The sequence below is a fragment of the Streptomyces sp. NPDC048523 genome, from assembly GCF_043199815.1.
Classification (GTDB): Bacteria; Actinomycetota; Actinomycetes; order Streptomycetales; family Streptomycetaceae; genus Streptomyces.
Map to the genome: position 1 here is coordinate 98,687 of NZ_JBICWQ010000003.1, position 56,404 is coordinate 155,090.

Annotated in this window: 53 protein-coding genes and 1 pseudogene (1 of these 54 only partly in view); 32 read left to right on the forward strand and 22 right to left on the reverse strand. The window is 70.0% G+C overall.

What is annotated here, in order from left to right; all coding sequences use genetic code 11:
* Positions 1 to 166, forward strand: the end of a protein-coding gene (locus ACGFWE_RS16215) for an FG-GAP and VCBS repeat-containing protein (protein WP_393600264.1). 1,220 nt of this gene lie to the left of the window's left edge; 166 of the gene's 1,386 nt are visible here — the last part of the coding sequence; the start codon falls outside the window, past its left edge; its stop codon occupies positions 164 to 166.
* On the opposite strand, the gene ACGFWE_RS16220 is transcribed toward ACGFWE_RS16215, so the two are convergent.
* Both ACGFWE_RS16220 and ACGFWE_RS16225 read right to left on the reverse strand, forming a co-directional pair.
* Positions 144 to 335, reverse strand: a complete 192-nt coding sequence (locus tag ACGFWE_RS16220) for a DUF397 domain-containing protein (protein WP_352390709.1) — start codon at positions 333 to 335, stop codon at positions 144 to 146. The genes ACGFWE_RS16215 and ACGFWE_RS16220 overlap by 23 nt on opposite strands.
* Complete coding sequence (locus tag ACGFWE_RS16225; protein ID WP_352390708.1) at positions 332 to 1,186, reverse strand: helix-turn-helix transcriptional regulator; 855 nt, start codon at positions 1,184 to 1,186, stop codon at positions 332 to 334. The genes ACGFWE_RS16220 and ACGFWE_RS16225 overlap by 4 nt, the downstream gene beginning before the upstream one ends.
* A 117-nt stretch (positions 1,187 to 1,303) precedes the next feature.
* Here ACGFWE_RS16225 and ACGFWE_RS16230 point away from each other — a divergent pair, with 117 nt between their 5' ends.
* A complete protein-coding gene (locus ACGFWE_RS16230; protein ID WP_393600265.1) occupies positions 1,304 to 1,720 on the forward strand; it encodes an ATP-binding protein in 417 nt (138 codons plus the stop codon).
* Positions 1,721 to 2,212: 492 nt separating this feature from the next.
* Here the strand turns inward: ACGFWE_RS16230 and ACGFWE_RS16235 are convergent, their stop codons facing one another.
* Positions 2,213 to 3,115 carry a LysR family transcriptional regulator gene (locus tag ACGFWE_RS16235; RefSeq protein ID WP_393600266.1) on the reverse strand — a complete coding sequence of 301 codons (903 nt, stop codon included), beginning with the start codon at positions 3,113 to 3,115 and terminating at the stop codon, positions 2,213 to 2,215.
* A gap of 162 nt (positions 3,116 to 3,277) precedes the next feature.
* Between ACGFWE_RS16235 and ACGFWE_RS16240 the strand changes: the two genes are divergently transcribed.
* Together ACGFWE_RS16240 and kstD are read left to right on the forward strand one after the other, a co-directional pair.
* Positions 3,278 to 3,817, forward strand: a complete 540-nt coding sequence (locus ACGFWE_RS16240) for a DUF6817 domain-containing protein (RefSeq protein WP_393600267.1) — start codon at positions 3,278 to 3,280, stop codon at positions 3,815 to 3,817.
* Positions 3,818 to 3,882: 65 nt separating this feature from the next.
* Positions 3,883 to 5,613 (forward strand): 3-oxosteroid 1-dehydrogenase, encoded by a 1,731-nt coding sequence (kstD, locus tag ACGFWE_RS16245; protein WP_393600268.1) that lies wholly within the window; start codon positions 3,883 to 3,885, stop codon positions 5,611 to 5,613.
* 22 nt (positions 5,614 to 5,635) lie between these two features.
* Here kstD and ACGFWE_RS16250 read toward each other — a convergent pair whose 3' ends face one another.
* The gene (locus tag ACGFWE_RS16250) at positions 5,636 to 6,259 is read right to left on the reverse strand and encodes a LysE family translocator (RefSeq protein ID WP_393600269.1); all 624 of its coding nucleotides are present in this window, start codon (positions 6,257 to 6,259) and stop codon (positions 5,636 to 5,638) included.
* Between the two features lie 48 nt (positions 6,260 to 6,307).
* On the opposite strand from ACGFWE_RS16250, the gene ACGFWE_RS16255 reads away from it, so the two are divergent.
* Positions 6,308 to 7,588 (forward strand): hypothetical protein, encoded by a 1,281-nt coding sequence (locus tag ACGFWE_RS16255; protein WP_393600270.1) that lies wholly within the window; start codon positions 6,308 to 6,310, stop codon positions 7,586 to 7,588.
* Positions 7,589 to 7,591: 3 nt separating this feature from the next.
* Here ACGFWE_RS16255 and ACGFWE_RS16260 read toward each other — a convergent pair whose 3' ends face one another.
* The 3 genes from ACGFWE_RS16260 to ACGFWE_RS16270 are packed head-to-tail and all read right to left on the reverse strand — an operon-like array spanning position 7,592 to position 9,241.
* Entirely contained in the window at positions 7,592 to 8,230 is a 639-nt protein-coding gene (locus ACGFWE_RS16260; protein WP_393600271.1) for a class I SAM-dependent methyltransferase, read from the reverse strand.
* A 31-nt stretch (positions 8,231 to 8,261) separates the two neighbouring features.
* Complete coding sequence (locus tag ACGFWE_RS16265; protein WP_352390698.1) at positions 8,262 to 8,576, reverse strand: AzlD domain-containing protein; 315 nt, start codon at positions 8,574 to 8,576, stop codon at positions 8,262 to 8,264.
* A complete protein-coding gene (locus ACGFWE_RS16270; protein WP_352390697.1) occupies positions 8,573 to 9,241 on the reverse strand; it encodes an AzlC family ABC transporter permease in 669 nt (222 codons plus the stop codon). Before ACGFWE_RS16270 ends, ACGFWE_RS16265 begins: the two co-directional genes overlap by 4 nt.
* 68 nt (positions 9,242 to 9,309) lie before the next feature.
* Between ACGFWE_RS16270 and ACGFWE_RS16275 the strand changes: the two genes are divergently transcribed.
* Positions 9,310 to 9,876 carry a helix-turn-helix domain-containing protein gene (locus ACGFWE_RS16275; protein WP_393600272.1) on the forward strand — a complete coding sequence of 189 codons (567 nt, stop codon included), beginning with the start codon at positions 9,310 to 9,312 and terminating at the stop codon, positions 9,874 to 9,876.
* A 105-nt stretch (positions 9,877 to 9,981) separates the two neighbouring features.
* On the opposite strand, the gene ACGFWE_RS16280 is transcribed toward ACGFWE_RS16275, so the two are convergent.
* The gene (locus ACGFWE_RS16280; protein ID WP_003998944.1) at positions 9,982 to 10,185 is read right to left on the reverse strand and encodes a cold-shock protein; all 204 of its coding nucleotides are present in this window, start codon (positions 10,183 to 10,185) and stop codon (positions 9,982 to 9,984) included.
* Between the two features lie 285 nt (positions 10,186 to 10,470).
* Between ACGFWE_RS16280 and ACGFWE_RS16285 the strand changes: the two genes are divergently transcribed.
* The 5 genes from ACGFWE_RS16285 to ACGFWE_RS16305 all read left to right on the forward strand — a co-directional run bounded on the left by ACGFWE_RS16285 (position 10,471) and on the right by ACGFWE_RS16305 (position 15,756).
* Entirely contained in the window at positions 10,471 to 11,319 is an 849-nt protein-coding gene (locus ACGFWE_RS16285; protein WP_352390695.1) for a menaquinone biosynthesis protein, read from the forward strand.
* A 53-nt stretch (positions 11,320 to 11,372) separates the two neighbouring features.
* Positions 11,373 to 13,154, forward strand: a complete 1,782-nt coding sequence (locus ACGFWE_RS16290; protein WP_393600273.1) for a serine/threonine-protein kinase — start codon at positions 11,373 to 11,375, stop codon at positions 13,152 to 13,154.
* Complete coding sequence (locus ACGFWE_RS16295) at positions 13,151 to 13,879, forward strand: prepilin peptidase (protein ID WP_393600274.1); 729 nt, start codon at positions 13,151 to 13,153, stop codon at positions 13,877 to 13,879. The genes ACGFWE_RS16290 and ACGFWE_RS16295 overlap by 4 nt, the downstream gene beginning before the upstream one ends.
* Before the next feature lie 82 nt (positions 13,880 to 13,961).
* Positions 13,962 to 15,161, forward strand: coding sequence for a cyclic dehypoxanthinyl futalosine synthase (gene mqnC, locus ACGFWE_RS16300; RefSeq protein WP_352390692.1), 1,200 nt, complete (start codon positions 13,962 to 13,964; stop codon positions 15,159 to 15,161).
* Positions 15,162 to 15,168: 7 nt separating this feature from the next.
* Complete coding sequence (locus tag ACGFWE_RS16305; RefSeq protein WP_352390691.1) at positions 15,169 to 15,756, forward strand: hypothetical protein; 588 nt, start codon at positions 15,169 to 15,171, stop codon at positions 15,754 to 15,756.
* Between the two features lie 55 nt (positions 15,757 to 15,811).
* Here ACGFWE_RS16305 and ACGFWE_RS16310 read toward each other — a convergent pair whose 3' ends face one another.
* On the reverse strand, positions 15,812 to 16,840 hold the full coding sequence (locus tag ACGFWE_RS16310; protein WP_393600275.1) for a chitinase: 1,029 nt from the start codon (positions 16,838 to 16,840) through the stop codon (positions 15,812 to 15,814).
* A 392-nt stretch (positions 16,841 to 17,232) separates the two neighbouring features.
* Between ACGFWE_RS16310 and ACGFWE_RS16315 the strand changes: the two genes are divergently transcribed.
* The 4 genes from ACGFWE_RS16315 to ACGFWE_RS16330 are packed head-to-tail and all read left to right on the forward strand — an operon-like array spanning position 17,233 to position 21,875.
* The gene (locus tag ACGFWE_RS16315; RefSeq protein WP_393600276.1) at positions 17,233 to 17,544 is read left to right on the forward strand and encodes a hypothetical protein; all 312 of its coding nucleotides are present in this window, start codon (positions 17,233 to 17,235) and stop codon (positions 17,542 to 17,544) included.
* A 17-nt stretch (positions 17,545 to 17,561) separates the two neighbouring features.
* Positions 17,562 to 19,841, forward strand: a complete 2,280-nt coding sequence (locus ACGFWE_RS16320) for a bifunctional polysaccharide deacetylase/glycosyltransferase family 2 protein (protein ID WP_393600277.1) — start codon at positions 17,562 to 17,564, stop codon at positions 19,839 to 19,841.
* On the forward strand, positions 19,841 to 21,157 hold the full coding sequence (locus ACGFWE_RS16325; RefSeq protein WP_393600278.1) for an acyltransferase: 1,317 nt from the start codon (positions 19,841 to 19,843) through the stop codon (positions 21,155 to 21,157). Before ACGFWE_RS16320 ends, ACGFWE_RS16325 begins: the two co-directional genes overlap by 1 nt.
* A gap of 22 nt (positions 21,158 to 21,179) precedes the next feature.
* Complete coding sequence (locus ACGFWE_RS16330) at positions 21,180 to 21,875, forward strand: demethylmenaquinone methyltransferase (RefSeq protein ID WP_028808172.1); 696 nt, start codon at positions 21,180 to 21,182, stop codon at positions 21,873 to 21,875.
* Positions 21,876 to 21,922: 47 nt separating this feature from the next.
* Here the strand turns inward: ACGFWE_RS16330 and ACGFWE_RS16335 are convergent, their stop codons facing one another.
* Together ACGFWE_RS16335 and ACGFWE_RS16340 are read right to left on the reverse strand one after the other, a co-directional pair.
* Entirely contained in the window at positions 21,923 to 22,240 is a 318-nt protein-coding gene (locus tag ACGFWE_RS16335; RefSeq protein WP_352390800.1) for a PASTA domain-containing protein, read from the reverse strand.
* A gap of 110 nt (positions 22,241 to 22,350) precedes the next feature.
* Positions 22,351 to 22,875, reverse strand: a complete 525-nt coding sequence (locus tag ACGFWE_RS16340) for a GNAT family N-acetyltransferase (RefSeq protein ID WP_393600279.1) — start codon at positions 22,873 to 22,875, stop codon at positions 22,351 to 22,353.
* Between the two features lie 122 nt (positions 22,876 to 22,997).
* On the opposite strand from ACGFWE_RS16340, the gene ACGFWE_RS16345 reads away from it, so the two are divergent.
* Complete coding sequence (locus ACGFWE_RS16345) at positions 22,998 to 24,284, forward strand: geranylgeranyl reductase family protein (RefSeq protein ID WP_351990383.1); 1,287 nt, start codon at positions 22,998 to 23,000, stop codon at positions 24,282 to 24,284.
* Positions 24,285 to 24,389: 105 nt separating this feature from the next.
* Here ACGFWE_RS16345 and ACGFWE_RS16350 read toward each other — a convergent pair.
* A pseudogene (locus ACGFWE_RS16350) lies at positions 24,390 to 24,707 on the reverse strand (peptide deformylase); the annotation flags it as partial.
* A gap of 81 nt (positions 24,708 to 24,788) precedes the next feature.
* The gene (locus ACGFWE_RS16355; protein ID WP_352390684.1) at positions 24,789 to 25,595 is read right to left on the reverse strand and encodes a C40 family peptidase; all 807 of its coding nucleotides are present in this window, start codon (positions 25,593 to 25,595) and stop codon (positions 24,789 to 24,791) included.
* 734 nt (positions 25,596 to 26,329) lie between these two features.
* On the opposite strand from ACGFWE_RS16355, the gene ACGFWE_RS16360 reads away from it, so the two are divergent.
* Genes ACGFWE_RS16360 through nuoN form a run of 14 tightly spaced genes read left to right on the forward strand, consistent with a single transcriptional unit; the run spans position 26,330 to position 42,455 of the window.
* Complete coding sequence (locus ACGFWE_RS16360; protein ID WP_007383963.1) at positions 26,330 to 26,689, forward strand: NADH-quinone oxidoreductase subunit A; 360 nt, start codon at positions 26,330 to 26,332, stop codon at positions 26,687 to 26,689.
* Between the two features lie 14 nt (positions 26,690 to 26,703).
* A complete protein-coding gene (locus tag ACGFWE_RS16365) occupies positions 26,704 to 27,258 on the forward strand; it encodes an NADH-quinone oxidoreductase subunit B family protein (protein WP_018528252.1) in 555 nt (184 codons plus the stop codon).
* Positions 27,255 to 28,019 carry an NADH-quinone oxidoreductase subunit C gene (locus ACGFWE_RS16370; protein ID WP_393600280.1) on the forward strand — a complete coding sequence of 255 codons (765 nt, stop codon included), beginning with the start codon at positions 27,255 to 27,257 and terminating at the stop codon, positions 28,017 to 28,019. The genes ACGFWE_RS16365 and ACGFWE_RS16370 overlap by 4 nt, the downstream gene beginning before the upstream one ends.
* Entirely contained in the window at positions 28,016 to 29,338 is a 1,323-nt protein-coding gene (locus ACGFWE_RS16375; RefSeq protein WP_352390682.1) for an NADH-quinone oxidoreductase subunit D, read from the forward strand. The genes ACGFWE_RS16370 and ACGFWE_RS16375 overlap by 4 nt, the downstream gene beginning before the upstream one ends.
* Positions 29,335 to 30,216: an NADH-quinone oxidoreductase subunit NuoE gene (nuoE, locus tag ACGFWE_RS16380; protein WP_352390681.1), complete on the forward strand. Its 882-nt coding sequence runs from the start codon at positions 29,335 to 29,337 to the stop codon at positions 30,214 to 30,216. The genes ACGFWE_RS16375 and nuoE overlap by 4 nt, the downstream gene beginning before the upstream one ends.
* Positions 30,216 to 31,565 (forward strand): NADH-quinone oxidoreductase subunit NuoF, encoded by a 1,350-nt coding sequence (gene nuoF, locus ACGFWE_RS16385; protein WP_393600281.1) that lies wholly within the window; start codon positions 30,216 to 30,218, stop codon positions 31,563 to 31,565. The genes nuoE and nuoF overlap by 1 nt, the downstream gene beginning before the upstream one ends.
* Positions 31,562 to 34,090, forward strand: coding sequence for an NADH-quinone oxidoreductase subunit G (locus ACGFWE_RS16390; RefSeq protein WP_393600282.1), 2,529 nt, complete (start codon positions 31,562 to 31,564; stop codon positions 34,088 to 34,090). Before nuoF ends, ACGFWE_RS16390 begins: the two co-directional genes overlap by 4 nt.
* Entirely contained in the window at positions 34,087 to 35,463 is a 1,377-nt protein-coding gene (gene nuoH, locus ACGFWE_RS16395; RefSeq protein WP_393600283.1) for an NADH-quinone oxidoreductase subunit NuoH, read from the forward strand. Before ACGFWE_RS16390 ends, nuoH begins: the two co-directional genes overlap by 4 nt.
* Positions 35,456 to 36,106: an NADH-quinone oxidoreductase subunit NuoI gene (gene nuoI / locus ACGFWE_RS16400; RefSeq protein WP_393600284.1), complete on the forward strand. Its 651-nt coding sequence runs from the start codon at positions 35,456 to 35,458 to the stop codon at positions 36,104 to 36,106. The genes nuoH and nuoI overlap by 8 nt, the downstream gene beginning before the upstream one ends.
* On the forward strand, positions 36,103 to 36,957 hold the full coding sequence (locus ACGFWE_RS16405) for an NADH-quinone oxidoreductase subunit J (protein WP_393600285.1): 855 nt from the start codon (positions 36,103 to 36,105) through the stop codon (positions 36,955 to 36,957). The genes nuoI and ACGFWE_RS16405 overlap by 4 nt, the downstream gene beginning before the upstream one ends.
* Positions 36,954 to 37,253 (forward strand): NADH-quinone oxidoreductase subunit NuoK, encoded by a 300-nt coding sequence (nuoK, locus tag ACGFWE_RS16410; protein WP_003974374.1) that lies wholly within the window; start codon positions 36,954 to 36,956, stop codon positions 37,251 to 37,253. The genes ACGFWE_RS16405 and nuoK overlap by 4 nt, the downstream gene beginning before the upstream one ends.
* A gap of 14 nt (positions 37,254 to 37,267) precedes the next feature.
* Complete coding sequence (gene nuoL / locus ACGFWE_RS16415; RefSeq protein WP_393600286.1) at positions 37,268 to 39,232, forward strand: NADH-quinone oxidoreductase subunit L; 1,965 nt, start codon at positions 37,268 to 37,270, stop codon at positions 39,230 to 39,232.
* A gap of 5 nt (positions 39,233 to 39,237) precedes the next feature.
* Positions 39,238 to 40,809 carry an NADH-quinone oxidoreductase subunit M gene (locus ACGFWE_RS16420; protein ID WP_352390674.1) on the forward strand — a complete coding sequence of 524 codons (1,572 nt, stop codon included), beginning with the start codon at positions 39,238 to 39,240 and terminating at the stop codon, positions 40,807 to 40,809.
* The gene (nuoN, locus tag ACGFWE_RS16425) at positions 40,806 to 42,455 is read left to right on the forward strand and encodes an NADH-quinone oxidoreductase subunit NuoN (protein ID WP_352390673.1); all 1,650 of its coding nucleotides are present in this window, start codon (positions 40,806 to 40,808) and stop codon (positions 42,453 to 42,455) included. The genes ACGFWE_RS16420 and nuoN overlap by 4 nt, the downstream gene beginning before the upstream one ends.
* A 67-nt stretch (positions 42,456 to 42,522) precedes the next feature.
* Here the strand turns inward: nuoN and ACGFWE_RS16430 are convergent, their stop codons facing one another.
* A complete protein-coding gene (locus tag ACGFWE_RS16430; protein ID WP_393600287.1) occupies positions 42,523 to 43,059 on the reverse strand; it encodes a hypothetical protein in 537 nt (178 codons plus the stop codon).
* 252 nt (positions 43,060 to 43,311) lie between these two features.
* Here ACGFWE_RS16430 and recQ point away from each other — a divergent pair, with 252 nt between their 5' ends.
* Complete coding sequence (gene recQ, locus ACGFWE_RS16435) at positions 43,312 to 45,342, forward strand: DNA helicase RecQ (protein WP_393600769.1); 2,031 nt, start codon at positions 43,312 to 43,314, stop codon at positions 45,340 to 45,342.
* A gap of 93 nt (positions 45,343 to 45,435) precedes the next feature.
* Here recQ and ACGFWE_RS16440 read toward each other — a convergent pair whose 3' ends face one another.
* The 8 genes from ACGFWE_RS16440 to fahA all read right to left on the reverse strand — a co-directional run bounded on the left by ACGFWE_RS16440 (position 45,436) and on the right by fahA (position 54,878).
* On the reverse strand, positions 45,436 to 48,222 hold the full coding sequence (locus ACGFWE_RS16440; protein WP_393600288.1) for a fumarate reductase/succinate dehydrogenase flavoprotein subunit: 2,787 nt from the start codon (positions 48,220 to 48,222) through the stop codon (positions 45,436 to 45,438).
* A gap of 11 nt (positions 48,223 to 48,233) precedes the next feature.
* Entirely contained in the window at positions 48,234 to 49,022 is a 789-nt protein-coding gene (locus ACGFWE_RS16445) for an ABC transporter ATP-binding protein (RefSeq protein ID WP_393600289.1), read from the reverse strand.
* Positions 49,006 to 49,896, reverse strand: coding sequence for an ABC transporter permease (locus ACGFWE_RS16450; protein ID WP_393600290.1), 891 nt, complete (start codon positions 49,894 to 49,896; stop codon positions 49,006 to 49,008). Before ACGFWE_RS16450 ends, ACGFWE_RS16445 begins: the two co-directional genes overlap by 17 nt.
* A complete protein-coding gene (locus ACGFWE_RS16455) occupies positions 49,893 to 51,239 on the reverse strand; it encodes an ABC transporter substrate-binding protein (RefSeq protein WP_352390668.1) in 1,347 nt (448 codons plus the stop codon). The genes ACGFWE_RS16450 and ACGFWE_RS16455 overlap by 4 nt, the downstream gene beginning before the upstream one ends.
* Before the next feature lie 16 nt (positions 51,240 to 51,255).
* Positions 51,256 to 51,483 carry a ferredoxin family protein gene (locus tag ACGFWE_RS16460; protein ID WP_007383981.1) on the reverse strand — a complete coding sequence of 76 codons (228 nt, stop codon included), beginning with the start codon at positions 51,481 to 51,483 and terminating at the stop codon, positions 51,256 to 51,258.
* A gap of 32 nt (positions 51,484 to 51,515) precedes the next feature.
* Positions 51,516 to 52,301, reverse strand: coding sequence for a GntR family transcriptional regulator (locus ACGFWE_RS16465; protein ID WP_352390667.1), 786 nt, complete (start codon positions 52,299 to 52,301; stop codon positions 51,516 to 51,518).
* A 220-nt stretch (positions 52,302 to 52,521) separates the two neighbouring features.
* The gene (locus ACGFWE_RS16470) at positions 52,522 to 53,463 is read right to left on the reverse strand and encodes a M56 family metallopeptidase (RefSeq protein ID WP_393600291.1); all 942 of its coding nucleotides are present in this window, start codon (positions 53,461 to 53,463) and stop codon (positions 52,522 to 52,524) included.
* Positions 53,464 to 53,642: 179 nt separating this feature from the next.
* Complete coding sequence (gene fahA, locus ACGFWE_RS16475; protein WP_393600292.1) at positions 53,643 to 54,878, reverse strand: fumarylacetoacetase; 1,236 nt, start codon at positions 54,876 to 54,878, stop codon at positions 53,643 to 53,645.
* Positions 54,879 to 55,152: 274 nt separating this feature from the next.
* On the opposite strand from fahA, the gene ACGFWE_RS16480 reads away from it, so the two are divergent.
* The gene (locus ACGFWE_RS16480) at positions 55,153 to 56,391 is read left to right on the forward strand and encodes an ATP-grasp domain-containing protein (RefSeq protein ID WP_393600293.1); all 1,239 of its coding nucleotides are present in this window, start codon (positions 55,153 to 55,155) and stop codon (positions 56,389 to 56,391) included.
* Positions 56,392 to 56,404 lie beyond the last annotated feature (13 nt).

Consider the following 56,404-nt stretch of genomic DNA (forward strand, 5'->3'; position numbering starts at 1 on the left):
GTTCGGCCTCTTCGTCCGCCTGCGCGACATCGACCGCGACGGGGACAAGGACCTACTCGTGTCGGACACCTCCTACAGCCCAAGCTTGATGCTCCCCGGCACGGAGTCCGGCGTCGGGACGGCGGGGGCTCACGAGCTGAACGTCATCGCCCAGTTGCCGCAGTAGGGGAGAGAAAGGCCGACCAGGCCGCGGGGGAGAGGGTGAGGTGAGGGCCGGTGGGGTTCTTGGAGTCGCGGAGGTGGATGGTGTGGGGGGTTACGGCGACTTCGAGGCACTGGCCGCCCTCGCCGCTGCTGTAGCTCGACTTGAACCAGTTCAGCTTCTCTATGGTCATCGCTCTTCCAACATCTTCTCGATGAAGTCCAGGGACTCGTGCGGGTTGAGGGCCTGAGCTCGGATGATCCCATAGCGGGCGGCGAGGATGCGTACCTCTTCCCGGCCGGTGATCAGCCGTGGGTACCCCTGACTCTCCATGTACGCCACTTGCTCCTTGCCCTTGGGAGTGAGCAGGGTGAACGAGTTGTCCAGGCAGGGGTGTTCGTCCCGCCCTGTAGGCATCACCTGAAGCTGCACATTCCGCATCCGCCCGATGTGCAGCAGCCGCCGAAGCTGGCCCGCGTGCACGGCGGGGCCGCCGATCGGCCGTTCCAGCACAGCCTGTTCGAGGACGAAGCTGCACTCCGGCGGCGGCCACTTCTCGAAGAGCTGCTGACGGGAGAGCCGGTCGGCGACCCGCTTCTCGATGGTCTCCTCGTCCAGCGGCGGGTGCCGTTGCGTGAACACGGCCCGGGCGTAGTCCTCCGTCTGGAGCAGGCCCAGCACACCCATCGTGCTGTAGTCGTAGAGGGACACCGCCTCCGCCTCCAACCCGGCGTAACTCCGGTACCACTCCGGATGCCGGGTCCGAGTCTTCGCCATCGCCTCCTCGACCTCCGGGAGGACCTCCTTCAACAGGCCCCCGGCGTCAAGGAGTTCGTCCGCCTTGATCAGAACCTCCGGCCGAAGTGTCCGCACGCCCCTCTCCATGGAGGAGACCGCGTCCGGGCCGTATCCCACCAGCTCTCCGAACTCCTTCTGCGTCAGCCCCTTCCGCTCACGCAGAAGCTTGACCATCTTGCCCAGCGCGACGAACAACCCCGCCGTACCGTCCGCCTCCGCAGGCGTCTCCGGCCTCCGCTCACCCACACGCCTCACCCCTCCCACGCGACAACCCGTACACCGAACCGACCGCACCCGTACAACTACTCAGCGTCGCCGAGTCGCACCTGGTCAGCGTAGAGACAACCCAGCACGCTCAGTCACGTGAACGCCGAAATCTCCACCCCCACCGACGAACTGACCCAGCGTCTGAGCGCCACCCCGCGGGGCGCGCGCCTGGCCCGCAGACTCACGGCCACCCGGCTCGCGGAATGGGGCCACCCCCATGACACCGACGTCAACGACACCGCGCAGCACCTCGTCGCCGAACTCGCCGCGAACGCGGTGACCCACGGCCGCGTCCCCGGAAGGGACTTCGAGCTGCGCCTCATCCGGCTCCCGGAGAACACGCTGCGTATCGAGGTGAGCGATCCGCGAGGCGACCGCCGGCTCCGGTACATCAACGACGAGGACGGCGAATACGGCCGCGGCCTGATCCTCGTCACCCTCCTCGCCGACACCTGGGGCGTCACGGACCGGGACGTCGGCAAGACGGTGTGGGCCGAGATCCAACTCGGGTGACCAGGGAAGCTTCGGACACAGCGTGAGCGCTGGGATGCGGGGAAAGGAGTGGTGACGAGATGAGGAGATCCATGCCTGAGCGGCGGCTTCACGGATGTTTGGGAACGGTGCTGGGGCTTGCTCTCGCGGTGCTCACCGGCATGCTTCTCGGTAGAGCGCTGAGCGCCTGCGACGCCGGCGTCAACGGCGCAGCGAACGGCACCTTCCTCATCGTTCTTTTCATCCCGTCCCTCTGGGGCCTTCTGACCCTTGGTTGGGTGATGGTCGGAGCTCTCCTGGGGAGGCAAGCCCTCCTCCATGCACTCGCCCTCGTGGTGGTGCTCCCCGCTCTGTGCTGGTGTGCTGTCTCCTTCTTCTGGGGCGGCGCCACGTACGAATGCCCCAGCGGCGTACCACCGTGGTGGCCCGGCTTCGTCCCCGCTCCCGGATTCTGAGCTGAGGTCTGTACCGGTATGGCATCCTCCGCTCGGTCGAGTGCTGGTGCACGGCGCCTCAGCCGTGCGCAGCCGTATCGCGACAGGACTCCGCCACGGTGTCCGCGAACGCCCGCGCCGACGGCGACAGCGCGTCCCAGCGGCGTACCGCCCAGCCGACCGACAGTGGGCGCAGGGCGGGGACGGGGACCAGCCGCAGATCACCCCGGCCCGGTACGTCGAGGCCCGGCAGGGACGGCACCACCGCCCGGCCCAGCCCGAGTTCGGCCAGCAGCAGCGCCGTGTCCCAGTCGGCCACGCTCGTGTCGAAGGCGAACCGGACCCCCAACTCCGCGCAGGCCGCGTCCAGATGGGCGGCGGAAGTGGAGTTCGGGGGGAGCCGGATCAGCCGGAGGTCCTGCAACTCGGCCGCCGCCACGGACGACCGAGTGGCCAGTGGGTCCCCGGCCCGTACCGCCAGCACCCACGGCAGCTCCATCACCGGCCGCTGCTCGATGCCCCGCACCGGCGCGCCCAGGGTGATCCACGCCAGGTCGAGACTGCTGTCGGCCAGCGCGTCGAAGCAGGCCCGGCTGGAGCTCTCGGTCCTGAACTCCAGGCTGACGTCCGGGTGTCGCTGCCGGAAGGCCACCACCGCGTCCGACATGAAGTGCCGTACGGTCGTCGCGCCCGTCGCCACCCGGACCGACCCGCTCTCCCCGTCGACCATTTCGCGCAGCCGTCGCAGGGCGAGATCCAGCCCGGCGATCCCTTCCGCCGCGGCCGCCTCCAACACCCGGCCCGCCTGCGTCGGTACGACGCCCCGGGGCTGACGCTCCAGCAGGCTGACCCCGGTCTCCCGCTCCAGCCGCTTCACGTGCTGACTCACCGCGGACTGCGTGCAGTCCAGCTCACGGGCCACCGCGCTGAGGCTTCCGGCGCGGCACACGGCCACGAAGACACGCAGGTCGTCGAGGGTCATGACCTCCAAGTTAGCACTTGGGTCCAGTGACAAATACTTAGGATTGACTGGGGCCAGCGGGCGTACGACGATCTCCTCAGGGCCCGGGCGGCAACCCGCTCCCACCCCGGGAGGAGCGGGTGCCGACCCAACCCACCCCTACCGCCGAGGAGTTCGGTGCCCATGCAGGCGACCCCCACGGACGAAGCCCGAGCCCTCTTACGGCGCCTCGGTGCCGACCGCATCCCCCACCCCGGCGGCACCCTCCTCACCCACCTCGAACGCGTCCGCATCCAACTGGCCCTCTGGGACGCCCGCCCCGCCCTCCGACTCGCCGGCCTCTGCCACGCCTTCTACGGCACCGACGGCTTCCCCACCGCCCTGCTCCCGCTCGACCGGCGCACCGAACTCGCGTCCGTGATCGGCCCGGACGCCGAGGCGATCGTCCACTTCTACGCGAGCTGCGACCGCGAGGCGACCTACCCCCATCTCTTGGAGCCGCTCTTCCGGGACCGGTTCACCGGGCGGACGTACGCCCCCGACCGCGCCCTGTGCAGGGACTTCGCCGAGCTCACCGCCGCCAACGAACTCGACCTCGCCCGCCGGGACCCGGCCTTCCGGCAGCAATGGGGACCCGAACTGCTCGCTCTGCTCAGCCGGTTCAGACCCCTACTCAGCCAACTCGCCTGGCGGGACACCCTCGCCATCCTCCATACCCCTTGACTTCTCAAGAGCCCCGCGCGACGTTCCGGACCCTTCGTCCATACCAACCGCAGGGGGACCCGACCATGAGCGTGACCCGTAGACATCTGCTGGCCGCCGGTGCCGGGGCGGCCGTCGCCGCCGGGGTGCAACAGGGCGCGAGCGCCGCCGACCTGCCGCCCGCAGGGACCTACGACGTCGTCGTCATCGGTTCCGGCGCCGCCGGCATGACCGCCGCGCTCGCCGCCGCCAAGCAGGGCCTGAGCACCGTGGTGCTCGAGAAGGCGCCCACCTTCGGCGGATCCGCCGCCCGCTCGGGGGCCGGGATCTGGATCCCCAACAACCCCGTCATCCTCGCCGCCGGTGTCCCGGACACCCCGGCCAAGGCGGCGGCCTACCTCGCCGCCGTCGTAGGGCCGGATGTTCCCGCCGCCCGGCAGCAGGCCTTCCTCCGACACGGCCCCGCCATGATCTCCTTCGTCATGGCCAACAGCCCGCTCCGCTTCCGCTGGATGGAGGGGTACAGCGACTACTACCCGGAGCTCCCGGGCGGTCTTCCGAACGGCCGCTCCATCGAGCCCGACCAGCTCGACGGCCACATCCTCGGCGCCGAACTCGCCCACCTGAACCCGCCGTACCTCGACGTCCCGGCCGGTCTGGTGGTGTTCAGCGCCGACTACAAGTGGCTCGCCCTGTCCGCCGTCAGCGTCAAGGGCGCCGCCGTAGCCGCCGAATGCCTGGCGCGGGGCACGAAGGCGGCCTTGCTCGGGCAGACGCCGCTCACCATGGGACAGTCACTGGCGGCAGGGCTGCGGAAGGGACTCCAGGACGCCGGAGTCGCCGTCCGCCTCAACACCCCCCTCACCGAGCTCTACGTCGAGAAGGGCGCCGTCGCCGGAGCAGTGACCCCCGCCGGGCTCTTCCGTGCCCGCCGAGGCGTGATCGTCGGCTCGGGCGGCTTCGAGCACAACGCGGCGATGCGGGCCCAGTACCAGCGGCAGCCCATCGGCACGGAGTGGACGGTCGGCGCGAAGGAGAACACCGGGGACGGCATCCGGGCGGGCCAACGGGTCGGCGCCGACCTCGCGTTGATGGACGACGCCTGGTGGGGACCGGCCATCCCGCTCCCCGGCGACCCGTACTTCTGCCTCGCCGAACGCACCCTCCCCGGCGGGCTCATCGTGAACGCGGCCGGCCGGCGGTTCGTCAACGAGGCCGCCCCCTACAGCGATGTCGTCCACACCATGTACGACCGCAACCCGAGCGACCCCGACATCCCGTCCTGGCTGATCGTCGACCAGAACTACCGCAACCGGTACCTCTTCAGGGACATCGCGCCGACCTTCGTTCTCCCCGACGACTGGTACGGCTCGGGCGCCGCCCACAAGGCCTGGACGGTCGACGCCCTCGCCGCGTCCATCGGCGTCCCGGCCGGAGCCCTGCGCGCCACCGTCGACCGCTTCAACTCCCTTGCCGTCAAGGGCGACGACCCGGACTTCGGACGCGGCGACAGCGCCTACGACCACTACTACACGGACCCGTCCGTCCTCCCGAACTCCTGCCTGGCCCCGCTCTGGCTGCCCCCGTACTACGCCTTCCGGCTCGTCCCGGGAGACCTGGGCACCAAGGGCGGCCTGGTGACCGACGCCCGCGCCCGCGTCCTGCGGCCCGACGGCTCCGTCCTCCCCGGCCTGTACGCCGCCGGGAACGCCAGCGCGGCCGTCATGGGCCACAGTTACGCGGGCGCGGGCTCGACGATCGGACCGGCGATGACCTTCGGGTACGTCGCGGCCCGGGACATCGCGGGGGTGCTCTAGGCCTGTCCCCGTTCTTCAACGATCAAGCCAGCAGGACCTCGCCGGTGATTGTCCCGGCCAGCACAACATAAACGGTGCACGCCATGTAGTTCAGCACGGCCGTGGCTTTGGTCGAGTCGACAAGACGTGCGTGAAAAAATCCCGCCAGAACTCCGATACATCCGTAAAGAATGACCTCCATCAGAACGTTGATCGCACCAAGCATCGCCATCTGCAATCCCGGGTTCTCCGCGCCTCCGATGAACTGGGGGAGCACCGCAAGGAAAAAGAGAATGATCTTCGGATTCATGATGCTGACCAGGATGCCTCGCAGATACCAGCGACCTGCCGGAACATCACTGTGCCCACTGATCGCACGACGTGCGTGTCGCATCGTGACGAAGGCCAGCCACAGGAGATACACCGCACCGAAAATCCTGACCGCATTCAGCACCGATGGGTGTGATCGGGCGATTTCTCCCATTCCGGCGACGACGGCGGTGGCGTAGACACTCATGCCGGTTCCGATGCCGAGGATGGCTTTCACCGCGGACCGGCGACCGCCTTCGAGGCCCACGGCGAGCATGTAGGCCATATCCGGCCCGGGGGGGCCGAGGAAGAGCAGGATCACCGCCACGTAGCCCAGCAGCACCGTCAAATCCACCATCGTCAGCGACCTCCAGCCTGGGTGTGGCGTACGGGAACCGCGCCGGCCTTGGGGGTGGCGTGCGATCTCACCGGCCACCGCTACACCTCGGCCGGAGTCCCCGCACAGACCCGGACCGTCCCGGCGGGCGGCATCGCCCGGTTCCCGGTGCGGATCCCGTTGCCGCGTACGGCCGGTGACGCGCCCTTCTCCCTGCAGTTCGCCTCGGACGTGGGGACCCGGCTGTCCCTCCCGGTGGCCCGCCGGACGGTGATCCCCGTCGACCCGGCCCGCGGACACAGCACCTCCTTCGCCGCCACCATCACCGGCGGTGTCGGCCGGGACGTCGGCCAGACGAACGGCTACTACCTGGACGTACCGCCCGGCAGGCGTGACCTGACCATCGACCTCACGGCCGAGGACCCCGCCACCAACCTCGTGTACTACCTGGTCAGCCCCGACGGCCAGGTCCTCGCCCGGGACACCGACCGGACCGCGGACGAGCACAGCGTCCCGACGAAGTACTCGAGCCTGACCGCGCACCGCCCGGCCGCGGGACGGTGGACGCTGATCGTGGGACTGCCCGACGCCGTCAGCGGCAAGGCATTCAGCCAGAAGGTCACCGGGAAGGTCCGCCTCGACGCCATGACGGCGACAGCGCCCGGCCTGCCGGACAGCCCGTCCCGCGTCCTCAAGCGCGGCAGCACGCTCACTGTGCCCGTCCGGGTGCCCAACTCCGGCCCGGCCGAGCGGCACTACTACCTCGACCCGAGGCTCGACACCACGGGCGAGATCGCCCTCGTCGAGAACGGCGACGACAAGTCGGGGACGGCGAAGATCAACGAGGGGGGCCTGGGCTGGTTCGTGCCCTCGCACACCACCAAGCTGGTCGCCACGGCCACCGCCGACCGGCCGGTCGACCTGAACATGTATCCCTGGACCGCGTCTCCCATCGTGTTCGCGGAGGCCGGTACCAGTGACACGACGGTGGCCACCGCCCTCGCCGGCCAGCTGGCCTCCGGGCTGTGGAGCACCGAGGTGACCGATCCGGGCCCCTTCGGCGACAAGCCCGCGGGCAAGGGCACCGCGAAGGTCACGCTCAAAGCCACCACCCAGTCGTTCGACCCGGCGGCCAAGGCCTCCACCGGTGAGTTCTGGGACCTCGACGCCGACTGGAACCCCGTCGCCGCCGCCGCGGGCAGGACGGCGACGATGAAGCTCACCCTGACCCCGACCGCACCCGTCGGCACGGTCGTCCACGGCACGGTCTACGTCGACTCCGACTCGGCCTTCTCGGGCGTCATGGGCTCCGAGCTGACCGGGATCCCGTACTCCTACACGGTGGGCTGAGCATCAGTCGCGGCGGGCGATCAGAGCCGCCTGCTGTGACACCTCCTCGGGGCCGGGTTCGCGCACTGTGCGCGAGACGAGCGTGAACCCGGCCGCCCGGAGCAGCTCGATGATCTGCTCCGGCTGCCGCCTCAGGAAGGTGAGCGCGACGGGGCGCCCCCAGGGCCGGTCGTGGTGCCGGTCCTGGTCGCCGGCCTGGAAGCCGACCAGGAGGTGCCCGCCCGGCGCCAGTACGCGGTGGAACTCGGCGAAAAGGCGCGGGAGTTCGTCCACCGGGGTGTGGATGGACGAGTACCAGGACACCGCACCGGCGAGCGACCCGTCGGGAAGATCCAGTTCCAGCATCGAGCCCCGCTCGAACCGCAGCCCCGGGTTCTCCCGGCGGGCGATGGCCAGCATCGACTCCGACAGGTCGAGCCCGAAGACGGAGAGTCCCAGGGAGGCCAGGTGTCCGGTGAGCCGCCCGGGCCCGCAGCCCAGGTCGGCCACCGTCCCGCTGTCGCCCACGAGTTCGGCGAATCCGGCGATCACCGCCCGGTCCAGGGGCGCTTCCGCGAGCCCGTCCCGGAACTGGGCGGCGTAGTCCTCGGCGACGCTGTCGTAGAACGTGCGGGTGGCGGTTACGAAGTCGGTGTCGGTCATGGCCGCGCACCCTAGCGGCCCCCACTGACACTCACCCCACACCGGCCGCCCGCAGTACGGCAGTTGTGGCCGCCGCCCCCAGCACCACCACCACGAACGGCGCCCTGCGCCACGCCAGCACGGCCCCCACCAGCACCCCGGCCGGCCGCGCCCACCCCGCGAACCCGCCGCCCTCCGTCAGCGCACCCGTCGCCAGCAACGCCACCAGCAGAACGATCGCCCCGGCCGACAGCAGTTCCTGGACCCGCGGCGGGATGTCGACCCGCCCGTGCAGCACCGGCCCGACCAGCCGGAAGGCGTACGTCCCCACCGCCAGCGCCAGAATCATGACGACCGTCGCGCTCACACCGGCCTCCTGCCGCCGTGGACGACCAGGCCCGCCAGCGCCACCAGCACCGGCACTCCCGCCGGGACCGCGGGGGTGACCGCCAGTGCCAGGGCGGCGCCGAGCAGCGCGGACCGCCGTACGGCGCCATCCCCGCGCAGGACCGGCAGCACCAGGGCGACAAGGACGGCCGGGAACGCCGCGTCCAGGCCGTAGGCGCCGGTGTCGCCCAGGGCGCCGCCGGCCAGCGCGCCCAGCAGGACGGTCACGTTCCATACGGCGAACAGGCCGAGCCCGGAGATCCAGAACGCCGCCCGGCGCCGCGCGGGATCCGGCTGGGCCAGAGCGAAGGCGACCGTCTCGTCGGTGACCAGGTGTGCGCCGAGGAGGCGGGCGAGTCTGCCGGGACCGAGGAGGTCGGCGACGGCGAGGCTGAAGGCCGCCGTGCGGGTGTTGAGCAGCAGACCGGTGGCCGCCGCGGCGACCGGACCGCCCCCGGCCAGCAGCACGCCCACCGCGCTGAACTGGGCGGAGCCCGCGTACACGACCAGGGACATCACCACCGGCACCCACACCGGCAGGCCACCGGTGACGGCGATGGCGCCGAAGGAGACGCCCACGACCCCGCTCGCGAGCCACACGAGCGCGCTGTCACGGACCAGGGCTGTTCGCTGTGCCGTACGCATGTTCACTACACTGGACGGTAGCCGCCCTGTTCGTCAAGGCGAACGATCGTACCGATGGAGCGAACAGCATGTCCGACAGCCCGCCGCCCCGGCTCCCCCTGGACTGGATCGCCGCCTCCCTGCGCCGCGAGCGCACCCGCGCCGGGCTCTCCCTCTCCGAGCTGGCCAAGCGGGCCGGCATCGCGAAGTCCACGCTGTCCCAGCTGGAGTCGGCGGGCGGGAACCCGAGCGTGGAGACGCTGTGGGCGCTGGGGGTGGCGCTCGGCGTGCCGTTCAGTGCGCTGGTGGAGCCGCCGGCGCCGTCCGTGCAGGTGATCAGGGTCGGCCAGGGGTCGACCGTGGCCTCGGAAAAGGCCGAGTTCGCGGCCACCCTGCTCGCCGCGAGTCCGCCCGGGGCGCGGCGCGACATCTACCATCTGCGGGCCGAACCCGGGGCCGTACGGGAATCGGAGCCGCACATTCCGGGGACCGTGGAGCATCTGATCGTGGGCGCGGGGAGGGTGAAGGCCGGACCGGTGGGGGAGGAGGTCGAGCTGGAGCCCGGCGACTACATGACGTATCGGGGAGACGTGGCCCATTCGTACGAGGCGCTCACCCCCGGCACGACATTCGTACTGGTCATGCAGCACACGTAAAAGCACGTAAAAGCAAAGGCAGGAGCCCCGCTGCCGTGCGGCGCGGGGCTCCTTGGGTACTGCATTCAGGTCCGGATCAGAGGCTGGAGCGCCTGTGAGACGGGATCAGACGGGGGTGACGTTCTCCGCCTGCGGGCCCTTCGGCCCCTGGGTCACGTCGAAGGAGACCGCCTGGTTCTCCTCCAGCGAGCGGAAGCCGCTCGCGTTGATCGCGGAGTAGTGGACGAAGACGTCGGGTCCTCCGCCCTCCTGGGCGATGAAGCCAAAGCCCTTTTCGGCGTTGAACCACTTCACGGTTCCCGTAGCCATAAGCCCTCCTTGGGCCCAAAAGGGTTGCCCTGCTCCAGAACCTGCAAGTGTGAAAACAGTGCCGCACAACTGCATTCTTCTGAAAACGACTAGAGCCTGCGGTTACATGCTCCGCAGGCTCTGTACTGCAAGGGAAACCAAACTGCAACTTGCGGCGAGCCTAGCATGCGGGCAGCCGAAAGCAATAGAGGCCAAGATCACGTCACCCGGATGTTTGAAGATCGCGGAGAGGTTGACCTCGGGGTCGAAGTCCGAAGCCTACTCCAAGGGGGCTAGTGTCGCGATGTGGACAATTCTCGCACCCGGCCGCGCGTCGGCCACATCCAGTTCCTGAACTGCCTGCCCCTGTACTGGGGGCTCGCGAGGACGGGCACTCTTCTCGACTTCGAGCTCACGAAGGACACCCCGGAGAAGCTCAGCGAGAAGCTGGTGCAGGGAGATCTCGACATCGCACCCATCACCCTCGTCGAGTTCCTCAAGAACGCGGACGACCTGGTCGCCTTCCCCGACATCGCCGTCGGCTGCGACGGCCCGGTCATGTCCTGCGTCATCGTCTCGCAGGTCCCGCTGGACGAGTTGGACGGCGCCAGGGTGGCCCTCGGGTCGACCTCGCGCACCTCCGTCCGCCTCGCCCAGCTCCTCCTCGCCGAGCGCTACGGCGTCCAGCCCGACTACTACACCTGCCCGCCCGACCTCAGCCTGATGATGCAGGAGGCGGAGGCGGCCGTCCTCATCGGCGACGCGGCGCTGCGGGCCAACCTCCTCGACGGCCCCCGCTACGGCCTTCAGGTGCACGACCTCGGCTCGCTCTGGAAGGAGTGGACGGGGCTGCCGTTCGTCTTCGCGGTGTGGGCGGCCCGCCGGGACTATCTCGAACGCGAACCGGTCATCACCCGCAAGGTCCACGAGGCTTTCCTCGCCTCCCGGAACCTCTCCCTGGAGGAGGTCGCCAAGGTCGCGGAGCAGGCGGCCCGCTGGGAGTCCTTCGACGAACAGGTCCTGGAGAAGTACTTCACTACGCTGGACTTCCGGTTCGGTGAACCGCAGTTGGCGGCGGTCGCCGAGTTCGCGCGAAGGGTCGGGCCGACGACGGGTTTCCCCGCCGACGTGAAGGTGGAACTGCTTCAGCCCTAATGTGCATCTGAACCTTCTGGGGCTACACCTTCTGGGGCTATGGGGGAGGCAGCATGCAGCCGCTGGGAGTCGACGAGCCCACCGCCGTGGGTCCCTACCGGCTGCTCGGCCGACTGGGTTCCGGCGGCATGGGCCGGGTCTACCTCGGCCGCAGCGCCGGGGGCCGCACGGTCGCGGTCAAGATCGTGCACCCGCACTTCGCGCTCGACGAGGAGTTCCGCGCCCGCTTCCGGCGCGAGGTGGACGCGGCGCGCAGAGTGGGCGGGGCCTGGACCGCGCCGGTCCTCGACGCCGACCCGGAGGCCGCGGTGCCCTGGGTCGCCACCGGGTACGCGGCGGGCCCCTCCCTGGCCGCGGCGGTCACCGACGGGGGCCCGCTGCCCGAGCATTCGGTGCGCGTGCTGGGCGCGGGCCTCGCCGAGGCGCTCGCGGCCGTGCACTCCCTGGGGCTCGTCCACCGGGACGTGAAGCCCTCCAATGTCCTGCTCACCGTCGACGGCCCGCTGCTCATCGACTTCGGCATCGCCCGCGCCACGGACGGCACGGCATCCCTGACGTCGACGGGAGTCTCGATCGGCTCCCCCGGATACATGTCCCCCGAACAGATCCTCAGCAAGGGGGTGTCGGGCGCGGCCGACGTCTTCTCCCTGGGCGCGGTCCTGGCGTACGCGGCCACGGGGGCACCGCCCTTCCCCGGGGACTCCTCGGCCTCCCTCCTCTACAAGGTCGTCCACGAGGAGCCCGAACTCGGATCGCTGGGCGGCGAGTTGCGGGACGTCGTGGAGACCTGCCTGGCCAAGTCGGCGCAGGAGCGGCCCACTCCGGGCGAGGTGGCCCGGCGGCTCGCTCCGCAGGGCGCGGCACGGCTGGTGGCGGCGGGATGGCTGCCGGGTGCGCTGGTCGAGCAGGTGGGGCGCAGTGCCGTACAGCTGCTGAATCTCGAGGCGGTGGGGGAGCGGACGGGGGAACAGGCGTCCGGGCCGGTGGGGTTCAGCAGTCCTTCGGTGGGGGCGTTCGGGCCGCCGCCGGTGATGCCGGTGGTGTCCGCGGGAGCGCCTCCGGCCGACGCGGCCGGGCCCCCGGCGTTTCCGGTCACGCCCGAGACGGTGGTGCCCTCCGACCGGCGGCCCGGAGCCGGTCCCGGATCGGGTCCCGGTTCCGGTCCCGGCAAGCTCTCCGTCTCCGTGGCCGCCACCTCGGCCTCCGGCGAGAACGGACGCGGTCGTCGGCTGAGTTGCACCGTGGCGCTCGCCGTCGCGGGCGCGCTGGCCGTGGTGACCGTGGGGTCGGTGTTCGTGTTCGACCTGCTGCCGGGGCGGGGCGATGACGACTCGGCGAGCTCCGGGCCCGGCAGCGACGCGTACTCGTCGGCGCCGAGTTCCGTACCGTCCGCCTCCAAGCCGTCGCCGTCCTCGGTCTCCCCGTCGCCGTCGAGCGGGGCGTCGAGCGAGGCGTCCAGCGAGGCGTCGGGCAGTCCTTCCGAGGTCCCCGCCCGCTATCTCGGCACCTGGGAGGGCCAGGGCACGGGTCTCGGCGGGAGCCTGCCGATGGGGACCTTCCGGATCACCGTCAAGAAGGTGGGTGTCGGCGAGGAGTTGGGCCGTCTGCAACAGACCGACGCGATCGGCGCGGTCTGCACCGACGTCCTCACCTTGAAGAAGGTCACGGACACGGAGCTCGTCACCACCGCCGTGGGCGCCGAGGACAACCACGCCGGCTGCAACCCCACCGCCCACACGGTCCGCCTCGCCAGGGTGGGCGGCGACCTGAAGTACACCTCGGAGAGCGAGGCCGAGGGATACCCCGAGGCCCGGATGTCGAAGGTCGGACGGTGACGCAACTGCTCGTCGTCCTGGCCGCACTGTGGGGGGTGGCGACGGGCGCACTGCTGCCGCGCGCCGCCTACCGCTTCTCCGTCCCGCCCGAGGCACCGTGGCGCGACACCTGCCCCGACGGACACCCGTTGGCCGGCTGGCTCGGACGGGCGAGCTGCGGGACCTGCGCCACACAGCAGCCGTACGCCCCCGGCGGCCTCCTCCTCCCCACCCTCACCGCCCTCCTCTGCGCCGCCCTCGCCGCCGCCACCGGCACCCGCCCGGAGATCGCCGTCTGGCTGCTGCTGGCCCCCGTGGGCGTCCTGCTCGCCGTCATCGACCTGCGGGTACGCCGACTGCCCGACCCGCTCACCCTCCCCCTGGCGGCCGTCGCACTCGCACTCCTCGGAGCGGTCTCGCTGGTGCCCGAGCACACCGGGACCTGGCCGAACGCCCTGTACGGCGCCCTCGCCCTGGGTGCCGGCTACTGGGTGTTGTGGCGCATCAACCCCGGCGGCATGGGCTTCGGCGACGTGAAGCTGGCGCTCGGGGCGGGGGCGGTCCTGGGCTGGTACGGCTGGGACACCGTGCTCCTCGGCACCTTCGCGGGCTTCCTGCTCGGCGCGCTCTACGGCGGTGTCCTGGTCCTGGCGGGCAGGGCGGGGCGCAAGACGGCGATCCCGTTCGGGCCGTTCCTGATCACGGGGGCGTACGCGGGGCTGCTGATCGGCGCGTACACGGCCTGACATCGGCCTGACATCCGGCATGTCGGAGGGCTGGCGTAGGCTGGCCGGGACCGCCCGAATCCTTGACGAAAGGCACGCCCCGGTGACCGAGAAGGCCGACCTTCAGTCCGTCCTCGACCGTGCCGCAGAGGGTGGGCGCATCACTCCGGAGGAGGCGCTCGACCTCTACCGCGACGCCCCGCTGCACGCGCTGGGCTCCGCCGCGGACACCGTGCGCCGCCGTCGGTACGCGGGCACGGAGCACATCGCGACGTACATCATCGAGCGGAACATCAACTACACCAACGTGTGCGTCACGGCGTGCAAGTTCTGCGCCTTCTACGCCCCGCCCACGGCCAAGGACAAGGGCTGGACCCGCGACCTGGACGACATCCTGCGCCGGTGCGCGGAGACCGTCGAACTCGGCGGAACCCAGATCATGTTCCAGGGCGGCCACCACCCCGACTACGGCGTCGAGTACTACGAGAAGCACTTCGCCGCCATCAAGAAGGAGTTCCCCCAGCTGGTGATCCACTCGCTGGGCGCCTCCGAGGTCGAGCACATGGCCCGGATCTCCAAGGTGAGCGTGGAGGAGGCGATCCAGCGCATCCACGCGGCCGGTCTCGACTCGTTCGCGGGCGCCGGCGCGGAGCTGCTCCCCGAGCGCCCCCGTAAGGCCATCGCGCCCCTCAAGGAGTCCGGCGAGCGCTGGCTGGAGATCATGGAGACGGCGCACAACCTGGGCGTGGAGTCCACCTCCACCATGCTCATGGGCACCGGCGAGACCAACGCCGAGCGCATCGAGCACCTGCGGATGATCCGTGACGTACAGGACCGCACGGGCGGCTTCCGCGCGTTCATCCCGTACCTCTACCAGCCGATGAACAACCACCTCAAGGGCCGCACCCAGGCCACGATCTTCGAGTACCTGCGGATGATCGCGATCGCCCGGCTCTTCATGGACAACATCGCCCACATCCAGGGCTCCTGGCTGACCACCGGCCAGGACGCGGGCCAGCTGACGCTGCACTACGGCGCGGACGACCTCGGCTCGATCATGCTGGAGGAGAACGTCGTCTCGGCGGCCGGCGCCAAGCACCGCTCCAACCTTCAGGAAATGATCGACATGATCCGTACGGCGGGCCGGGTCCCGGCCCAGCGCTCCACGACGTACGAACACCTCGTCGTCCACGACGACCCGGCCAACGACCCGGTCGACGCGCGCGTGGTGTCCCACATCTCCTCCACGGCGATCGAGGGCGGCACGGCACATCCCGAGCTGAAGATCCTCGCGTCCAACTAGGCCCGCCTTGCTGACGATCCACACCGCCGACCTGCTGATCCCGGGCGACGGAAGGCCGTCGCTGCCCGACGGGGCGGTACTGGTGGAGGGACGCCGGCTCGCGGCGGTGGAGGTGTACGAGGATCTGGCGGCCGCGCATCCTTCGGCAAGGGTGCGCCGCTGGCCGGGAGTTCTCACCCCGGGCCTGGTGAACCCGCACGGCCCGGAGCTGCTGGAGCAGGCCTACCATCCGGACCCGCGAGAGGACTTGGGCAGTGAGCCCCTCACGGGGGAGGCGCTGGAGTCACTGGACATGACCGACGCCCGGTGGGGTGCGAGTGCGCGGCGGGGGGTGCAGCGCATGCTGGCGCACGGGGTGGTGGCGGTGCGGGGTGAGCTGCGACGCCCTGCGGTGACCGACGCGGTGCACAGGTCGGGGCTGACGATCGAGCACCGGTTCACGGGTCCGGAGGGCCGACCTTCACTGACCTCTGCGTCATTCGCGACCCCGCTGCTGCCCCACGGCGAGGCCACCTTCGCGATCTTCGAAACGGCGGAGCTGACAACCTGCGTGGCGACGGTGATCAAGGGTCGCTTGCTGCACCGGCGCAGGTAAGGGCGAGGGGCGCGGGGAACTGCGCGACCAGCCACAACGCGCCCGCACCCAAAACTCAACCGCCCAACGCCTCCCCAAACGCCCCGGCCGACTGAGAAACCCCACTGCAATCGGTCAACGCGTCATCCTGATCCGCGTTCCCAGACTGACACTCCTGATCCCGAAACGTGGACCACATCGACACCCACGCCACCTCCTTCGACGCGGCGAACTCCCGCACCTGAGCCGCGTCGGACAACGTGAACGTCTCCCCGCTCACGTCATTCGTCCCGATCATCGACGTGAGTGCCATGGCCCGCCACGCAGTGGAGTCGGACGTACCGAAAACCTCCTTCAACTGCGCCTGTGCCGCCTTCGCCGAAGTGATCGCGTAATCCCCCATGTCCCCGTCGTAGGACTCCCCGTAGTTCATCGTCATGATGTTGACCGTCGACACCTGAACCGACTTGTCGTTCGCGGACTGCAGCAACGCCACACTGTCGTCGTCGAGCCCGGACGGCATCACGGGAAGCGTGAACGACACGGCGAGACCGCTCCGTTCCTCCTGCAGCAACGCGATCGCCTCGGACCGCAGGTCCACCGAGTCCGAGTCGGTCAGTGCGTCCCCCTCGATGTCGAAGTCGGCCAGGGAGGATCCAGCCGCGTCCAGCGCCGTCCCGTAGGCCGCCGCCAGCTTCGCCGCACTGGAGCAGGTCTCGGCCAACTCCTTGCCGGAGGCGCCGCCGAAGGAGACCCGCACCTTCGCCCCGGCCTCCTTCAGCGCGCTGATGCGGGACGCGACGGAGGAGTCGCCGACAGCCGACGTGCCGTTCCAGGACGGTGTGCAGTCACTTCCGTCGGCGATGACGAAGGCGAGGTTGTACACCGAGGGCGAGCCCGCGGAGTCGTTGTCGGACGCCTCGTCAGCGCTGACATAGGGCGCGTACGCGGTGACCGAGGACGCGGCTTCCGACGCCGACGCCGAGGCGCTGCTCCGTTCCGGAGGCTTCGCGTCCGAGGTGCTGCCCGATTCGGCGGAGCACCCCGTCACGGCCAGGGCAAACAGACACGTGAGCCCGGCGGCCGGCCTCAGGAAACCCCGCATTGTTCATGCACCCGCTCTCGTGATGTTCGTCTCAGGCTCGAAACAAAGGCTCATTCAAAAAGAGAACGTCTCATACGGAGACGGTGTTCAAAGCGACAGTCGATCCATAGGGGATCCATGGGCGGCATTGCCTGAATCAGGCCAATCGGGCGAACTGAACCGGGCATTCGGTGCACTTGCCTCCATGGCGACCCGCGCAGACGTTCGCGAAGTCTCTCAGGGAAAAGACAGGTCAAGGCGTTTCTCATATGCGTCTCACAAGAACGGCCGACTCGGTCACATAAAGACTCCTTAACGTCTGGGGAATGCATTCCGAGCCTGCCACCGAAAACCGCGCCGACACGCGCGGTCACCGCCGCAAACGCGGTAGTAACGGGTCCGCCGAGGGTCCCGTGTTCGTTGACAACTCCGGGCGCCGCTCCAAGATGCTGCGCCGGATCGGCCTTCTCCTCGGTGTCCTGTCCCTCGGCTACGCCGTCGTGCTGGGCCTGGCCTTCATGGGCATCGGTGTCTCCAGCACGACGCTGCTGCCCTTCGCGGGCGGCGGCCCCGGCGGTTCCTCCGACTCCGGCCCCGGCGGCGCCCGGCCGCAGGGCCGGATCGGCACCCCGCCGGTCCGGCCCACCGGTGCTCCGCCCGCCGGTACCGCCACGGGCGCCCCGCCGAGCGCCGCCCCGACCGCGACCGCCTCCGCCTCCAACTGACCGGAACGGCCCACCACATGACCACGACGACGCCCTCCCGCGGTCGCCGGCGTGCCCCCTCCCGCATCGAGCGGGCAGCGGGCAAGGCCGCGGCGCTGCAAAAACCGCGGGTCATCCTCGCCCTGCTGCTCCTGCTCGGTCTGACCAGCGTGATGCTGCTCGACGGCTATCTGCGCGCCGAGGTCGGCGGCGACGAGCGGGTCCGCGACGGCGCCAGCTCCAGCAAGGTCCCCGACAAGATCATCAACGGCGGGCCCATCCTCAGCTTCCGGAGCGGCCAGGCCACGACCATCTCCGTGCCGTCCAAGACGATCGCGCTCACCTTCGACGACGGCCCGAACCCGACGTACACGCCCCAGGTCCTGAAGATCCTGGAGAAGTACGACGTCCCGGCCACCTTCTTCCTGGTCGGCTCGATGGTCTCGCGCTACCCGGGGATCGTGAAGGACATGGTCGACCAGGGCAATGAGGTGGGCATCCACACCTTCACCCACGTCGACCTCTCCTACCAGAGCGACGCCCGCATCCGGCGCGAGATGACCCAGACGCAGCTCGCCCTCGCGGGCGCGGCCGGCATCACCACCACGCTGTTCCGGGCGCCGTACTCCTCCGAGACGGACGCGATCGACAACTACAGCTGGCCCGTCTACGAGAAGCTCGGCGAGGAGGGCTACACCAGCGTCTTCGTCGACACCGACAGCGACGACTGGAAGAAGCCGGGCGTCTCGAAGATCGTCAAGTGGGCCACGCCGTCCGGGACCTCGGGCGCCGCCGTGCTGATGCACGACGCGGGTGGCGACCGTGAGCAGACGGTTGCGGCACTGCCGAAGTACATCGAGCAGATGCGGGCGAAGGGCTACACCTTCACCACCGTCAGCGGGGTCATCGAGGCGCAGAACACCGCCGCCCGCGCGGGACAGCAGGCGAACGCACCGGCCGGCACCGCGGGCGGACAGTTCCAGGGAGGGAACCAGAACGGCACCGACCGCCTCCAGGCCGCGCACCGCGAGGCCACCGGCACCACCCTCTACGAAGGCAAGGCACTCGTCGTGGCCGTTGCCGTCGCCGAGTACACCGTGCCCACGCTGTCGGTCGGACTCGTGATCGTGGGCGTGGCCGTCATGGGCCGGTTCGGGATGATGCTGATCCTCGCCCGGCGCCACTACAGACTGCGCAACAAACGCCGCTTCAGCTGGGGGCCCACGGTCACCCGGCCGGTGACCGTGATCGTCCCCGCGTACAACGAGAAGGAGTGCATCGCCAACACCCTCGAGTCGCTGGCGAAGAGCACCCACCCGATCGAGATCATCGTCGTCGACGACGGCTCGTCGGACGGCACCTCCGAGATCTCGCGCGAGGCGGCCCGCTCCCTCGGCATGACGAACGTGCGGGTCATCCGCCAGGAGAACGCGGGCAAGCCGGCCGCCCTCAACAACGGTGTCCGCAACGCCAGTTACGACATCGTCATCATGATGGACGGCGACACCGTCTTCGAACCGGACGCCGTGCACCAGCTCGTGCAGCCCTTCGCGGACCCGGAGGTCGGCGCGGTCGCCGGCAACGCCAAGGTCGGCAACCGCAACACGCTCATCGGCGCCTGGCAGCACATCGAGTACGTGATGGGCTTCAACCTCGACCGCCGGATGTACGACCTGCTGCGCTGCATGCCCACCATCCCGGGCGCGATCGGCGCGTTCCGCCGCGAGGCGGTCCTCCAGGTGGGCGGCATGAGCGAGGACACCCTCGCCGAGGACACCGACATCACCATCGCGATGCACCGCGCGGGTTGGAGGGTCGTCTACCAGGAGCACGCACGCGCGTGGACCGAGGCGCCGGGCTCCCTGAAGCAGCTGTGGTCGCAGCGCTACCGGTGGTCGTACGGCACCATGCAGGCGCTGTGGAAGCACCGCAAGTCCCTCACCGACAAGGGGCCCTCGGGCCGCTTCGGCCGGGTCGGCATGCCGCTGGTGGTGCTCTTCCAGATCGTCACGCCGGTCTTCGCCCCGCTGATCGACGTGTTCACCGCCTACTCGATGATCTTCGTCGACTTCCGGGCGGCGCTGTACGCGTGGCTCGCGGTCCTCGGCGTCCAGCTCGTGTGCGCGGCGTACGCCTTCAAGCTGGACAAGGAGCAGTACCGCTATCTGCTGATGATGCCGCTCCAGCAGCTGGCCTACCGCCAGATGATGTACCTCGTCCTCATCCACTCCTGCATCACCGCGCTCACCGGCGGCCGCCTGCGCTGGCAGAAACTGAAGCGGACCGGCGAGGTCGGCACACCGGCGGGGGTCGGCTGATGAGCTGGGAGCAGCAGGGATACCAGCCGCAGGGGTATCAGCAGCAGGGGTACGGCTACGAGTACGGGTACTCGGGGTACGTCGAGCAGCCGCAACCCCAACCGCAGCCGTACGCGCCGCAGCCGCAGCCGCAGCAGCCGTATCCGCAGGAGTACGTCGACCACGGCTATTACGGACAGGGCGTGGAGCCGGAGCCGGAGCCACCGGTGCCCGCCGCTCCCACCGACGCCGAGGCGGAGGAGGAGAAGCCTCCGTCTCGGCCCCCCGGCCGCGACCGCTACTTCGACACCCTCCGGGCCGTCGCCCTGATCAGGGTGGTCTCCTACCACACCTTCGGCTGGGCCTGGGCGGGCATGGTCTTCCCCTCCATGGGAATCATGTTCGGCCTGGCCGGCACGCTCATGGCGAAGTCCCTGGAGCGGCCCGCCCTCACGGTGGTCAGGAGCCGGATGCGCCGCCTGCTGCCGCCGTTCTGGTTCTGGGGCGTCTTCGTGGTCCTCGCGATGCTGGTCCACGACTGGATGCCGGGCTGGCAGATCGTCTACTGGATCGTGCCGCTCGGCGATCCGCCGGGCAACGCGTGGGGGGAGCAGGCCTGGGAGATCCTCTGGTACCTGCGGACGTACCTCTGGTTCGTGCTGCTGTCCCCGCTCCTGCTGAAGGTGTTCCGGTCGGCCCCGGTGCCCGTCCTGCTGCTGTCCCTGGCCCCGATCGTGGTCTTCCAGTTCCTGTGGGAACCGCCCGACAACCGCCTCGGCAGCGCGCTGACGGACCTGGCGACCTTCCTGTTCTGCTGGATCCTCGGCTTCGCCCACCGGGACAAGGTCCTGGAGCGGCTGAAGCCGGCGGCCGTCGTCGCCCTCTCGCTCGCCGCCATCGGGTTCGGCGGCTGGTACGCCTTCACCCATCAGGCCGAGACGGGGTCGTACGACCTCGACGACATCCCCCTCGCGCAGGCCTTCTGGTCCGCCGGGTACGTGACGCTGCTGATGTGGGCCAAGTCGTGGTTCGGGATCGACTTCGCCTGGCTGACCCGCTTCCGGCGGACCGACCGGGTCGTCACGGTCTTCAACTCCCGCGCGGTGACGATTTACCTGTGGCACGAGATCGCGCTGATCCTCGCCGTGCCGCTGATCGACCAGTTCTGGAACGTGCCCGCGTTCGAGAAGTGGCTGCCGCTGGAGAGCCAGTGGTTCATGTTCGGCGTCGGCTGGATCCTGATCGCGGTGTTCGTGCTGCTGTGCGGCTGGGTGGAGGACGTGGCCGGGAAGAAGAAGCCGCAGCTGTTGCCGGGAGGGCGTCGGGCCTCTTCGTGAGGGCGGCTGCAAGAATGGGAGCGTGACCCGCGCCTCCCTGAACAAGCAGCCGCACGAAGTCGCCTCGATGTTCGACGACGTGGCGGAACGGTACGACCTGACCAACGACGTGCTGTCGCTCGGGCAGGACCGGGTGTGGCGCAAGGAGGTCGCCAGGGCCGTCGACGCCCGCCCCGCCCAGAAGATCCTGGACCTGGCGGCTGGCACCGCCACTTCGTCGCTGCCCTTCGCCCGCACCGGCGCCTACGTCGTGCCCTGCGACTTCTCGCTCGGCATGCTCCAGGTCGGCAAGCGCAAGCACACCTGGCTGCCGTTCACCGCGGGCGACGCGACACGGCTGCCCTTCAAGGACGACACCTTCGACGCCGTCACCATCTCCTTCGGGCTGCGCAACGTCCAGGACACCGACTCCGCGCTGCGCGAGATGTACCGGGTCACCAGGCCCGGCGGGAGGGTCGTGATCTGCGAGTTCTCCCACCCGACCTGGGCGCCCTTCCGCACGGTCTACACCGAGTACCTGATGCGCGCCCTGCCGCCGGTCGCCCGCGCGGTCTCCTCCAACCCCGACGCCTACGTCTACCTCGCCGAGTCCATCCGCGCCTGGCCGAACCAGCCGGCCCTCGCGGAGCGACTCCAGAAGGCGGGCTGGTCGAAGGTGGCGTGGCGGAACCTCACGGGCGGCATCGTGGCCCTGCACCGGGGCGTCAAGGAGAGCTGAGCGGCCCGGCGAGCTTCGAACTCCGAGCTCCGCTCTCCGCCCTTCAGTCAGAGTCCCGTCACGCAGCGGACCACGTACGGGTCTCCCGGCTCGTCCAGTTCGCGCTGGAGGCCGCCCCGGGGAGGCCTCGGAACGCGGGGCTCGTGGACGCCCCCGCCGCCCTCACCCGGGCGGCGGTCGAACCACACGTACACCACCGAGTCCCGCGGCACCTCCGCACCGGCCTGCGGGTACTGGCGTACGACATAGTCGACGACGGCCAGGTGGAAGTCCTTGCGGTCCGGCGCGCTGACGAACAGGCCCTGCGCCTGGGCCGTCTCGCGCGCGTCGACAGCCATGAGTCCGACCAGTCGCGGTACGCGCACTTCGGGCGTCTTGGGTGGTATGTGCACAGATGTCACCCCCAGCGGTACTGGCAGGGTAACTCCGGCCCGGCGGCGACCGGAAGTGCCGGGTGTCTTTCTGTAGCAGACCGCTACCCTCCGTGACCGGCCTGGAGGGAGAGCCGGAAGCAGAGCGCCTCTTCCGGGAGCTGCGGGTGCGGAAAGGTCTCCGCGAGTTCCATTCCAAGGCGCTTGGCGACCGCGATCGACCGTTCGTTGCCGGGTCTGACCATCGCCACCACGTCCGGGACGCCCGCCGCCCTGAGCCGCTCCAGCGTCATCTGCGCCGCCGCCGTGGCGTACCCCCGGCCCCAGTACGTGCGCCCGAGCCGCCAGCCGATCTCGATCTCGCCCGTCGGCCCCCAGTCCCGCGGCCATGGCTGGGCACCGGTGAAACCGATGACCTGCCCGCCCTCGTCAACCATGGTCCACAGACAGAACCCACGCTCGGCGTCGTGCCGGCGCTGCCGCGCGGTGAGCTCCTCATAGACGTACAACTCCGCGGACCTGCCGCCGTGGAACTCCATGACGTCCGGGTCGTCGAAGACCCGGTGCCAGGCCACGGCGTCCTCGTGGGTGGGGACACGCAGCCGTACTACGGGCAGAGCTCGGTTCACTGGGGCAGCCCTTCAGCCGGGTGATCAATTCTGCTGAATAGACTGCCCATGTCCAGTGCCGGTCGGCACGCGGATTCAGAACTTGATTCCGAACTTGATTCCGAGCCTGGGGAGATCCCGCCGTGACCGAGCCCCTGTCCGAGAACACCGCCGATGTCATCGTCGTCGGCGCGGGGCCGGCAGGCTCCACGACCGCGTACCACCTCGCCAAGTCCGGACTCGACGTGCTCCTGCTGGAGAAGACCGAGTTCCCGCGCGAGAAGGTCTGCGGCGACGGCCTCACCCCGCGTGCCACCAAACAGCTCGTGGCCATGGGCATCGACATCTCCGAAGAGGCCGGCTGGCTGCGGAACAAGGGCCTGAGGATCATCGGCGGCGGCGTACGCCTCCAGCTCGACTGGCCGGAACTGGCCTCCTTCCCCGACTACGGCCTCGTCCGCAAGCGCGACGACTTCGACGAGCAGCTCGCCCGCCAGGCCCAGAAGGCCGGAGCGCGGCTCTACGAGCGCTGCAACGTCGGTGCCCCGATCGTCGACGACCGCACCGGCCGCATCACCGGCGTGCACGCGAAGCTCGGCGAGGAGAAGCGCGAAGTCACCTTCCACGCCCCCCTCGTGGTCGCCGCCGACGGCAACTCCACCAGGCTCTCCCTCGCGATGGGCCTGCACCGCCGCGAGGACCGCCCGATGGGCGTCGCCGTACGGACGTACTTCGAGAGCCCCCGCCACGAGGACGACTACCTGGAGTCCTGGCTGGAGCTGTGGGACCGCCGCGGCCCCGGCGAGGACCGGCTGCTGCCCGGCTACGGCTGGATCTTCGGCATGGGCGACGGCACGTCCAACGTCGGCCTCGGCGTCCTGAACACCTCCGACTCCTTCAAGGAGCTCGACTGGCGCGAGGTGCTGAAGGCATGGTGCGCCTCGATGCCGGAGGACTGGGGCTACACGCCGGAGAACATGACCGGACCCATCCGCGGTGCGGCTCTCCCGATGGCCTTCAACCGCCAGCCGCACTACACCAAGGGCCTGCTCCTGGTCGGCGACGCCGGCGGCATGGTGAACCCCTTCAACGGCGAGGGCATCGCCTACGCCATGGAGTCCGGCCAGATCGCCGCCGACGTCATCGTCCAGGCCCATGCCCGCGCGACGCCCGCCCAGCGGGAGATCGCCCTGCAGCGCTACCCGCGGGTCCTCAAGGACACCTACGGCGGCTACTACACACTGGGCCGCGCCTTCGTGAAGCTCATCGGCAACCCGAAGGTCATGAAGATCGCGGCCCAGCGCGGCCTGACCCACCCGCTGCTCATGAAGTTCACCCTCAAGATGCTCGCCAACCTCACCGACCCCACGGGCGGCGACGCGATGGACCGGATCATCAACGGGCTGAGCAAGGTGGCGCCGAAGGCGTGACGGGAACCCCTTGAGGGGAGCACCGTGGAGGGATGGACGTAGGGGTCGCGCTACCCGTGTTCGTCATCCTCATCGCGGTGTCGGTGTGGGCGCTGGTCCACTCCCTCAGGCGCTGAGCGTGCCCTGAGCGCCGTTCAGCGCCTCGATGTCGGCCGCCCGGCGGGCGAACACCTCGTCCCGCCGGTCCGCCATCTGCCGCAGCGCCTGTTCGCGCTCCCGCTCGGACAGCCGGTCCAGATACACGCGCCCGTTCACATGGTCGGTCCCGTGCGCGAGGGAGCGCGCGAAATACCCGATCCCCTCGATCACGAGCGGCCCGCCGTCCCGGTCGAACCCGCGCACCATGGCCCGGTCCGGACGCGGTACGTCCATGACGGCGCCCGGCACCGACAGGCACCCCTCGCTGTCCTCGAGCAGCCTGCGCAGCACCTCCTCGGTGAGGTCACAGAAGCCAGCAGGGCCGCAGCCCCCGAGCGGCTGCGGCCCTACCAAGCTGTTACCGGGTCAGAGAACCCGCACCGCTCCGGTCGGCGGGTCGTAGGACAGGGGCTTCTCGGCGACACCCGTCGAGGGGTTCTGCGCGCCGACGAACATGCCGTCACCGACGTACACCGCCACGTGGTACGCGCTGCCCGCGCCGCCCCAGTACAGGATGTCGCCCGGCTGGAGGTTGCTCAGCGAGACCTGGGTGCCCGCGGTCGACTGGTCCTGCGAGACGCGCGGCAGGTCGATGCCGACCTGGCTGAACGCCGCCTGCACGAGGCCGGAGCAGTCCCAGGAGTTGGGGCCGGTGCCGCCGGAGACGTAGGCGTCACCGACCTGTGCCTTCACGAAGGCGATGACGGCCGCGGCCGAACCGGTGGCCGTGGACGAGCTCGTGGAGACACTGGCGCTCGCCGAGGCGGACAGGGTGGCCCGCTGGGAGCTGCGCGAGGCGGCCTCCTCAGCGGCGGCCCTGCGAGCCTCCTCGGCCTTCTTCTTGGCCTCCGCCTTCTTCTTGGCCTCCGCGAGGTCCGCCTTGGCCTGCTTCGCGGCCTTTGCGGCGGCCGCGTCACGCTCGGCCTGCAGCTGGTAGTTGGCGGCGGCCTGCTGCATCGCGTCGGCGGACTCGGCGACCTGGCTGCCCAGGTCGGCCGACAGGGTGGGCAGTTCGAGGGTCTGCGTCGTCGACTCGGCGGCGAACGCCGAAGCCGACGCGCCCGCCGCTGCCATGCTGAGCACACCACCGGCGACTCCGGCGCGCACGGCGATCGAAGTCGTCGCGCTGCGGCGGGGTTTCCGGTGGCTGCGTATGTGAGCGGTGTGGGACATGAGACCAACTGGTATCAGGGGCTCCTCCATACCTTCAAGAAACGTGTGCTGCGCCACAGTTGTTCAATCGGCGGCCCGAATACCTGGTGTGGCGCTCTTTATTGACGCCGTAACGGACATTGCGGACTCTGGTGATCATGGCCGTGATCATGGACTTTCGCTGTTACGCCCGAATTGCCCCGCAGCTACCATCCGTTGGGGCCGATGGCCAAGCCCCCTTCTTATGGATCTCTCATGCATGTGGCGGAGGTCACGCAACGGTTACGGCGGAGGCTGCGTCCGGAGCCGATCGGCGCTCGTGAATGTGTGCACGCGTCCACACCCGTCCTCGCGCTTCCCTCTGATGTGTGAACGCGGTCCCCTACCAAGCCGCCCCGTCCAGCACCAATTTGCATGCAGCGGAAGTCTCTTGATATTGAGACGCCTCTCCCGACCTGCGCCGACGAGCGCAAATGTCACCTCTGGTGATCACTCGGACGCTTCTCGTATGAAGATCACCGCTGATCCGACTTCATGATCCTTCGTCTGGTGGTGGAGATCACAAAGCTTGTGCAATACCCCGTGTCGCAGATCACAGACCGGCAGGCATAAGATGCGGGTCAGTTGGGCTTGTGACCTGCTTCACATGTTCGCGATCTTCGTTGGGACAGACGGAGGTCGGAGGGACGTATGAGTCGGGTGTGAGTCCGATGCCATCGCCAGCAGTCAGTGCCGACTGAGAGGAGCGAGGAGCGGTGAACGCTTATGCGCCCATCCTCGTACTGGGAGCCCTCGGGGCAGGCTTTGCGATCTTCTCCGTGGTCATGGCCACGCTGATCGGTCCGAAGCGGTACAACCGGGCCAAGCTCGAGGCCTACGAGTGCGGGATCGAGCCGACCCCCACGCCGGCCGGCGGCGGGCGCTTCCCCATCAAGTACTACCTGACGGCGATGCTCTTCATCGTCTTCGACATCGAGATCGTCTTCCTCTACCCCTGGGCCGTCACCTTCGACGCCCTGGGTGTTTTCGGGCTCGTGGAGATGCTGCTCTTCGTGCTCACCGTCTTCGTCGCGTACGCGTACGTATGGCGGCGCGGCGGCCTGGAATGGGACTGAGGGGCCTTTAACTCATGGGACTCGAAGAAAAGCTGCCGAGCGGCTTCCTGCTGACCACCGTCGAGCAGGCCGCGGGCTGGGTGCGCAAGTCGTCCGTCTTCCCGGCGACCTTCGGCCTTGCCTGCTGTGCCATCGAGATGATGACCACCGGCGCCGGACGCTACGACCTGGCCCGCTTCGGCATGGAGGTCTTCCGCGGCTCACCCCGCCAGGCGGACCTCATGATCGTCGCCGGCCGGGTCAGCCAGAAGATGGCGCCGGTGCTCAGGCAGGTCTACGACCAGATGCCGAACCCCAAGTGGGTCATCTCCATGGGGGTCTGCGCCTCCTCGGGCGGCATGTTCAACAACTACGCGATCGTGCAGGGCGTCGACCACATCGTCCCGGTCGACATCTATCTGCCCGGCTGCCCGCCACGGCCGGAGATGCTGATGGACGCGATTCTCAAGCTCCACCAGAAGATCCAGTCCTCCAAGCTCGGCGTGAACGCCGAGGAGGCGGCCCGCGAGGCGGAAGAGGCGGCGCTCAAGGCCCTGCCCACGATCGAGATGAAGGGGCTGCTGCGGTGAGCGACGCGAACGGCGCCAACGGCGTCAACAGGTCCGGGGAAGGGGTGAACCCGGAGAAGGACCTCACCGCCTCCAACCTCCCCGGCCAGCGCGGTGACGGCGGTGAGGAGATCCGCGTCCAGCGCGGCATGTTCGGCTCCGACAACGGCGGCGACACCTCCGGCTACGGCGGCCTGGTCCGCTCGATCCGCCTGCCCGGACCGGCGGCCCGCCCCTACGGCGGCTGGTTCGACGAGGTCGCCGACGAACTCGAAGGCGCCCTGGAGGAGCAGGGACTGCTCCCCGGCAACGCGATCGAGAGGACGGTCGTCGACCGCGGCGAGATCACCTTCCACATCGAGCGCGAGCACCTGCTGCGCGTCGCCCGCACCCTGCGCGACGACCCGGCCCTGCGCTTCGAGCTCTGCACCGGCGTCAGCGGGGTCCACTACCTGCACGACAAGGGCCGCGAGCTGCACGCCGTCTACCACCTGCGCTCGATCACCCACAACCGGCTGATCCGCCTGGAGGTCAGCGCGCCGGACGCCGACCCGCACATCCCGTCCCTGGTCTCGGTGTATCCGACCAACGACTGGCACGAGCGCGAGACCTACGACTTCTTCGGGATCGTCTTCGACGGCCACCCGGCCCTGACGCGGATCATGATGCCGGACGACTGGCAGGGCCACCCGCAGCGCAAGGACTACCCCCTCGGCGGCATCCCCGTCGAGTACAAGGGCGCCCAGATCCCGGCTCCGGACCAGCGGAGGTCGTACTCATGAGCACACAGCACGCCACTCCGCGCGAGACCACCGAGGGCACCGTCTACACGGTCACCGGTGGCGACTGGGACGAGGTCGTCCAGAGCGCGGCCAAGGCCGACGACGAACGCATCGTCGTCAACATGGGGCCCCAGCACCCCTCCACCCACGGGGTGCTCCGCCTGATCCTGGAGATCGACGGCGAGACGGTCACCGAGGCCCGCTGCGGCATCGGTTACCTGCACACCGGCATCGAGAAGAACCTCGAGTTCCGCACGTGGACCCAGGGCACCACGTTCGTGACGCGCATGGACTACCTGACGTCCTTCTTCAACGAGACCGCCTACTGCCTCGCCGTCGAGAAACTCCTCGGCATCGAGGACCAGATCACCGACCGGGCCACGATCATCCGGGTGCTCCTGATGGAGCTGAACCGGCTCTCCTCGCACCTGGTGTGCATCGCCACCGGCGGCATGGAACTCGGCGCCACCACGATCATGATCTACGGATTCCGTGATCGTGAAATGATTCTCGACATCTACGAGCTCATCACGGGCCTTCGGATGAACCACGCGTACATCCGCCCCGGCGGACTCGCGCAGGACCTGCCGCCCGGCGCGGTGGACCACATCCGCGAGTTCGTGAAGAAGATGAAGAAGAACCTCCCGGAGTACGACAAGCTCGCCACCGGGAACCCCATCTTCAAGGCCCGTATGCAGGACGTCGGCTATCTGGACCTGGCGGGCTGCATGGCCCTCGGCGCCACCGGCCCCATCCTGCGCTCCACCGGCCTGCCGCACGACCTGCGCAAGGCACAGCCCTACTGCGGCTACGAGACCTACGAGTTCGATATCCCGACCGCCGACACCTGTGACTCCTACGGCCGCTTCCTGATCCGGCTCGAGGAGATGCGCCAGTCGCTCGGGATCATCGAGCAGTGCCTGGACCGGCTCCAGCCCGGCCCGGTCATGGTCGCCGACAAGAAGATCGCCTGGCCCGCCCAGCTCGCCCTGGGCCCCGACGGGCTCGGCAACTCCCTCGACCACATCAAGAAGATCATGGGCACCTCCATGGAGGCCCTGATCCACCACTTCAAGCTGGTCACCGAGGGCTTCCGCGTCCCGCCGGGACAGGCCTACGCGGCCGTCGAGTCGCCCAAGGGCGAACTCGGGGTGCACGCCGTGTCCGACGGCGGCACCCGCCCCTTCCGGGTCCACTTCCGCGACCCGTCCTTCACCAACCTTCAGGCCATGGCGGCGATGTGCGAGGGCGGCCAGGTCGCCGACGTCATCGTCGCTGTCGCGTCCATCGACCCCGTGATGGGAGGCGTCGACCGGTGACCACCAGTTCTTCCGAGCGGGGCGTCAGCCTGGGCATGCCCGAACTGCCCGCACCCGCTTACCCGGACGACGTCCGAGCCCGGCTGGAGACGGACGCGCGCGAGATCATCGCCCGCTACCCGGACTCCCGCTCGGCGCTCCTGCCGTTGCTGCACCTCGTGCAGGCGGAGGAGGGCCACGTCACGCGCACCGGGATGCAGTTCTGCGCGGACGTGCTGGAGCTGACCACGGCCGAGGTCACGGCGGTGGCCACCTTCTACACCATGTACCGGCGCAAGCCCTCGGGCGACTACCAGGTGGGGGTCTGCACCAACACCCTCTGCGCGGTGATGGGCGGCGACGAGATCTTCTCCGAGCTCCAGGAGCACCTGGGCGTCGGCAACGGCGAGACCACCGACGACGGCAAGGTCACCCTGGAGCACATCGAGTGCAACGCGGCCTGCGACTTCGCGCCGGTCGTGATGGTCAACTGGGAGTTCTTCGACAACCAGACCCCGGCCACCGCCAAGCGGCTCGTCGACGACCTGCGGGCGGGGCGTCCGGTCGAGCCCACGCGCGGGGCGCCGCTGTGCACCTTCAAGGAGACCGCGCGGATCCTCGCCGGCTTCCCCGACGAGCGGCCAGGAGCCGTCGAGGCAAGCGGCGGGGCCGGACCCGCGTCGCTGGTGGGCCTCCGCCTGGCCAAGGGAGAGGCCGCACCCGCGCGCGTGGTCCATCCGCGCGAAGGAGCATCGCAGGCCCGCGACGGCGCACCGCAGGACCGGGGCGCCCACGAGCCGTCCCCGTCGGAGCACCTGAGCTCACATGACGCGCCACAGGACACGTCGGCCTCCGACCCGGCCCACCCGGCCGGGCCCGCCGCCGAGGAGGGGGAGTGATGACCTTGGCACCCGAACTGAAAGACACCAGCCCCGAGAAGCTGCTCGCACCCGTGCTGTCGGCCTTCTGGGACGAGGACAAGTCCTGGACGCTGGACGTCTACAAGAGGCACGAGGGCTACGAGGGACTCCGCAAGGCACTCGCGATGTCGCCGGACGACCTGATCGCGTACGTCAAGGACTCCGGGCTGCGCGGCCGCGGCGGCGCCGGCTTTCCCACCGGAATGAAATGGCAGTTCATTCCGCAGGGAGATGGAAAGCCGCACTATCTAGTTGTCAACGCCGACGAGTCGGAGCCGGGGACCTGCAAGGACATCCCGCTCCTCTTCGCGAACCCGCACAGCCTCATCGAGGGCATGATCATCGCGTGTTACGCCATCAGGTCTTCGCATGCCTTCATCTATCTGCGTGGTGAAGTCGTCCCCGTACTGCGGCGGTTGCACTCGGCCGTGAGCGAGGCCTACGCGGCCGGCTACCTCGGACAGAACATCCTGGGCAGCGGCCTCGATCTCGATATCACCGTGCACGCCGGGGCCGGGGCGTACATCTGCGGTGAGGAGACCGCACTGCTCGACTCGCTCGAAGGCCGCCGTGGCCAACCGCGGCTCCGTCCCCCCTTTCCTGCGGTCGCGGGCCTCTACGCCTGCCCGACTGTTGTGAACAACGTGGAGTCGATCGCGTCGGTTCCCGCGATTCTCCAAAGGGGGAAAGACTGGTTCAGGTCGATGGGCAGCGAGAAGTCCCCGGGCTTCACGCTGTACTCGCTCAGCGGCCACGTCGCCAGCCCCGGCCAGTACGAGGCCCCGCTCGGCGTCACCCTGCGGCAGCTCCTGGAGATGAGCGGCGGCATGCGGCCGGGGCACCGGCTGAAGTTCTGGACGCCGGGCGGCTCCTCGACGCCGATGTTCACCGAAGAACACCTCGACGTCCCCCTCGACTACGAGGGCGTCGGCGCCGCCGGCTCGATGCTCGGCACCAAGGCCCTGCAGTGCTTCGACGAGACGACCTGCGTCGTGCGCGCCGTCACCCGCTGGACCGAGTTCTACGCCCACGAGTCCTGCGGCAAGTGCACCCCGTGCCGGGAAGGCACGTACTGGCTGGTGCAGTTGCTGCGCGACATCGAGGCCGGCAAGGGCGTGATGTCCGACCTCGACAAGCTCAACGACATCGCCGACAACATCAACGGCAAGTCGTTCTGCGCGCTCGGCGACGGTGCCGCCTCGCCGATCTTCTCCTCGCTCAAGTACTTCCGCGAGGAGTACGAACAGCACATCACGGGCCGCGGCTGCCCCTTCGACCCGGCCAAGTCCACGGTCTGGGCCGACTCCCGCACGGAGGTGAACGCATGACCGTACGCCAGTCTGATAGCGGCTTCGCCGCGGGCCAACGCTCCTCGGGCGGGGGAGAGGCGGCGGTCCCGCCGGAGGATCTCGTCTCGCTGACCATCGACGGCGTGGAGATCAGCGTGCCCAAGGGCACCCTGGTCATCCGGGCCGCCGAACAGCTCGGCATCGAGATCCCCCGGTTCTGCGACCACCCCCTCCTCGACCCGGCCGGCGCCTGCCGACAGTGCATCGTCGAGGTCGAGGGCCAGCGCAAGCCGATGGCCTCCTGCACCATCACCTGCACCGACGGGATGGTGGTGAAGACCCACCTCACCTCGCCGGTCGCCGAGAAGGCCCAGCACGGTGTGATGGAGCTGCTCCTCATCAACCACCCGCTGGACTGCCCGGTCTGCGACAAGGGCGGCGAGTGCCCCCTGCAGAACCAGGCGATGTCCCACGGCCAGGCCGAGTCCCGCTTCGAGGGCAAGAAGCGGACCTACGAGAAGCCCGTCCCCATCTCCACCCAGGTGCTGCTCGACCGTGAGCGGTGCGTGCTGTGCGCCCGCTGCACCCGCTTCTCCAACCAGGTCGCGGGCGACCCCATGATCGAACTGATCGAGCGGGGCGCGCTTCAGCAGGTCGGCACCGGCGAGGGCGACCCCTTCGAGTCGTACTTCTCCGGCAACACCATCCAGATCTGCCCGGTCGGCGCGCTCACCTCGGCGGCGTACCGATTCCGCTCCCGCCCCTTCGACCTCGTGTCCTCCCCGAGCGTGTGCGAGCACTGCTCCGGCGGCTGCGCCACCCGCACCGATCACCGGCGCGGCAAGGTCATGCGCAAGCTCGCGGCCAACGACCCCGAGGTCAACGAGGAGTGGATCTGCGACAAGGGGCGCTTCGCCTTCCGGTACACGCAGCAGCGGGACCGGCTGGAGCACCCGCTGGTGCGCAACCCCGAGGGCGAGCTGGTGCCGGCGTCCTGGCCGGAGGCGCTCCAGATCGCCGCCCAGGGGCTGCTCGCCTCGCGCGGCCGGGCCGGTGTCCTCACCGGCGGCCGCCTCACCATCGAGGACGCCTACGCGTACAGCAAGTTCGCGCGCGTGGCGCTCGACACCAACGACATCGACTTCCGCGCACGTGTGCACAGCAGCGAGGAGGCCGACTTCCTGGCCGCGCGGGTCGCGGGCCGCGGCCGTGACCTCGACGGTACGGGCGTCACGTACTCCGCCCTGGAGAAGGCACCGGCGGTCCTGCTGGTCGGGTTCGAGGCCGAGGAGGAGGCGCCCGGCGTCTTCCTGAGGCTGCGCAAGGCCTGGCGCAAGCACGGCCAGAAGGTCTTCTCGCTCGCCACGTACGCCACGCGCGGCCTGGAGAAGGCGGGCGGCACGCTGCTGCCCGCCGCCCCCGGCACCGAGACCGAGTGGCTGGACGCGCTGGCCGGCGGAGCCGGTCTGGAGGGTGACGGCAGCAGGGCCGCCGAGGCACTGCGCACCGCGGGCGCGGTGATCGTCGTCGGCGAGCGGCTGGCCGCCGTGGAGGGCGGACTGACCGCCGCCGTACGGGCCGCCTCCGCGACCGGCGCGCAGCTGGCGTGGATCCCGCGGCGGGCCGGAGAGCGCGGTGCCGTCGAGGCGGGCGCGCTGCCGTCGCTGCTGCCGGGCGGGCGTCCGGCCACCGACCCACGCGCGCGTGAGGAGGTCGCCTCGGTCTGGGGTGTGGCCGACCTTCCGCACCGCTACGGCCGGGACACCGGTCAGATCGTCGAGGCCGCGGTGACCGGCGAGCTCCAGGCCCTGGTGGTCGCGGGCGTCGAGATCGCCGACCTGCCCGATCCGGCACGCGCGCGTGAAGCGCTCCAGGAGGTCGGGTTCGTGGTGTCGCTGGAACTGCGGCCCGGTGAGGTCACCGAGCACGCGGACGTCGTCCTGCCGGTGGCCGCGGTCGCCGAGAAGGCCGGCACCTTCCTCAACTGGGAGGGCAGGGTGCGCTTCTTCGAGGCCGCTCTCAAGCCCGACCAGATGACCCGCCGCCTCGCGCCCACCGACGCACGGGTGCTGCAGATGCTGGCCGACGCCATGGACGTACACCTGGGCCTGCCGGATCTGCGCACCGCGCGCGCGGAGATCGACCGGCTCGGCCCCTGGGACGGAGCGCGCGGCACCGAATCCTTCGGGACCGCGGCCCAGTTGCCGCGGCCCGCCGCCGGCGAGGCCGTCCTGGCCGGACACCGGCTGCTGCTCGACCAGGGTCTCCTCCAGCAGGGCGACGAGGCGCTCGCCGGGACCCGGCACGCGGCACGCGCGCGTGTGTCGGCCGCGACGGCCGCCGAGGTGGGCGTCAAGGAGGGCGACCTCCTGGCCGTGACCGGCAAGACCGGAGTCGTCGAACTGCCGCTGCAGATCACCGAGATGCCCGACCGCGTGGTCTGGCTCCCGCTGAACTCCACGGGCCGGGGCGTCGCCTCCGACGCCGGGGTGCGTCCCGGCTCCCTCGTCCGCATCGGCCCGGCGACGCTCGCCGCCGAAGCTCCCAAGGAGGTGGAGGCATGAGCCGGTACCTCGCCGCGGAAGACCTCTCGATGTTCGGCACCGACCCCTGGTGGCTCGTCGTCATCAAGGCCGTCTTCTGCTTCGCCTTCCTGATGCTGACCGTGCTGTTCTCCATCGTGTGGGAGCGCAAGGTCGTCGCCTGGATGCAGCTGCGCATCGGCCCCAACCGGCACGGCCCCTGGGGCATGCTCCAGTCGCTCGCCGACGGCATCAAGCTGATGCTGAAGGAAGACGTCATCGTCAAGCGCGCGGACAAGGTGGTGTACATCCTCGCGCCGATCGTCGCGGCCATCCCGGCCTTCATGGCGATCGCGGTGATCCCCTTCGGCCCCTCCGACAACGAGGTCTCGATCTTCGGCCACCGCACGGCGATGCAGCTCACCGACCTCCCGATCGCGATGCTCTACATCCTCGCGGTCGCCTCGGTCGGCATCTACGGCATCGTCCTGGCGGGCTGGAGCTCCGGATCGACGTATCCGCTGCTCGGCGGTCTGCGCTCGTGCGCGCAGATGATCTCGTACGAGATCGCCATGGGCGCCGCCTTCGCCTCGGTGTTCCTCTACTCCGGGTCGATGTCGACCTCGGCGATCGTCGAGGCGCAGCAGGACCGCTGGTACATCATCCTGCTGCCGGTCTCCTTCATCATCTACGTCATCACCATGGTCGGCGAGACCAACCGCGCCCCCTTCGACATGCCGGAATCCGAGGGCGACCTCGTCGGCGGCTTCAACACCGAGTACTCGTCGATCAAGTTCGCGCTGTTCATGCTCGCCGAGTACGTGAACATGGTGACGGTCTCGGCCGTGACGACCACGCTCTTCCTCGGTGGCTGGCGGGCTCCCTGGCCCATCAGCACCTTCTGGGAGGGCGCCAACCACGGCTGGTGGCCGCTCCTCTGGTTCGTGATCAAGGTGCAGCTGCTGCTGTTCTTCTTCATCTGGCTGCGCGGCACGCTCCCGCGAGTCCGCTACGACCAGCTGATGAAGCTCGGCTGGAAGGTCCTCATCCCGGTCTCCGTGGTGTGGCTGATGCTCGTCGCGACCGTGCGGACCCTGCGCAACGAGAACTACGACTTCGCCGACATCGCCCTCTACGTGGGCGGCGGGGTCCTGGCGCTGCTGCTGCTCTCGTTCGTCGCCGACCTGTTCCGCGAGAAGTCCAAGGCGGCCGCGCCGCCCGCCGAACAGCCGGCCGGATTCGACCCGATGGCGGGCGGATTCCCCGTCCCGCCGCTGCCCGGACAGGAGTTGCCGCCGGTGCCCAGGCGCCGCTCGCGCCAGGAGCGGGAGCTGATTGTCAGTGGCGGGCCCGATACTCAGAGTGACGGACCGCTGAGTGGTTCTACGGATGGAAAGGAGGCGTCCGATGGCTGAGGAGCCGAAGGAGACCGAGCAGTTGAAGCCTGGCTTCATGAACCCCGTGGCCGGCTTCGGTGTGACCTTCAAGGCCATGTTCAAGAAGCGGCTGACCGAGCAGTACCCGGAGCAGAAGAAGACCACCGCTCCGCGGTTCCACGGACGGCACCAGCTCAACCGCCATCCGGACGGCCTGGAGAAGTGCGTCGGCTGCGAGCTGTGCGCCTGGGCCTGCCCCGCCGACGCCATCTATGTGGAGGGCGCCGACAACACCGACGAGGAGCGCTACTCGCCGGGCGAGCGGTACGGCCGCGTCTACCAGATCAACTACGCCCGCTGCATCCTGTGCGGGCTGTGCATCGAGGCGTGCCCCACGCGCGCGCTGACGATGACCAACGAGTTCGAGCTGGCCGACTCCAGCCGCGCCAACCTCATCTACACCAAGGAACAGCTGCTCGCCGGCCTCGAAGAGAACATGGTCGACTCGCCCCACGCCATCTACCCCGGCATGGACGAGCAGGACTACTACCGCGGCCTGGTCACCGAGGCCGCACCCGGCACCGTGCCCCAGGTCGCCGTCTCCAAGGGCGAGGTGGTCCAGGAGGCCGACTCCACCTTCGGCGAGGACGAGCCGGTGTCGGAGGAGGTGATCGGGCGATGACCGCACCTCTCCAGCTCACCGCCACCACGCTGGCCGCCGGCACCTCCACCGGTGAGGCCTTCCAGTTCTGGGTCCTCGGCACCGTCGCCGTGATCGGCGCCCTGTGCACCGTCTTCATGAAGAAGGCCGTGCACAGCGCGCTCTGTCTCGCCGGCACCATGATCATCCTGGCGGTGTTCTATCTCGCCAACGGCGCCTATTTCCTCGGCGTCGTCCAGATCGTCGTCTACACCGGCGCGATCATGATGCTGTTCCTGTTCGTGGTGATGCTCGTCGGCGTGACCGCGGCGGACTCCCTCACGGAGACCATCAAGGGCCAGCGCTGGCTGGCCCTGATCTGCGGGCTCGGCTTCGGCATCCTGCTGTTCGCCGGCATCGGCAACGCCTCCCTCAAGCAGTTCAACGGCCTCACCCAGGCCAACGCGGGCGGCAATGTGGAGGGCCTGGCGACCCTCATCTTCACCAAGTACGTCTTCGCCTTCGAAATCACCGGCGCCCTGCTGATCACGGCCGCCGTCGGCGCCATGGTGCTCACCCACCGCGAGCGCACCGAGCGCGCCCTGACCCAGCGCGAGATGGCCGAGAAGCGCGTCCGCGAGGGCACGCACGTGCCGCCGCTGCCCGCCCCCGGCGTCTACGCCCGGCACAACGCGGTGGACATCGCGGGCCTGCTGCCCGACGGCACCCCGTCCGAGCTCACGGTCAGCAAGACACTGCGCGACCGCGGCCAGATCAGGGACGTGTCCGCCGAGGCGCTGAACGACCTCAAGGCGCTCGAGCAGCGCGCGGAGGAACGCCTGGAGCGGACCGAGATCGAACCGGCCACCTTCAAGAGGGAGGCGTCGAAGTGAACCCCGTCAACTACCTCTACCTCGCCGCCCTGTTGTTCACGATCGGCGCCACCGGCGTGCTGATCAGGCGCAACGCCATCGTCGTGTTCATGTGCATCGAGCTCATGCTCAACGCCTGCAACCTCGCGTTCGTCGCCTTCTCCCGGATGCACGGCAACCTCGACGGCCAGATCATCGCCTTCTTCACGATGGTCGTCGCCGCCGCGGAGGTCGTGGTCGGGCTCGCGATCATCGTGTCGCTGTTCCGTTCCCGCCACTCGGCCTCGGTCGACGACGCCAGCCTGATGAAGCTGTAAGGGGTCGCTGAATCGTGGAGAATCTGATCGCGCTGCTGATTGCGGCGCCTCTGCTCGGAGCGGCGGTCCTGCTCACCGGCGGCCGGCGGCTGGACGCCGTCGGCCACTGGATCGGCACGATCCTCGCCGGCGCCTCCTTCGTGTTCGGCGCCATCCTCTTCGCCGACCTGCTCGGCAAGGACGCCGAGCACCGCACGCTCACCCAGCACCTGTTCAGCTGGGTGCCGGTCGAGGGCTTCCAGGCGGACGTCGCCTTCCGCCTCGACCAGCTGTCGATGACGTTCGTGCTGCTGATCACGGGCGTCGGCTCGCTGATCCACCTGTACTCGATCGCGTACATGGAGCACGACGAGCGGCGCCGCCGCTTCTTCGGCTATCTGAACCTGTTCCTCGCGGCGATGCTGCTGCTCGTCCTCGCCGACAACTACCTGCTGCTGTACGTCGGCTGGGAGGGCGTCGGCCTCGCCTCCTACCTGCTGATCGGCTTCTGGCAGCACAAGCCCAGCGCGGCCACCGCGGCGAAGAAGGCCTTCCTGGTCAACCGCGTCGGCGACATGGGCCTGTCGATCGCGATCATGCTGATGTTCACGACGTTCGGCACCTTCGCCTTCGGTCCGGTCCTCGGCAGCCACGAGAAGCCCGGGCTCGTCGAGGGAGCCTCCGAGGCCACGCTCACCGGCATCGCCCTGATGCTGCTGCTCGCCGCCTGCGGCAAGTCCGCCCAGGTGCCGCTGCAGTCCTGGCTCGGGGACGCGATGGAGGGCCCGACCCCGGTCTCGGCCCTCATCCACGCGGCGACCATGGTGACCGCGGGCGTCTACCTGATCGTCCGTTCCGCCAACATCTTCAACCTCGCTCCCGACGCCCAGCTGGTCGTCACCGTCGTCGGTGCCGTCACGCTCCTGTTCGGTGCGATCGTCGGTTGCGCGAAGGACGACATCAAGAAGGCCCTCGCGGGCTCGACGATGTCGCAGATCGGCTACATGGTCCTCGCCGCGGGCCTCGGCCCCATCGGCTACGTCTTCGCGATCACGCACCTGGTGACGCACGGCTTCTTCAAGGCCGGGCTGTTCCTGGGAGCCGGCTCGGTCATGCACGGCATGAACGACGAGGTCGACATGCGGAAGTACGGCGGCCTGCGCAAGTACATGCCGATCACCTTCGTCACCTTCGGCCTCGGCTACCTGGCCATCATCGGCTTCCCGGGCCTGTCCGGCTTCTTCTCCAAGGACAAGATCATCGAGGCGGCCTTCGCCAAGGGCGGCACCGAGGGCTGGATCCTCGGCGGCGCGGCCCTGCTGGGCGCGGCCATCACCGCCTTCTACATGACGCGCGTGATGCTGATGACGTTCTTCGGAGAGGAGCGCTGGAAGAACCAGCCCACCCGCTCCCCGGAGGCCCCGAGTGCCGAGCCCGCCGCCGAACACCACGGTGAGCACGCGGAGCCCCACCCGCACGAGTCCCCCAAGTCCATGACGATCCCGATGATCGTGCTGGCCTTCGGATCGGTCTTCGCGGGCGGCTTCTTCAGCATCGGCGACCGCTTCCTGCACTGGCTGGAGCCGGTCACCGGGCACAGCGAGGGCGACTCCCCGCTCAGCGCGGTTACCGTCACCGGCGCGACCATGGTGTGCCTGCTGATCGGCGTCGCCCTCGCCTGGGCCCAGTACGGCCGCAAACCCGTCCCGGTCGTCGCCCCGCGCGGGTCGCTGCTCACCCGGGCCGCCCGCCGCGACCTGCTCCAGGACGACTTCAACCACGTCGTCCTGGTCCGCGGCGGAGAGCACCTCACGCGCTCCCTGGTCTACGTCGACCACACCCTGGTCGACGGCGTGGTCAACGGCACGGCGGCCTCGGTCGGCGGCCTCTCCGGGCGGATGCGCAAGCTGCAGAACGGCTACGCGCGGTCGTACGCGGTCTCGATGTTCGGCGGCGCGGCGATCCTCGTCGCCGCGACCCTGCTGATGAGGGCGGTCTGATACCGATGTCCTTTCCTCTCCTGACAGCGACGGCGGTGCTCCCGGCGATCGGGGCCATCGCCACAGCCGCCGTGCCGGCCGCACGGCGCACCGCGGCCAAGTGGCTGGCGCTGCTCGTCTCGCTGGCCACACTCGCCCTCGCGATCGCCGTCCTGGTCCGCTTCGACCCGGACGGCGCCCGCTACCAGCTCACCGAATCGCACGCCTGGATCGCGGACTTCGGGGTCCGGTACGAAGTGGGCGTGGACGGCATCGGGGTGGCGCTTCTCGCGCTGACCGCGCTGCTGATCCCGTTCATCATCCTCGCGGGCTGGCACGACGCCGACCCGCTGGAGACCGGAAACAGGCGGTGGCGGCCGACGCAGGGCTTCTTCGCCCTGATCCTGGCCGTCGAGGCGATGGTGATCATCTCCTTCGAGGCCACCGACGTCTTCCTGTTCTACATCTTCTTCGAAGCCATGCTCATCCCGATGTACTTCCTCATCGGCGGCTTCGGGGACCGCGCCCACGCGGGCTCGGACGAGAACGCGGCGGCCCAACGCTCGTACGCCGCGGTCAAGTTCCTGCTCTACAACCTGGTCGGCGGTCTGATCATGCTGGCCGCGGTGATCGGCCTCTACGTGGTCGCCGGGAACTTCAGCCTCCAACAGATCGCCGAAGCGCGGGCCAACGGGTCTCTCCACATGGCGACCAACACCGAACGCTGGCTGTTCCTCGGGTTCTTCTTCGCCTTCGCGGTGAAGGCGCCCCTGTGGCCGCTGCACACCTGGCTGCCCAACGCGATGGGGGAGGCCACCGCCCCGGTCGCCGTGCTCATCACGGCGGTCGTCGACAAGGTGGGCACCTTCGCGATGCTCCGCTTCTGCCTCCAGCTCTTCCCGGAGGCCAGCAAGTGGGCGACGCCCGCGATCCTCGTCCTGGCGGTGATCAGCATCATCTACGGGGCGCTGCTCGCGGTCGGCCAGCGGGACATCAAGCGGCTGGTGGCGTACGCGTCGATCTCGCACTTCGGCTTCATCATCATGGGCATCTTCGCCATGACCAGCCAGGGCCAGTCCGGCGCGACGCTCTACATGGTCAACCACGGGATCTCGACGGCCGCGCTGATGCTGGTGGCCGGCTTCCTGATCTCGCGGCGCGGCTCGCGGCTCATCGCCGACTACGGCGGGGTCCAGAAGGTCGCCCCGGTGCTCGCCGGCACTTTCCTGATCGGCGGCCTCGCGACCCTGTCCCTGCCCGGGCTCGCCCCCTTCGTGAGTGAGTTCCTGGTCCTGGTCGGCACGTTCGCGCGCTACCCGGCGATCGGCATCATCGCAACCTTCGGCATCGTGCTCGCCGCGCTCTACACCCTCGTCCTCTACCAGCGGACGATGACGGGTCCGGTCAAGCCGGAGGTCTCCGCGATGCCCGACCTGCGCGCCCGTGAGCTCGTGGTCGTGGCTCCGCTGGTCGTCCTGCTGATCTTCCTGGGCGTCTATCCGAAGCCCGTCACGGACATCGTGAACCCGGCGGTGAAGTCGACCATGTCCGACGTACACAAGAAGGACCCCAAGCCCGAGGTGGAGGCGGCCAAGTGACTGCGACAGCCGTCCACAGCCTGTGGACAACCGCGGCCGACCCGATCTCGAAGATCGACGCGCCGAAGATCGAATACGGGCAATTGTCGCCCACCCTGATCATCCTGGGCGCGGCGATCATCGGAGTGCTGGTCGAGGCCTTCGTCCCGCGCAAGTCCCGTTACTACGCCCAGCTGTTCGTGTCCGTCGTAGCGCTGTGTGCCGCCTTCGCGGCGGTCGTCGCACTGGCCGCCGACGGATACGGCACCACCAAGGCGGGCATCGCCGCCATGGGCGCGATCGCCGTCGACGGACCGGCCCTGTTCCTCCAGGGCACGATCCTGCTGGCCTCCCTGGTCGGTCTGTTCACCTTCGCCGAGCGCCGGCTCGACCCCGAGACACACGGCAACCGCGTCGACTCGTTCGCCGCGCAGGCCGCCTCCGTGCCGGGCAGCGACAGCGAGAAGGCGGCCGTGAAGGCCGGGTTCACCACCACCGAGGTGTTCCCGCTGCTGCTCTTCGCCGTCGCCGGCATGCTGGTCTTCCCGGCCGCCAACGACCTGCTGACGCTGTTCGTGGCCCTGGAGGTGTTCTCGCTCCCGCTGTACCTGCTGTGCGCGCTGGCCCGCCGCAAGCGGCTCATGTCGCAGGAGGCCGCGGTCAAGTACTTCCTGCTGGGCTCGTTCGCCTCCGCGTTCACCCTGTTCGGCATTGCGCTGCTGTACGGCTACGCGGGCTCGGTGTCGTACGGCACCATCGCGAAGGTCGTCGACGGCACGATCGGCACCGTGGACCCGGCGCTCGCCGACACCATGGGCAACGACGCGCTGCTGCTGATCGGCGCGGCGATGATCGTCATGGGCCTGCTGTTCAAGGTGGGCGCGGTCCCGTTCCACATGTGGACCCCGGACGTCTACCAGGGTGCGCCGACGCCGGTCACCGGTTTCATGGCGGCGGCGACCAAGGTGGCCGCCTTCGGCGCGCTGCTCAGGATCCTCTACGTCGTCCTGCCGGGCCTGCGTTGGGACTGGCGGCCGGTCATGTGGGCCGTCGCGATCGTCACCATGCTCGGCGGTGCGATCGTCGCGATCACGCAGACCGACATCAAGCGGCTCCTTGCGTACTCGTCGATCGCGCACGCCGGGTTCATCCTCGCCGGTGTCATCGCGACCACGCCGGACGGGGTGTCGTCGGTCCTCTTCTACCTGGCCGCGTACTCGTTCGTGACGATCGGCGCGTTCGCGGTGGTCACGCTGGTGCGCGACGCCGGTGGTGAGGCGACGCACCTGTCCAAGTGGGCGGGGCTGGGCCGTCGTTCGCCGCTGGTGGCCGCCGTGTTCGCGGTGTTCCTGCTGGCCTTCGCCGGTATCCCGCTGACCTCCGGCTTCGCCGGGAAGTTCGCCGTGTTCAAGGCGGCGGCGGAGGGTGGCGCGGCACCGCTCGTCGTGGTCGGTGTGATCTCGTCGGCCATCGCCGCGTTCTTCTACATCCGGGTGATCGTGCTGATGTTCTTCAGCGAGCCGCGCCCCGAGGGACCGACGGTCGCCGTGCCCTCGCCGCTGACGATGACGGCGATCGGGGTCGGGGTGGCGGTCACCCTGGTCCTCGGTGTCGCGCCGCAGTACTTCCTGGACCTGGCGAACCAGGCGGGAGTGTTCGTGCGCTGACCTGCGGTACGCAAGGGGCGGGCCCCGGTTCCCTTCGAGGGAGGGAGCCGGGGCCCGTTGCGTACGGTCAGATGTCCAGGTTCAGGTCCAGGTCCGGGCTGAGGTCCTGGTCCTGGTCCGTGGAGCACGTCACGTCGGGGTGCGTGGAGTTGAAGAGACCGCTGGGGTTCGTCTTGTAGAGCCAGGCGTGCAGGGTGTAGCTGGAGCCCAGGTCCGGCAGGCCGGCCGGATCCTGGAACGTCTGACCGAACATCGTCGGCGTGGCGACACCCGACTCGGCCTTCACGGTCCACTCCACCGCGACGAGCCTGCGCCCGTACGGGCTGTCCTCGTAGAGGAGCGCCGCGGGCGTCTCGGGGTCGGTCGCCCCGACGTTCTCCTCTTTGACGTAGCGATAGCCCACACCGGGCACACAGGACGTGGGGGTGAAGCCGTCGGCGACCGCGAAGGGCTCATACGCGTAGAGGCCGGTGGCCCCGTACGTCTTGGCCAGCTCGGTCCAGACGAGCGGGTCCGGGTCGGCTGCCTGGGCGGGGACGGCGGTCAGTGACAACGCCGCCGCTGCCGCGACGGTGAGCACTGCCTTCAGGGGCCGAGGGGCCATGGTCGTTCTCCTTGAGGCGCTTGAGGCGCTTGAGGTGGGACAGGGGCGCTGCGAGGCGCGTCCGTGGGGAGGACGGGTCTCACAGCCCGCCCCAGCAGCGTGTCCCGGCTCGAACGACTGCGCCATGTGACATCGGCCGATCGAATGAGCACGGACCGTCACCGGTCCGGCCTGTGGATAACTCCGACGCTGTCGGTGCCGACCCCTATCGTGGAGGCAGTGGTCGAGGGACGACGTACGGGGGGCGGGACTATGGGCGGGATGGGCGGTATCAGCGAGATGCCAGGGATCACCGGGACACCGGACGCGAGCGACAGCGAGGCACTGGCCACGCTGCACCGGGTCTTCGGATATGACGCCTTCCGCGGCGAGCAGGGGGAGGTCATCGAGCATGTGGTGGCCGGCGGGGACGCCGTCGTCCTCATGCCGACCGGCGCCGGCAAGTCGCTGTGCTACCAGATTCCGTCCCTGGTCAGACCCGGCACGGGCATCGTCGTCTCACCGCTCATCGCGCTGATGCAGGACCAGGTGGACGCGCTCAGGGCGCTCGGCGTGCGCGCCGGATTCATGAACTCCACGCAGGACTTCGACGAGCGCCGCGTGGTGGAGGCCGAGTTCCTGGCCGGCGAGCTGGACCTGCTCTACCTGGCACCGGAGCGGCTGCGCCTCGACGCCACCCAGGATCTCCTCTCCCGCGGCAAGATCGCCGTCTTCGCCATCGACGAGGCGCACTGCGTCTCGCAGTGGGGCCACGACTTCCGCCCCGACTACCTGACCCTGTCGGTGCTCGGCCAGCGCTGGCCCGACGTGCCACGGATCGCGCTCACCGCGACGGCCACCCGTGCCACGCACGAGGAGATCACCCAGCGGCTGAACATGCCGACGGCCCGGCACTTCGTGGCGAGCTTCGACCGTCCCAACATCCAGTACCGGATCATCCCCAAGGCCGACCCCAAGAAGCAGCTGCTCGCGTTCCTGCGCGAGGAGCACGCGGGCGACGCGGGCATCGTGTACTGCCTCTCCCGCAAGTCGGTGGAGGCCACGGCCGAGTTCCTCTCCCGCAACGGCATCGAGGCGGTCCCGTACCACGCGGGCCTGGACGCCGGCACCCGCGCCGCCCACCAGTCCCGCTTCCTGCGCGAGGACGGCCTGGTGGTGGTGGCGACCATCGCCTTCGGCATGGGTATCGACAAGCCGGACGTCCGCTTCGTGGCCCACCTCGACCTGCCCAAGTCGGTCGAGGGCTACTACCAGGAGACGGGCCGCGCGGGGCGGGACGGACTGCCGTCCACGGCCTGGATGGCCTACGGCCTCAACGACGTCATACAGCAGCGCAAGATGATCCAGTCGAGCGAGGGCGACGAGGCGTTCCGGCGCCGGGCCGCCGCCCACCTGGACTCGATGCTCGCGCTGTGCGAGACCGCGCAGTGCAGGCGCGGCCAGCTCCTGAACTACTTCGGCCAGGAACCGGAGCCCACGGGCTGCGGCAACTGCGACACCTGCCTCACCCCGCCCGAGACCTGGGACGGCACGGTCGCGGCCCAGAAGGTGCTGTCGACGATCGTGCGGCTCCAGCGGGAGCGGGGGCAGAAGTTCGGGGCGGTGCAGATCGTCGACATCCTGCTCGGCAAGCGCACTGCCAAGGTCATCCAGTTCGACCACGACCAGCTGTCCGTGTTCGGCATCGGCGAGGAGCTCTCCGAGGGCGAATGGCGGGGTGTCGTACGGCAGTTGCTGGCCCAGGGGCTGCTCGCGGTCGAGGGGGACTACGGCACGCTGGTACTGACCGAGGCGAGCGGCGCGGTGCTGCGCCGGGAGCGCGAGGTGCCGCTGCGCAAGGAGCCCGAGAAGCCCGCCACCGCCAAGTCGGGCTCCTCGTCCTCGTCCGGGCGGGGCAAGGCCAAGGCCGTGGTGGCCGAGCTGCCCGAGGCACTGGTGCCGGCGTTCGAGGCGCTGCGGGCCTGGCGCGCCGAGCAGGCCCGTGAGCAGGGCGTCCCGGCGTACGTCATCTTCCACGACGCCACGCTCAGGGAGATCGTCACGGTGTGGCCCACGTCCGTGGCGCAGCTCGGGAGTGTCGGCGGGGTCGGTGAGAAGAAGCTCGTGACATACGGGGAGGGCGTGATCGAGGTGCTCGCCGGGCTGGCCGACAGCGGTGCGGCCGCGAAGATCCCGAGCCAGGCCGGCGACGCGCATCCGGGGGCGGGCCCGGGCGCGGATCCCGGCGAGGATCACTGGCCCGAGATGGACGCGGACCCGGAGCCCGAGGACGACTGGATATAGCCGCCGCCGGGCTCCGGCGAGGGGTGCGGGGGTTGGGGCGCGCGGCCTTGCGTCGCGTGGCAAGGGGTACGTGCCCCGCGGTCCTACCCCACCTCACAGGGCGCGTGTCGCGTACGCCCTGACGTCCGCGTCCGAGTCCGTCGTGGCCGTGGCCAGGGCCGCGCGGGCGTCCTCGGTCGCCGAGTGCCGGGTCAGGGCGAGGACGGCCGCCTTGCGGACATCGGCGTTCGGATCGGCGAGGGCCTTGGCGAGGGCGGGGACGGCCGCGTCAGGGTCGGCGGCGGACAGCGCCGTCGCGGCACCCGACCGGACCTGCCAGGCGGAGGCCGACAGGGCGGTGACGGCGCGGGCGGCGAGGGGCGCGGGGCAGCCGGTGGTGCCCAGTGCTCCGTAAGCGGCCCCACGGACCAGGGCGTCGGGGTCCTCGGTGAGACGGGTCAGGGCGTCGAGGGTGACGTCCAGCGGGCGTTCCGCCGACACCGTCGCCAGCGCCTTGGCGATCGTCACGCGGACCTCGCGGGACGGGTCGCCGGCGGCCGCGCGGGCGAGTTCCTCGGCGGCGTCCACGGAGACGAGGGCGCGGACGGCCTCGATGCGGACGGCGATGTCGGCGTCGGTGAGGGCCCCGGCGAAGAGCTTCGTGTCACCGAGGCGCAGGGCCCGCAGGACGTCCAGGGCGGCGGCGCGGACGACCGGGTCGGACTCGGCCAGGGCGGCGGCGAGCCCCTCGCGGAGGGCGGGGTCGGGCGGCAGCGTCTCGACGAGTTCGCGCAGTGACGCGGCCGCGGCGGCCCGGACCCCGGGGTCCTGGTCGGTGAGGGACTCCGCGAGCACCGGACCGGTCCCCGGCGGCGCGGTCTCCGTCAGGACGCTGACGGCCGTACGGCGCACGGCGGGGTCGGGGTCGGACAAGTAGGTCCGCAGGGCGGCCAGTTCGGGTTCCTGCTCGGCGAGGGCGAGGAGGCCGAGCAGGCGGGGTGAGACAGGGGAGAGGGGGACCGGGGCGTCCGGCACGGTGCCGGTACCGGGGCGGTCGGCGGTGCCGTCCGTGGCACCGGGCCGCCCGGCGGCGACCGGGGCCAGCTCACGCGCCCCCGCCGTCGCCACCTGCTCGGCGTGCACCTCGCCGATGTGCCGGGAGGGGCCGCCGACCGGGGTGAACTCGTCGATCGGAACCAGATAGGGAGCCACGGGACGGGCCGTGAACTCCATCGCACCCAAGGGGGACTTGTGCAGGTCGAGGTGGTGGAACCAGGAGGCGTCGTCGCGATGGGGGTGGTCGAGACGGTCGTGGTAGAGGCCCCAGCGGGACTCCGTGCGGGCCAGGGACGCGCGCGCGGCCATCTCGGCGCAGTCGCGGATGAAGGAGACCTCGGCGCAGCGCATCAGCTCGTGCGGGGTCTGGGCGCCCATCGCGGCGATGTCCTCCCGCATCCGCTCGAAGGACTCCAGGGCCAGCGAGAGACGGGCGCCGGACTTCGGCGGGGCCACGTAGTCGTTCACGAAGCGGCGCAGCTTGTACTCGACCTGGGGCTGCGGCGGGCCGTCCGGGTTGCGCAGCGGGCGGTAGATCAGTTCGTGCGCCTCGCGGAGCTGGTCGAGCGGCAACTGCCCTTCGTACGGCGCGTACCGGGAGGCGTCCGCGCCCGCGAGGTCGCCGAAGACGAAGGCGCCGATCATGTAGTTGTGCGGGACGCAGGCCAGGTCGCCGGCGGCGTAGAGGCGGGGGACGGTCGTCCGGGCGTGGTCGTCGACACGGACGCCGGAGGCCGAGTGGCCGCCGCACAGACCGATCTCGGAGATGTGCATCTCGATGTCATGGGTGCGGTAGTCGTGACCGCGGCCCTCGTGGAAGGTCCCTCGGGTGGGCCGTTCCGTGGAGTGCAGGATCGACTCCAGGGACGAGATGGACTCCTCGGGCAGGTGGCTCAGCTTCAGGTACACCGGGCCCCGGTCGGACGCGACCTCCGCCGCGAACTCGGCCATCATCTGGCCGGACCAGTAGTCGGAGTCGACGAAGCGCTCGCCGTGCCGGTTGACCTGGTAGCCGCCGAAGGGGTTGGCGACGTAGGCGCAGGCGGGGCCGTTGTAGTCCTTGATCAGCGGGTTGATCTGGAAGCACTCGATGCCGGTGAGCTCGGCGCCCGCGTGGTAGGCCATGGCGTAGCCGTCGCCCGCGTTGGTCGGGTTCTCGTACGTGCCGTACAGGTAGCCGGAGGCGGGCAGGCCCAGGCGGCCGCAGGCGCCGGTCGCCAGGATCACCGCGCCCGCGCGGACCGTGACGAACGCGCCGGTGCGTGTGTTGAGGCCGACCGCGCCCACCGCGCGCCCGTCCTCGGGAGCCGTCAGCACCCGCACCGGCATCACCCGGTTCTCGATGCGGATCCGCTCGCGCATCTCGCGCCGCCGCAGCTGCCGGTACAGGACCTTCTTGACGTCCTTGCCCTCCGGCATCGGCAGCACGTACGAGCCGGAGCGGTGGACCTGGCGGACCGCGTAGTCGCCGTGCTCGTCCTTCTCGAACTTCACGCCGTACGACTCCAGGCGCTGCACCATGCCGAAGCCGCGGGTGGCGGTCTGGCGGACGGTGGACTGGTCGACGATGCCGTCGTTGGCGCGGGTGATCTCGGCGACGTAGTCGTCGGGTTCGGCGCGGCCGGGGATGACCGCGTTGTTGACGCCGTCCATGCCCATGGCGAGCGCGCCGGAGTGCCGGACGTGGGCCTTCTCCAGCAGCAGTACGTTCGCGCCGTGCTCGGCGGCGGTCAGGGCGGCCATGGTGCCGGCGGTGCCGCCGCCGATGACGAGGACGTCGCAGGTGAGTTCCTCGGCGTCGGTGAGCGCGGGGATCTCCAGGGGCGGGTTCACGGAGGTGGTCACCGGGGGGCCTTTCAGGTTCCGAGCGAGGAGAGGACGTCGCGCCGCAGCGCCACGCGCGCGGGATCGTCGTGCGCCGTACGGTCGCGCGGGCGCGGCACCTCGCGTACGGCGGTCAGGCGGCCGCCTCCGAGGAGCGCCACGCGGTCGCCGAGGAAGAGTGCCTCGTCCACATCGTGGGTGACGAAGACGACGGTCGCGCCCGTGCCCTGGAGCACGTCCACCAGCAGGTCCTGCATGCCGGCGCGGGTCTGGGCGTCGAGGGCGCCGAAGGGTTCGTCCATGAGGACGGCGCGGGGTGCTCCCGCGAGGGCGCGGGCCAGCTGGGCGCGCTGGCGCTGCCCGCCGGAGACGCGGTGCGGCAGCTGCCGGGCGTGGTCGGCCAGTCCGACCCGCTCCAGCCAGGACTCGGCCTGTGTGCGGCGCTCGGTGCGCGACAGGCCCTTGATGGCCAGCGGGAGTTCGACGTTGGCGCGCAGGGTGCGCCAGGGCAGGAGGGCGTCCTCCTGGAAGACCAGGGCGCGTTCGGCACCGGGGCCGGTGAGGGGCCGGCCGTCCTGGGCGACCTCGCCCGAGAGCAGGGGGAGGAGGCCGGACAGGGTGCGCAGCAGCGTGGACTTGCCGCAGCCGGAGGAGCCGACGACGGTGAGGATCTCGCCGGGGGCGATGTCGAGGTCGACGCCGGTGACCACGGGGGCGTCCGGTCGGCCGAGGGTGGCCTCCCGGAGGGTGAGGCGGGTGCCGCGTGCGGCGGGCGGGGTCTGGGCCGCCGTGTCGAAGAGGGTGTCAGACGAGGTGTTCATCGCGTGCCTCCTCGGCCTCGGGTTCGGGTGCCTTGCGCAGGGGGGCGGGCGGGGTCGCGGCACGCGGCGTCCGGTGCCGGGCCCCGGCGACGTACGACGTCCGCGGCAGCCAGCGGGTCAGCCGGCGCCCCAGCAGTTCCACAGCGGTGGAGGTCAGCCAGCCGAGGACGCCGATGGTGACCATGCCGACGAAGACGCCCGCGTAGTTGACGACGGTGTAGTCCTGCCAGGTGCGGTAGCCGACGCCGTACTGGCCGGAGATCATCTCGGCGGAGATCACACAGATCCACGAGACGCCGATGCCGACGGACAGGCCGCCGAAGATGCCGGGCAGGGCACCCGGCAGGACGACCGAGGCGAGGATCCGCCACCGGCCGCCGCCCATGGTCAGCACCGCCTCCTCCCACACGGGGGTCAGCGCGCGGACCGCGTGCCGGGTGGAGACCAGGACGGGGAAGAAGGCGGCGGTGAAGGTGATGAAGACGATGCCCTGCTCGTTGGAGGGGAACAGCAGGATCGCGACCGGGACGAGGGCGATCGCGGGGATCGGCCGGACGACCTCCAGCACCGGCCCGAGCAGGTCCTCGGCGAGACGGGAGCGTGCCACGAGCACGCCCGTCGCCACGCCGAGCACCGCGGCGAGCAGGAAGCCGGTGAGGATGCGGGTGAGGCTGTCGGTGAGGTCCGTCCAGTAGTCGTGGCCGGACAGCCGGTCGGCGAAGGCGCGGGCCACGTCGGCGACCGTGGGGAACTGCGAGAAGCGCAGCCACAGGTCGATGTCCAGGCTGGTCAGCAGTTGCCACACGCCGAGGGCGATCCCCAGCGAGGCCGCCCGCAGCGCGTACCGGCCGGCTTTCGGCAGGGGCCGGCTCATGACGCCTGCTCCAGCGCGTCGGCGTATGTGACGACCCGGGCGCCGCCGTGCGCCGAGACGTAGGCCCGCGCGGTCTCCGGGGCGACGAAGGGCAGGAGTCGGTTGCCGTCGGCCACCCAGACCGCCTTGTCGGCGAACCAGAGGGTGCCGGTGGTGGCGTCGGGGACGTAGGCGGCGCGGATGCCGTCCTTGTGCGCGGAGACGTAGGTGAGGAGTTCGGCCGGTGTCTTGAAGCTCCGGGTCGAGGAGGCGCCCTTGGGCCAGACCTCGCTCGCCGAGGCGGCGGGAGCAGCGGCGAGGCGCTTGGCGTAGCCGGCTCCGAGGGCCTTCTTGACGTACTGGTCGTCGACGAAGGAGTCCACGTCGATGTCGCCGGTGAGCTTGGCCGCCTTCAGCACCGAGACGTCCTTCTTCAGCGCGGAGACCAGCTCTGGTTTGACCGCCGGGTCGAAGGTGGCGATGCCGTGGGCGCCGTTGTAGAGGTAGACGACCTCGGGAGGCAGGCCGGTGGCCTTCGCGACCGACTCGGCGGCGGCGACCGGGTGGTCGTTGAGGTAGTCGGTGGCCTCGGCCTGGGCCTTCAGGAACGCCTCCAGGACCGCCGGGCGCTTGGTGGCGAAGTCCTCGCGGGCGGTGACGCCGTGGAAGGTGGGCAGGTTCAGCTCGGCGCCGTCGTACAGGGCCTGCGCCTTGCCCTGGTAGGTGAGCAGTCCGGGCCAGGCGACGAACTGGGAGAGCGCGTCCGTGCTGCCCGCCGACAGGGCCGAAGCGCCCACCGCGGGCTGCTGGTTGAGCTTCTCGATGCCCTTGTCGGGGTCGATGCCGGCCCGCTGGAGGGCGCGCACGAGGGTGCCGTCGGCGGCGGAACCGACGCTGGTGGAGACCTTCTTGCCCTTGAGGTCGGCGAGGGAGGCCAGTTTCGAGCCCGGGGAGGTGACGATGGTGTTGAGGCCGCCGCGGAGGTTGTAGCCGGTGACCGAGACCAGGCGGGTGGGCTTGCCGAGCTGCTTGCCGCGGGCCGCGTTGATGAGGAGCGGGAAGTCGCCCATCGAGCCGATGTCGATCTTCCCGGCGGTCATCTGTGCGGTGATCGGGGCGCCCGTGGCGTAGTCCTGCCAGTCGACCTTGTAGGTCTTGCCGTCGTGCAGGGAGTTGAGCTCCTTCTCGAAGTAGCCGAGGGAGCGCAGCAGGGTGCCGGCGGTGACCGTGTTGATGGTCTTGGACTGGTAGCCGACGGTGACGGTGACCGTGGAGCCGCCGTCTCCGGCCGCCGCGTTGCCGCCGCAGCCGGTGAGGGGGAGCAGGAGGAGTGCCGCGAGAGCTGCGAGTGGTGTGCGTTTCATGGGAGTTCTGGGCCTCTCACCGGAGCAGATAGGGCATGTTGACCGTGACGGCTCCGGTGGGACAGCGGGCCGCGCACGGGCCGCAGTACCAGCACTCGTCGACGTGCATGTAGGCCTTGCCGCTGCTGTTGTCGATGGCCAGCGAGTCCAGCGGGCACATGTCCACGCACAGGGTGCAGCCGTCGATGCACTTGGACTCGTCGATGGTCACGGGCACGTCGGCCCGCTGGGGCACCAAGGGCATGGCTGTCTCCAGGAAACGGCTCGGAAAAGAGGTCAGAGGGAGCGGTGCAGCAGGCCGCTCATGGTGATGCGGTCGCCGCGGAAGCGGATGAACTCCAGGTCGACCGGGCGGCCGTCGGCGAGGTGCGTGAGGCGTTCCAGCATCAGGACGGCCGCGCCGCGCGGGGCCTCCAGTACGGCGGCGGAGTGCGCGTCCGCGTTCACCGCCTCCAGGGTGATCTCGGCGTGGCCGAGACCCTGGCCGGTGATCGTCTCCAGCAGGCGGAAGACGTCGGTGTTCTCCAGGTCGGCGCCGAGCAGGGCGGTGCCGAGGTCGAGCGGGATGTAGGTGAGGTCGAGGGAGAGGGGCAGGCCGTTCAGGCGGCGCAGACGTTCTATGTAGAGGACGTCGGTGCCGGGATCGACCTGGAGGCGCTGGGCCACCGGGTGCGGAGCGGGAGCGGGGCCCATGGTGCGGACCTCGTTGGTGACCGTGCCGTGTTCGCGCAGGGTTTCCGCGAGGCCCATCAGACGGTCCAGGCCGTGGGGGTATTTCTGGCCGACGACCACGGTGCCGACGCCGGGGAGGCGCTCCACCAGGCCTTCCGCGCGGAGCAGGTCCAGGGCTTGGCGGACCGTGTTGCGGGAGGCGCCGTAGTCGGCGGCGAGGGTCGTCTCGTGGGGGAGGGTGCCGCTCTCGAAGCCGCCGGTGAGGACCTGCTGCCGGAGGAGATCGGCGAGTTGCCGCGCCTGGTCCGCACGCAGCCGGCGCCGGGCACGGGCGGCGACGGTGGTCGCGCCCTGCCCCGCGTGGTCCCGGATACGGTCGGTGGATGGCATGGCTGGAACCATACCGAGCCGGTAGGAAAACCAGTGTTGCCGGATTGTTGCGCCACCTGACGGAGTGACGGGTTCCCGGCTGACCTGCGGTTTCTACAGCTGTGGGGTGAGATGTGCCACCTGACGAAGAGAACGAGGGCGGCTGCGACCCACCCAGGGGCGCGGGGAACTGCGCGACAAGCCCCCACCGGACCCGCAGCCGAAACACAACCCCACTGCCCTACGCCAGCGCAGACAACCCAGGCCCAAAAACGATCAGCAACGGCAACAACGGCACCAGCGCAGCCGTCGCAGACGTCAGCGCCCGCTGCCTGCGCAGCAACCGCGGCGGCGGCTCCAGCAGCCGGTCCACCCGCTCACCCAGCAACCGATGACTGGAGGCGCACGACAGCACCCCCCGATGCTGGTTCAGCTCGATCAGCGCCAGGGCCGTCGTCAGGTGACCGCACCGCCGCGACGCCGTGTCGTCCGCCGCCAGCTCCACCAGCCGGTGCGTCTGGTCGCAGAAGTGGGCGAACAGCGGCACCCGTGGAAACCCGGTGGCCAGCGCGGTCGAGAGGTGGAGCAGCCAGTCGTGGCGGGCCCGCGCGTGCCCGCGCTCGTGGGTGAGGACGGCGTCCAGCTGGTGATCGGTCAGTCGGTGCAGCGCACCGGTCGTCACGATCAGCTGCGGCGGGCTCCCCGGCATCCACCACGCGTCCGGGTACTCGTCCTCCAGCACCAGCAGCGGACCGCGCGTCGCCGCCCCGAGCCCGGCCGGCAGATCCGGCGCGCGCTCGCGCAGATGCTCACGGGCCAGCCCCCGGCGCCGCCGGGCCTCGACCAGTTCACGGGCCAGCATCGCCGTGGTCCACGCGGCCCCGGCCGCCAGCAGGAGGGTCGCGGCGACCGCCCAGAGCGGCGCGGCCGACAGGTCGTACGCCGCGGTCACGGCCGGCGGGGCCGGGGCGAACACATGGTCGCGGACCGTGTGGAAGACGGCCGCCGCGCCCAGCACCAGCGCGGTCAGGCAGGACAGCAGGACCGTGGCGACCAGGCACTGCCACACCCACAGCCCGACCACCGGTTCCCGTTCGGGCCACGCGGCCCGGGTGAGCGCGCGCGGCACCGGCACGGCGGCCGCCACGGCGACGGTGCTCAGCAGGAGCAGGCAGAGTGTCATGCCACGGGCTCCGCATCCTGATCGGAGACAGGGGAGATGGGGCTGTGAGGTGGGACTGTGCGGTGAGGCGCTTGCAGGGCGGTCGACACGTCGTCCACGTATGCCGCCCGTCGCCAGTATGCCGTGAGCGGACGCCCCGCGGCAGGACTCGAACAGCTCCGGACACCTCACACGACACCTCACACGTCCCCGGACACCACCCGTCCCACCACATCCCCCAGGCCCACCCGGACTCCGCCGGGACCGGGAGCCCACGCCGACAGCGTCACCACGTCCCCGTCCTCGAGGAACGTCCGCTTGCCGTCGGGGAGTTCCAGCGCGTCCCGTCCGTTCCAGGTCAGCTCGAGGAGCGACCCCCGCTCGCTCGCCGAGGGCCCGCTCACCGTGCCCGAGCCGTACAGGTCGCCCGTCCTGAGCGAGGCCCCGTTCACCGTCATGTGCGCCAACTGCTGGGCCGCCGTCCAGTACATGGTGGAAAACGGCGGCTCCGACACCACGTGGCCGTTGATCGCGACGGAGATCCGCAGGTCGTAGCCGCCCGGCTCCACGTCGGAAGCGGTGTCGTCCAGATACGGCAGCAGTTCGTGGGTCCGCTCCGGCGGCGCCACCCGGGCCTCCTCCAGCGCGTCCAGCGGGGTGATCCACGCCGACACCGAGGTGGCGAAGGACTTGCCGAGGAACGGGCCGAGGGGGACGTACTCCCAGGCCTGGATGTCCCGCGCGGACCAGTCGTTGAGCAGGCACAGCCCGAAGACGTGCTCCCGGAAGTCACCGAGACCGACCGGCCGGCCCAGCTCCGAGGGTGTCCCGACCACGAAGCCGACCTCCGCCTCGATGTCCAGCCGCACGGACGGCCCGAAGACGGGAGCCTCGTCGGCAGGGGCCTTCCGCTGCCCTGAAGGCCGTACGACATCCGTCCCCGACACCACCACCGTGCCCGCGCGGCCGTGGTAACCGATCGGCAGGTGCTTCCAGTTGGGGGTCAGGGAGTCGGCGGCGTCGGGGCGGAAGATCTGGCCGACGTTTCGCGCGTGGTTCTCGGAGGCGTAGAAGTCGACGTAGTCCGCGACCTCGAAGGGGAGGTGGAGGTCGACCGAGGACAGCGGGTGGAAGAAGCCCGCGATCGCCTCCTGGTGCGCCGGCACCGTCACCCACGCGGTCAGCGCGCGCCGCACGTCCGACCAGGCCGTGCGGCCGGCGGCGAGGAGCGCGTCCAGGGAGGGCCGGGCGAGCAGGGAGACGTACGGGGAGCCGAGGGCGGCGGCGGCCGCGCCCGCGTCGAGGACCTGGTCGCCGAGCCGGACGCCGACGGTCCGGTCGGCCGAGCCCGACGGCGAGAAGACGCCGTAGGGAAGGTTGTGCGGGCCGAAGGGGTCGCCCTCGGGCACGTCGAAGGGGCCAACGAAGGGGGGCATGGGGTGCTGCCTCACTCTCGCGCGTGCCGTGCCGACCGGGTGGTCGGGGCACACGGTGCGGTCCGGGTGGTCGCGCCACACGTTACGGCCGAGTCGCCGGTCACGGGAGTGTCCAAAGGGCTGGCGATGTGGCTAAAGAGTTAGCAATGTCCCGTTAAGGGGCGGTCGGAGGCTTCCATTCCGGCTTAGCGTCCTTTGCGAGCACGGACGGGATGGGTGGGATCGCGTCCGTGGGGGGACGCGTGGGGGGACCGTGGCCAGGAGCGCGAGCAGTGTGCCATTCGAGGCCGACCGTGAGGTACCGGCCCTGATCGTCAAGTTCGGCGACTACCCGCTGCACCACGGCGGAGTCGGCGCGATCCGCAGTCTGGGCCGCCTCGGCGTGCCCATGTACGCCATCACGGAGGACCGTTACACACCCGCGGCCGCCTCCCGGTACCTCACGCGCGCGTTCGTCTGGCCGACGACCGGCACCGAGGACCCCGGCCGGCTGGTCGAGGGACTGATCCGGATCGGGCGCCGCATCGGCCGCCCCACCGTCCTCGTGCCGACCGACGAGGAGGCGGCGGTCCTGATCGCCGAGCACCAGCGCGACCTCTTCGGCCGGTTCCTCTTCCCGCGCGTGGAGCCCGCCCTCACCCGCCGGCTGGCCAGCAAACAGGGCCTGCACGAACTGTGCGCGGAGCACGGCATCGCGAGCCCGCAGGCCGCCTTCCCGCAGTCGTACGACGACATCGTGGCCTTCGCCGAGAAGGCCCGCTTCCCGGTGGTGGCCAAGAACCGCGAGGCGTTCGTACGGCGCCGACGGCCCGCGGTGAACGGCACCACGCGCATCACCACCCGTGAGCGGCTGCTCGCCCTCGCCCGTGACTGGGGCGAGCGGCCCGGGGTGATCCTCCAGGAGTACCTGCCACGAGAGGAGGCCGAGGACTGGATCGTGCACGCCTACTTCGACGCCAGCTCCACCCCGCTGGCCCTGTTCACCGGCGTCAAGGTGCGCTCCTGGCCGCCGCACGCGGGGATGACGGCCAACGCGTACGTCGTCGACAACCCGGAACTCGCGGACCTCGCCGCGCGTTTTGTCAAACAGATCGGCTACACCGGCGTCATCGACCTCGACCTGCGCTTCGACCGGCGCGACGGTCAGTACAAACTGCTCGACTTCAACCCCCGCATGGGCGCCCAGTTCCGGCTCTTCGAGAGCGAGTCGGGGGTGGACGTCGTCCGCGCCATGCACCTTGACCTCACCGGGCGGGCCGTTCCGGAGGGGGAACAGCGGGCCGGTCACCGCTATGTCGTGGAGAACATCGACCTGCCCGCCCTGCTCGCCTACCGCCGCAGCGGCTATACGACGCCGCACGCGCCGGCGCGGCCCAGCGGGACCGAGCTGGCCTGGTTCGCGGGTGACGACCCGCTGCCGTTCCTGACCATGCTCGGGCGCTTCGTGCGGCCCGGCGCGAGGCACCTCTATCAGCTGTGGCGAGCCAACCGCCGCGGCAGCACGACCTGTTGAACAGCGGACCTGT

Bases quoted from the DNA above. Each gene is read 5' to 3' on its own strand.
- ACGFWE_RS16220 (WP_352390709.1), bottom strand. From the start codon at position 335: ATGACCATAGAGAAGCTGAACTGGTTCAAGTCGAGCTACAGCAGCGGC.
- ACGFWE_RS16235 (WP_393600266.1), bottom strand. From the start codon at position 3,115: ATGACCCTCGACGACCTGCGTGTCTTCGTGGCCGTGTGCCGCGCCGGA.
- ACGFWE_RS16240 (WP_393600267.1), top strand. From the start codon at position 3,278: ATGCAGGCGACCCCCACGGACGAAGCCCGAGCCCTCTTACGGCGCCTC.
- kstD (WP_393600268.1), top strand. From the start codon at position 3,883: ATGAGCGTGACCCGTAGACATCTGCTGGCCGCCGGTGCCGGGGCGGCC.
- ACGFWE_RS16250 (WP_393600269.1), bottom strand. From the start codon at position 6,259: ATGGTGGATTTGACGGTGCTGCTGGGCTACGTGGCGGTGATCCTGCTC.
- ACGFWE_RS16260 (WP_393600271.1), bottom strand. From the start codon at position 8,230: ATGACCGACACCGACTTCGTAACCGCCACCCGCACGTTCTACGACAGC.
- ACGFWE_RS16270 (WP_352390697.1), bottom strand. From the start codon at position 9,241: ATGCGTACGGCACAGCGAACAGCCCTGGTCCGTGACAGCGCGCTCGTG.
- ACGFWE_RS16275 (WP_393600272.1), top strand. From the start codon at position 9,310: ATGTCCGACAGCCCGCCGCCCCGGCTCCCCCTGGACTGGATCGCCGCC.
- ACGFWE_RS16280 (WP_003998944.1), bottom strand. From the start codon at position 10,185: ATGGCTACGGGAACCGTGAAGTGGTTCAACGCCGAAAAGGGCTTTGGC.
- ACGFWE_RS16290 (WP_393600273.1), top strand. From the start codon at position 11,373: ATGCAGCCGCTGGGAGTCGACGAGCCCACCGCCGTGGGTCCCTACCGG.
- ACGFWE_RS16310 (WP_393600275.1), bottom strand. From the start codon at position 16,840: ATGCGGGGTTTCCTGAGGCCGGCCGCCGGGCTCACGTGTCTGTTTGCC.
- ACGFWE_RS16320 (WP_393600277.1), top strand. From the start codon at position 17,562: ATGACCACGACGACGCCCTCCCGCGGTCGCCGGCGTGCCCCCTCCCGC.
- ACGFWE_RS16325 (WP_393600278.1), top strand. From the start codon at position 19,841: ATGAGCTGGGAGCAGCAGGGATACCAGCCGCAGGGGTATCAGCAGCAG.
- ACGFWE_RS16355 (WP_352390684.1), bottom strand. From the start codon at position 25,595: ATGTCCCACACCGCTCACATACGCAGCCACCGGAAACCCCGCCGCAGC.
- ACGFWE_RS16365 (WP_018528252.1), top strand. From the start codon at position 26,704: ATGGGACTCGAAGAAAAGCTGCCGAGCGGCTTCCTGCTGACCACCGTC.
- ACGFWE_RS16375 (WP_352390682.1), top strand. From the start codon at position 28,016: ATGAGCACACAGCACGCCACTCCGCGCGAGACCACCGAGGGCACCGTC.
- nuoF (WP_393600281.1), top strand. From the start codon at position 30,216: ATGACCTTGGCACCCGAACTGAAAGACACCAGCCCCGAGAAGCTGCTC.
- ACGFWE_RS16390 (WP_393600282.1), top strand. From the start codon at position 31,562: ATGACCGTACGCCAGTCTGATAGCGGCTTCGCCGCGGGCCAACGCTCC.
- nuoH (WP_393600283.1), top strand. From the start codon at position 34,087: ATGAGCCGGTACCTCGCCGCGGAAGACCTCTCGATGTTCGGCACCGAC.
- nuoI (WP_393600284.1), top strand. From the start codon at position 35,456: ATGGCTGAGGAGCCGAAGGAGACCGAGCAGTTGAAGCCTGGCTTCATG.
- ACGFWE_RS16405 (WP_393600285.1), top strand. From the start codon at position 36,103: ATGACCGCACCTCTCCAGCTCACCGCCACCACGCTGGCCGCCGGCACC.
- ACGFWE_RS16420 (WP_352390674.1), top strand. From the start codon at position 39,238: ATGTCCTTTCCTCTCCTGACAGCGACGGCGGTGCTCCCGGCGATCGGG.
- ACGFWE_RS16430 (WP_393600287.1), bottom strand. From the start codon at position 43,059: ATGGCCCCTCGGCCCCTGAAGGCAGTGCTCACCGTCGCGGCAGCGGCG.
- recQ (WP_393600769.1), top strand. From the start codon at position 43,312: ATGGGCGGGATGGGCGGTATCAGCGAGATGCCAGGGATCACCGGGACA.
- ACGFWE_RS16445 (WP_393600289.1), bottom strand. From the start codon at position 49,022: ATGAACACCTCGTCTGACACCCTCTTCGACACGGCGGCCCAGACCCCG.
- ACGFWE_RS16450 (WP_393600290.1), bottom strand. From the start codon at position 49,896: ATGAGCCGGCCCCTGCCGAAAGCCGGCCGGTACGCGCTGCGGGCGGCC.
- ACGFWE_RS16455 (WP_352390668.1), bottom strand. From the start codon at position 51,239: ATGAAACGCACACCACTCGCAGCTCTCGCGGCACTCCTCCTGCTCCCC.
- ACGFWE_RS16460 (WP_007383981.1), bottom strand. From the start codon at position 51,483: ATGCCCTTGGTGCCCCAGCGGGCCGACGTGCCCGTGACCATCGACGAG.
- ACGFWE_RS16465 (WP_352390667.1), bottom strand. From the start codon at position 52,301: ATGCCATCCACCGACCGTATCCGGGACCACGCGGGGCAGGGCGCGACC.
- ACGFWE_RS16470 (WP_393600291.1), bottom strand. From the start codon at position 53,463: ATGACACTCTGCCTGCTCCTGCTGAGCACCGTCGCCGTGGCGGCCGCC.
- fahA (WP_393600292.1), bottom strand. From the start codon at position 54,878: ATGCCCCCCTTCGTTGGCCCCTTCGACGTGCCCGAGGGCGACCCCTTC.